General features: G+C 47.6%; 52 protein-coding genes and 1 riboswitch. Of the genes, 49 read left to right on the top strand and 3 right to left on the bottom strand.

Going from position 1 to position 57,671, the window contains the following annotated elements; all coding sequences use genetic code 11:
- Positions 1–87: 87 nt before the first annotated feature.
- Positions 88–612 carry a hypothetical protein gene (locus IEX62_RS21615; RefSeq protein WP_188778163.1) on the bottom strand — a complete coding sequence of 175 codons (525 nt, stop codon included), beginning with the start codon at positions 610–612 and terminating at the stop codon, positions 88–90.
- A gap of 499 nt (positions 613–1,111) precedes the next feature.
- On the opposite strand from IEX62_RS21615, the gene IEX62_RS21610 reads away from it, so the two are divergent.
- From IEX62_RS21610 to rsmI, 9 genes are all read left to right on the top strand, one after another.
- Positions 1,112–2,989, top strand: coding sequence for an aminotransferase class I/II-fold pyridoxal phosphate-dependent enzyme (locus IEX62_RS21610; RefSeq protein WP_188778162.1), 1,878 nt, complete (start codon positions 1,112–1,114; stop codon positions 2,987–2,989).
- A 23-nt stretch (positions 2,990–3,012) separates the two neighbouring features.
- A complete protein-coding gene (gene tmk, locus IEX62_RS21605) occupies positions 3,013–3,681 on the top strand; it encodes a dTMP kinase (RefSeq protein WP_188778161.1) in 669 nt (222 codons plus the stop codon).
- 483 nt (positions 3,682–4,164) lie between these two features.
- Positions 4,165–4,494: a cyclic di-AMP receptor DarA gene (darA, locus tag IEX62_RS21600; protein WP_188778160.1), complete on the top strand. Its 330-nt coding sequence runs from the start codon at positions 4,165–4,167 to the stop codon at positions 4,492–4,494.
- A 483-nt stretch (positions 4,495–4,977) separates the two neighbouring features.
- Positions 4,978–5,421 (top strand): YaaR family protein, encoded by a 444-nt coding sequence (locus IEX62_RS21595; protein ID WP_188778159.1) that lies wholly within the window; start codon positions 4,978–4,980, stop codon positions 5,419–5,421.
- Between the two features lie 22 nt (positions 5,422–5,443).
- Positions 5,444–6,418 (top strand): DNA polymerase III subunit delta', encoded by a 975-nt coding sequence (gene holB, locus IEX62_RS21590; protein ID WP_188778158.1) that lies wholly within the window; start codon positions 5,444–5,446, stop codon positions 6,416–6,418.
- A 302-nt stretch (positions 6,419–6,720) separates the two neighbouring features.
- Positions 6,721–7,521, top strand: a complete 801-nt coding sequence (locus tag IEX62_RS21585; RefSeq protein ID WP_188778157.1) for a PSP1 domain-containing protein — start codon at positions 6,721–6,723, stop codon at positions 7,519–7,521.
- 30 nt (positions 7,522–7,551) lie between these two features.
- A complete protein-coding gene (yabA, locus tag IEX62_RS21580) occupies positions 7,552–7,935 on the top strand; it encodes a DNA replication initiation control protein YabA (protein WP_188778156.1) in 384 nt (127 codons plus the stop codon).
- A gap of 118 nt (positions 7,936–8,053) precedes the next feature.
- Positions 8,054–8,773 (top strand): tRNA1(Val) (adenine(37)-N6)-methyltransferase, encoded by a 720-nt coding sequence (locus IEX62_RS21575; RefSeq protein ID WP_188778178.1) that lies wholly within the window; start codon positions 8,054–8,056, stop codon positions 8,771–8,773.
- Positions 8,770–9,675: a 16S rRNA (cytidine(1402)-2'-O)-methyltransferase gene (gene rsmI, locus IEX62_RS21570; protein ID WP_188778155.1), complete on the top strand. Its 906-nt coding sequence runs from the start codon at positions 8,770–8,772 to the stop codon at positions 9,673–9,675. Before IEX62_RS21575 ends, rsmI begins: the two co-directional genes overlap by 4 nt.
- Before the next feature lie 435 nt (positions 9,676–10,110).
- On the opposite strand, the gene IEX62_RS21565 is transcribed toward rsmI, so the two are convergent.
- Positions 10,111–10,365 (bottom strand): AbrB/MazE/SpoVT family DNA-binding domain-containing protein, encoded by a 255-nt coding sequence (locus IEX62_RS21565; RefSeq protein WP_188778153.1) that lies wholly within the window; start codon positions 10,363–10,365, stop codon positions 10,111–10,113.
- A 467-nt stretch (positions 10,366–10,832) separates the two neighbouring features.
- Here IEX62_RS21565 and IEX62_RS21560 point away from each other — a divergent pair, with 467 nt between their 5' ends.
- From IEX62_RS21560 to IEX62_RS21510, 11 genes are all read left to right on the top strand, one after another.
- Complete coding sequence (locus IEX62_RS21560; RefSeq protein ID WP_188778151.1) at positions 10,833–12,155, top strand: HD domain-containing protein; 1,323 nt, start codon at positions 10,833–10,835, stop codon at positions 12,153–12,155.
- A 71-nt stretch (positions 12,156–12,226) separates the two neighbouring features.
- Positions 12,227–12,994 carry a TatD family hydrolase gene (locus tag IEX62_RS21555; protein ID WP_188778149.1) on the top strand — a complete coding sequence of 256 codons (768 nt, stop codon included), beginning with the start codon at positions 12,227–12,229 and terminating at the stop codon, positions 12,992–12,994.
- A 195-nt stretch (positions 12,995–13,189) separates the two neighbouring features.
- Positions 13,190–13,423: riboswitch (cyclic di-AMP (ydaO/yuaA leader) on the top strand.
- A 317-nt stretch (positions 13,424–13,740) separates the two neighbouring features.
- On the top strand, positions 13,741–14,841 hold the full coding sequence (locus tag IEX62_RS21550; RefSeq protein ID WP_188778147.1) for a resuscitation-promoting factor: 1,101 nt from the start codon (positions 13,741–13,743) through the stop codon (positions 14,839–14,841).
- Between the two features lie 213 nt (positions 14,842–15,054).
- Positions 15,055–15,612, top strand: coding sequence for a ribonuclease M5 (gene rnmV / locus IEX62_RS21545; RefSeq protein ID WP_188778145.1), 558 nt, complete (start codon positions 15,055–15,057; stop codon positions 15,610–15,612).
- Positions 15,605–16,489 (top strand): 16S rRNA (adenine(1518)-N(6)/adenine(1519)-N(6))-dimethyltransferase RsmA, encoded by an 885-nt coding sequence (gene rsmA, locus IEX62_RS21540; protein ID WP_188778143.1) that lies wholly within the window; start codon positions 15,605–15,607, stop codon positions 16,487–16,489. Before rnmV ends, rsmA begins: the two co-directional genes overlap by 8 nt.
- Before the next feature lie 130 nt (positions 16,490–16,619).
- Positions 16,620–16,895 (top strand): biofilm formation stimulator Veg, encoded by a 276-nt coding sequence (gene veg, locus IEX62_RS21535; RefSeq protein ID WP_188778141.1) that lies wholly within the window; start codon positions 16,620–16,622, stop codon positions 16,893–16,895.
- A gap of 226 nt (positions 16,896–17,121) precedes the next feature.
- Complete coding sequence (gene ispE, locus IEX62_RS21530; RefSeq protein ID WP_188778140.1) at positions 17,122–17,976, top strand: 4-(cytidine 5'-diphospho)-2-C-methyl-D-erythritol kinase; 855 nt, start codon at positions 17,122–17,124, stop codon at positions 17,974–17,976.
- 176 nt (positions 17,977–18,152) lie between these two features.
- Positions 18,153–18,989 carry a pur operon repressor gene (purR, locus tag IEX62_RS21525; RefSeq protein ID WP_188778139.1) on the top strand — a complete coding sequence of 279 codons (837 nt, stop codon included), beginning with the start codon at positions 18,153–18,155 and terminating at the stop codon, positions 18,987–18,989.
- Positions 18,990–19,183: 194 nt separating this feature from the next.
- Positions 19,184–19,468 (top strand): septation regulator SpoVG, encoded by a 285-nt coding sequence (gene spoVG / locus IEX62_RS21520; protein WP_188778136.1) that lies wholly within the window; start codon positions 19,184–19,186, stop codon positions 19,466–19,468.
- Between the two features lie 191 nt (positions 19,469–19,659).
- On the top strand, positions 19,660–21,054 hold the full coding sequence (gene glmU, locus IEX62_RS21515; RefSeq protein WP_284446446.1) for a bifunctional UDP-N-acetylglucosamine diphosphorylase/glucosamine-1-phosphate N-acetyltransferase GlmU: 1,395 nt from the start codon (positions 19,660–19,662) through the stop codon (positions 21,052–21,054).
- 180 nt (positions 21,055–21,234) lie between these two features.
- Complete coding sequence (locus IEX62_RS21510) at positions 21,235–22,188, top strand: ribose-phosphate diphosphokinase (RefSeq protein WP_188778134.1); 954 nt, start codon at positions 21,235–21,237, stop codon at positions 22,186–22,188.
- Positions 22,189–22,274: 86 nt separating this feature from the next.
- Here IEX62_RS21510 and IEX62_RS21505 read toward each other — a convergent pair whose 3' ends face one another.
- Positions 22,275–22,475, bottom strand: a complete 201-nt coding sequence (locus IEX62_RS21505) for a hypothetical protein (RefSeq protein WP_188778132.1) — start codon at positions 22,473–22,475, stop codon at positions 22,275–22,277.
- A gap of 240 nt (positions 22,476–22,715) precedes the next feature.
- Here IEX62_RS21505 and pth point away from each other — a divergent pair, with 240 nt between their 5' ends.
- The 29 genes from pth (at position 22,716) to lysS (ending at position 56,254) form a co-directional block, all read left to right on the top strand.
- Positions 22,716–23,276 (top strand): aminoacyl-tRNA hydrolase, encoded by a 561-nt coding sequence (gene pth / locus IEX62_RS21500; protein ID WP_188778130.1) that lies wholly within the window; start codon positions 22,716–22,718, stop codon positions 23,274–23,276.
- Positions 23,277–23,522: 246 nt separating this feature from the next.
- A complete protein-coding gene (gene mfd / locus IEX62_RS21495; protein ID WP_188778128.1) occupies positions 23,523–27,047 on the top strand; it encodes a transcription-repair coupling factor in 3,525 nt (1,174 codons plus the stop codon).
- Positions 27,034–28,149, top strand: a complete 1,116-nt coding sequence (locus IEX62_RS21490; RefSeq protein WP_188778126.1) for a peptidylprolyl isomerase — start codon at positions 27,034–27,036, stop codon at positions 28,147–28,149. Before mfd ends, IEX62_RS21490 begins: the two co-directional genes overlap by 14 nt.
- Before the next feature lie 145 nt (positions 28,150–28,294).
- Positions 28,295–29,929, top strand: coding sequence for a putative polysaccharide biosynthesis protein (locus IEX62_RS21485; protein ID WP_188778124.1), 1,635 nt, complete (start codon positions 28,295–28,297; stop codon positions 29,927–29,929).
- Between the two features lie 18 nt (positions 29,930–29,947).
- Positions 29,948–31,432 (top strand): bifunctional methyltransferase/pyrophosphohydrolase YabN, encoded by a 1,485-nt coding sequence (gene yabN / locus IEX62_RS21480; protein WP_188778122.1) that lies wholly within the window; start codon positions 29,948–29,950, stop codon positions 31,430–31,432.
- Positions 31,433–31,565: 133 nt separating this feature from the next.
- Positions 31,566–31,838 (top strand): HU family DNA-binding protein, encoded by a 273-nt coding sequence (locus IEX62_RS21475; protein ID WP_188778119.1) that lies wholly within the window; start codon positions 31,566–31,568, stop codon positions 31,836–31,838.
- Positions 31,838–32,113: an RNA-binding S4 domain-containing protein gene (locus tag IEX62_RS21470; RefSeq protein ID WP_188778117.1), complete on the top strand. Its 276-nt coding sequence runs from the start codon at positions 31,838–31,840 to the stop codon at positions 32,111–32,113. The genes IEX62_RS21475 and IEX62_RS21470 overlap by 1 nt, the downstream gene beginning before the upstream one ends.
- Before the next feature lie 314 nt (positions 32,114–32,427).
- Positions 32,428–32,799, top strand: a complete 372-nt coding sequence (locus tag IEX62_RS21465) for an FtsB family cell division protein (protein WP_188778115.1) — start codon at positions 32,428–32,430, stop codon at positions 32,797–32,799.
- Between the two features lie 137 nt (positions 32,800–32,936).
- The gene (locus IEX62_RS21460) at positions 32,937–33,446 is read left to right on the top strand and encodes a S1 domain-containing RNA-binding protein (protein ID WP_188778113.1); all 510 of its coding nucleotides are present in this window, start codon (positions 32,937–32,939) and stop codon (positions 33,444–33,446) included.
- Positions 33,447–33,608: 162 nt separating this feature from the next.
- Positions 33,609–34,541, top strand: a complete 933-nt coding sequence (locus IEX62_RS21455) for a protein kinase domain-containing protein (protein WP_229686008.1) — start codon at positions 33,609–33,611, stop codon at positions 34,539–34,541.
- Between the two features lie 104 nt (positions 34,542–34,645).
- Positions 34,646–36,079, top strand: coding sequence for a tRNA lysidine(34) synthetase TilS (gene tilS, locus IEX62_RS21450; RefSeq protein WP_188778109.1), 1,434 nt, complete (start codon positions 34,646–34,648; stop codon positions 36,077–36,079).
- A gap of 55 nt (positions 36,080–36,134) precedes the next feature.
- Positions 36,135–36,674 (top strand): hypoxanthine phosphoribosyltransferase, encoded by a 540-nt coding sequence (gene hpt / locus IEX62_RS21445; RefSeq protein ID WP_188778107.1) that lies wholly within the window; start codon positions 36,135–36,137, stop codon positions 36,672–36,674.
- 170 nt (positions 36,675–36,844) lie between these two features.
- A complete protein-coding gene (gene ftsH / locus IEX62_RS21440) occupies positions 36,845–38,890 on the top strand; it encodes an ATP-dependent zinc metalloprotease FtsH (RefSeq protein ID WP_188778105.1) in 2,046 nt (681 codons plus the stop codon).
- 507 nt (positions 38,891–39,397) lie between these two features.
- On the top strand, positions 39,398–40,342 hold the full coding sequence (nadA, locus tag IEX62_RS21435; protein ID WP_188778174.1) for a quinolinate synthase NadA: 945 nt from the start codon (positions 39,398–39,400) through the stop codon (positions 40,340–40,342).
- Between the two features lie 52 nt (positions 40,343–40,394).
- On the top strand, positions 40,395–42,272 hold the full coding sequence (gene nadB, locus IEX62_RS21430) for an L-aspartate oxidase (protein ID WP_188778103.1): 1,878 nt from the start codon (positions 40,395–40,397) through the stop codon (positions 42,270–42,272).
- Positions 42,262–43,128 carry a carboxylating nicotinate-nucleotide diphosphorylase gene (gene nadC, locus IEX62_RS21425; RefSeq protein WP_188778172.1) on the top strand — a complete coding sequence of 289 codons (867 nt, stop codon included), beginning with the start codon at positions 42,262–42,264 and terminating at the stop codon, positions 43,126–43,128. The genes nadB and nadC overlap by 11 nt, the downstream gene beginning before the upstream one ends.
- A 6-nt stretch (positions 43,129–43,134) precedes the next feature.
- Positions 43,135–43,932: a type III pantothenate kinase gene (locus tag IEX62_RS21420; RefSeq protein WP_188778100.1), complete on the top strand. Its 798-nt coding sequence runs from the start codon at positions 43,135–43,137 to the stop codon at positions 43,930–43,932.
- Positions 43,933–44,124: 192 nt separating this feature from the next.
- The gene (hslO, locus tag IEX62_RS21415; protein ID WP_188778098.1) at positions 44,125–45,018 is read left to right on the top strand and encodes an Hsp33 family molecular chaperone HslO; all 894 of its coding nucleotides are present in this window, start codon (positions 44,125–44,127) and stop codon (positions 45,016–45,018) included.
- A 15-nt stretch (positions 45,019–45,033) separates the two neighbouring features.
- On the top strand, positions 45,034–45,951 hold the full coding sequence (locus IEX62_RS21410; RefSeq protein WP_188778096.1) for a peptidyl-prolyl cis-trans isomerase: 918 nt from the start codon (positions 45,034–45,036) through the stop codon (positions 45,949–45,951).
- Between the two features lie 147 nt (positions 45,952–46,098).
- The gene (cysK, locus tag IEX62_RS21405; RefSeq protein ID WP_188778094.1) at positions 46,099–47,037 is read left to right on the top strand and encodes a cysteine synthase A; all 939 of its coding nucleotides are present in this window, start codon (positions 46,099–46,101) and stop codon (positions 47,035–47,037) included.
- 198 nt (positions 47,038–47,235) lie between these two features.
- Entirely contained in the window at positions 47,236–48,903 is a 1,668-nt protein-coding gene (locus tag IEX62_RS21400; protein WP_229686004.1) for an anthranilate synthase component I family protein, read from the top strand.
- A complete protein-coding gene (gene pabA, locus IEX62_RS21395) occupies positions 48,900–49,487 on the top strand; it encodes an aminodeoxychorismate/anthranilate synthase component II (RefSeq protein ID WP_188778092.1) in 588 nt (195 codons plus the stop codon). The genes IEX62_RS21400 and pabA overlap by 4 nt, the downstream gene beginning before the upstream one ends.
- Positions 49,484–50,356, top strand: a complete 873-nt coding sequence (gene pabC, locus IEX62_RS21390) for an aminodeoxychorismate lyase (protein WP_188778091.1) — start codon at positions 49,484–49,486, stop codon at positions 50,354–50,356. The genes pabA and pabC overlap by 4 nt, the downstream gene beginning before the upstream one ends.
- Positions 50,357–50,388: 32 nt before the next feature.
- Positions 50,389–51,201: a dihydropteroate synthase gene (gene folP, locus IEX62_RS21385; RefSeq protein WP_188778170.1), complete on the top strand. Its 813-nt coding sequence runs from the start codon at positions 50,389–50,391 to the stop codon at positions 51,199–51,201.
- A gap of 45 nt (positions 51,202–51,246) precedes the next feature.
- Complete coding sequence (folB, locus tag IEX62_RS21380) at positions 51,247–51,609, top strand: dihydroneopterin aldolase (protein WP_188778090.1); 363 nt, start codon at positions 51,247–51,249, stop codon at positions 51,607–51,609.
- A gap of 13 nt (positions 51,610–51,622) precedes the next feature.
- On the top strand, positions 51,623–52,162 hold the full coding sequence (gene folK / locus IEX62_RS21375; RefSeq protein WP_188778167.1) for a 2-amino-4-hydroxy-6-hydroxymethyldihydropteridine diphosphokinase: 540 nt from the start codon (positions 51,623–51,625) through the stop codon (positions 52,160–52,162).
- A 211-nt stretch (positions 52,163–52,373) separates the two neighbouring features.
- Positions 52,374–53,426, top strand: coding sequence for a tRNA dihydrouridine synthase DusB (dusB, locus tag IEX62_RS21370; protein ID WP_188778089.1), 1,053 nt, complete (start codon positions 52,374–52,376; stop codon positions 53,424–53,426).
- Positions 53,427–53,792: 366 nt separating this feature from the next.
- Positions 53,793–54,269: a transcription elongation factor GreA gene (greA, locus tag IEX62_RS21365; RefSeq protein ID WP_188778088.1), complete on the top strand. Its 477-nt coding sequence runs from the start codon at positions 53,793–53,795 to the stop codon at positions 54,267–54,269.
- Positions 54,270–54,715: 446 nt separating this feature from the next.
- A complete protein-coding gene (lysS, locus tag IEX62_RS21360) occupies positions 54,716–56,254 on the top strand; it encodes a lysine--tRNA ligase (protein WP_188778086.1) in 1,539 nt (512 codons plus the stop codon).
- Positions 56,255–57,671 lie beyond the last annotated feature (1,417 nt).

The raw sequence follows: 57,671 nt of genomic DNA, 5'->3' as shown, positions 1-57,671 counted from the left end.
GCAATGTGATCGAATGAGCTAATTTAGCTAATATAGTATGATACATCGATGCTAGGGCAAGCTGGGATAATGTCGGATCCATGTAATTTAGCTAATATAATATGACACATCGTCCTTGTTAAGCTTGACCATGCCATCTTTGCGTTGTCTGAACAGACGGAGCAGGATGAGCAGGCGTGGTAGGCAGAGCCAGACATGCCAGACGACTAGCGAGACGGAAAAGGAAACAGGCAGCCACATGAATAGTACAGCAGTGAAGCATAATCCGATCCATGTTGTATGCAATAGTACGCGTCGGAATGTAGAATAGCTCATATGTTGATCAGGCAGATAACCGATCCAGGGGTATTGGAATTGGAAACGCCATTTTTTACGCAGGTGATTTACGGTCATAATTAAGACGGAGCGTGAGATTACGAATTGAATCCACAATACTAGAGGGAATGACAATACCCAGAAGCCAATGCTTTCCCATGAGAAGAAATACATTTCTGCGGCTAAGGCGATGACGGGTAAAAGAAGATACGTCCAAAACCAGAGTCGGGTAATATTCCATTTTTTAATTAGCTTATACTGGTAGAACGTTGCGTTTTGTTGCGGCTCTACTGCCATAGAGGAGGGGCCACCTTTCCGATAAATGATGAAATGCATATGGCATATGTGCAGCATTGCAGTGAGCCATGAATGAAGCTTATGTATATGTATAGAACAATAAAGATACAACTGTGTATGGAACCGAGCAGTATTCATTATGTATATCGGTTTTTGGATCGGTATCGAAGAGGAACTTTAGAACCATTTCTACTGGGACTACAACTACATACAATCGACAACGATATACATTGATGATAGAGCATTGGCATATATTCAGTCATACAGTGGCCGGGGATTAGATTTAAATTAGCTATCAATTAGGTACGAATTAGACATTGATCGTAGATAATCGATACGTAAGTCGTATATCATATAAATCCATTGGATATCACGATCTAAATCGGGGTCTTGATTCAGACTTAGACTTAATCGCATAGTTCGAGCGTTGCTCTGTTATAATTATAATAAGGATACTAGGAAGTCTACAATAATTTATATGAAAGTTAGCAGGAGTATTATGAATAATAATGAGATGAGTAAGCAGTCATTCTTTTCCGAGAATGCGTATGAGTCCCTTTCTATAGATGATCATCTTCAAGATGATCGTGTTCGGGCGCCCCTATATGAGAGGCTTATTCAGTATGCGCAGTCAGGCAATCGGAGCTATCATGTGCCTGGACATAAAAATGGAGCAGCCTATGAACTGCCTGTTGAGAACGCTGCACAAGCTCTGTCTATGGATTATATGCGAGAGCTATTGCGTCTGGATGTGACGGAAATACAAGGCACAGATGACCTTCATCATCCTGAGGGTGTGATTCAGGAGGGGCAGGAGCTTGCTGCTCGCTGCTTTGGGGCAGAGGAAACGTACTGGCTTGTTGGTGGCAGTACATCGGGGAATCTGGCATTACTGTTATCGGTTTGTCAGCAGCCCGGTGATCTAATTATTGTGCAGCGTAATGTGCATAAATCGGTCATTCATGGCTTAATGCTGGCTGGAGCGCAGGCAGTGTTTTTGACACCAGAGATCGATACACTTAGCGGGCTTGCTGTGGTGCCATTGGCAGAGACGGTGCGGCAAGCGCTAGTGCGGTATCCTCAGGCTCGTGGCGTGCTAGTAACATCACCTAATTATTATGGAATGGGCAGCGATCTATCGACTATGGCTCAATATTGTCATGAGCACGGCATTCCTCTGCTCGTCGATGAAGCGCATGGTGCTCATTACGGACATCATCCACGCTTTCCGCAAAGTGCGCTGGCAGCGGGAGCAAACGGCGTTGTACAATCCACACACAAAATGCTATCCGCTATGACGATGGGCGCGATGCTGCATATACAGGGTAATTGGATGGATCGGGATGTACTTCGGCAGCGATTGGCGATGATTCAAAGCTCCAGTCCTTCCTATCCGATCATGGCTTCACTGGATCTGAGCCGTTATTGGCTGGATTACGCAGGAAGTGCATTATTTGAACAGGGATTGGCAGCTCGTGATTATGTCGTAGATCATCTGGCATCGATTGGATGTTATGCTGCTGCATCGGATCATACGCATGCAGGCAGTAAGCAATATGTAGCAAATGAGCAGGTGGATAGTATGGATCGTGAGACTGGCGGACGCTTTGCGATTGTAGGTGAGCAACGTGAGGAACATCGACGATATGTGAAGAAGGATTCTTTGAATGCAGAGTATAAGGATTGTGTAGAAGAAGTCCATTCGGAGAGTCGTTTGGATATACCTGCATATGATGAGATGGCTCAAAGAATCGAGCAGGATCCATTTAAAATTGTTTTGTATGATCAAACAGGATACTTATCCGGGCAGCAGTTACAGCAGCAGCTTGAGCAATATGGCTGTATACCGGAGATGAGTGATGAGCGTTATGTGGTGCTCGTATTCAGTCTCGGCTCACAAATGGAGGATGCAACACGCTTGTTGGACGCATTACGGCGGATTGCTGATGATACAGCTATAGCTGCACAGGAATATGCTCATGCACATGCAGGTAATGTATCGATATCCCCCATGTTATCAGCTTTATCAATCGGGAAAAGTGTACTTTCCGATGCTCTTGATAAGTCCAATATAGCCGCCGAACAGCAAGATGAAGATTCTAATCTGCTTATAGCTTCACTCATATCCGAGCCCGTACCTTTTCAAATGAAGCCTATCGCACAGCAGCAGATCGAGACGATACCGCTGGAGCAGGCAGCCGGACGGAGATGTGCAGAGATGGTTATTCCTTATCCTCCGGGTATTCCTGTATTGTATGCAGGAGAAATGATCAGTATGGAATTGCACGCACGGCTATTACAGGTACGCCAGCATGGTATCAAAATACAAGGAGCTGCGGATGTTTCGCTACAATCGATCCGTGTCTATCACGATTAACTATAGAAAGCAGGAATGAAGGTATGACAGCAAAAGGATTATTTATCGCAATTGAAGGGATGGATGGGAGCGGCAAAACCAGTCAGCTGGAACGAATCGTACAGTATTTGAACGAGCGCCAGCTTCCATTTTTATCTACGCGTGAGCCGGGAGGTATTCCAGTATCCGAGCAGATTCGTAATGTGATTTTGAATGTGGACAATCATATGAGCGGGATGACTGAATGCTTGTTATATGCCAGTGCGCGGCGCGAGCATCTGATGCAAAAGGTTTTACCTGCACTGGAGGTAGGTCAGCTTGTCATTTGTGATCGATATGTGATGTCCTCGCTTGCGTATCAGGGACATGGGCGTCAATTGGGTAAAGCGGTGCTTGATATCAACCGTATGGCGATTGAGGTTGAAGGTAAAGAATACTGGGCAGATATGAATCTGTATATCGAAGTGAAGCCTGAGGTTGGATTGCAGCGCATCATGGCTAAAACGACAGATCGTGAAATTAATCGTCTGGATCTGGAAGCGATCGATTTCCATCATCGTGTCTATGGCGGTTATCAGCAGCTGATCGCTGAATACCCAGAACGTTTTACGATTGTAAATGGGGAGCAATCTCCAGATGAGGTGTTTGAAGATATTCGGGAGCAGCTTGATCGCCTGATCGATGGCTGGCTCTCCCAATCCACAACAGAGTGAGTTAGCAGGCTAAATTAGGGTAATAAAGGGTACGATATTTGACTAGCACTGTTATGATCTTGTATTGCATGGCATATGAAAAATGAAGCAAAATTAAGGGACTGAGCTGAATTTTAGACTGTGAGATGTACAAAATCGGGAAATGAAATAAGGAGCAGGGATGATGCTAAAGATAGCAATTGTCTAACAAAGGATTAAATGAGTAGTGATTTTTGCGAAGCAAAATATCTTACAGATATAGTGTTAGCGATTCCCTAACACGAGGTCAAATGAAAAGTGATTTTTGCAAAGCAAAATATCTTACAGCTAAAATTTACGAAATCCATGCTCATCTTCCATCCAATAGATTCTCATATCTCTTAGCTAGCTGCCCCAATTTCAATATTGTTCCATTAAAGCCAACGCAATTAAAGGATATTGCACCGGTTATGTCAAATAAAGAATAGACGTATTGGTTGAATTTTGCTAAAGGAGGCTATAACGATGAAACTGATTATAGCGATCGTGCAGGATAAAGACAGCAATCGTCTGTCCGGAGAGCTGGTAAAAGCCAATTTCCGTGCGACCAAGCTGGCAAGTACAGGTGGCTTTCTGCGTGCCGGTAATACGACATTCATGATTGGTGTGGATGATAGTCAGATCGAAGCGGTTCTGGAAGTCATTCGCAACAGCTGCAAAATTCGTGAGCAGCTGGTTACACCAGTAACACCAATGAGTGGAACGACCGATTCGTATCTACCATTGCCAGTCGAAGTACAGGTGGGCGGCGCTACGGTATTCGTCATGCCTGTTGAACGCTTCGAGCATTTCTAAACCAGGCTTCATGAAGCATGATGACAGCCTCAGGGCTATTCGCTGGTCGGTGAGATTTATGCTGTGCTATCCGAAATGCTGCTTATGATAGCGTATAGACGTTAGTACAGCATAAGCCCTGGCGAAAAAGTCGCGTTAGTTTGTAATTTGATGAATCAAACGGCTCGTTTAATAGTATAATAGAAGGAAGAGAAGGATCGGGTACCATTATGGGACCGGTCCATCTTTATTATAAAGAGGTAAAATTAATAAAAATTGCGGAATAGAGCGGATTTTTTCATTTTCCTATTCGCAAAACCTTCATTTTGAACGATACTGATTATAAGGGCTTTTACAGGTTAGTTATAAATAGGGACCGTTCGCTTACCAAGCTCGTGTCCTATTGTGCTGCTCGGTTCACTCAACGGATTGGCATGCGATACAGGCAGGCGGATCATGGAGAGTATCAGTATATAGATTCGGTATATGGAGAGGAAGATCATAATGAAAATCAATCCCGGTTATCCTCCGTTAAAAAGCAATTCGGTCTTGTCGGAGACGCCAACGAAGGTTGTGCAGCAAAAGAATTTCTCAGACGTGCTGCAAAATCACGGGACGCAGGCTACCCACGACGAGATTCAGCGTCAATTCAAGGCCATTCAGCTTCAAGGGGATCGTCTGGCTAAGTCGATGACCCTGCGTGAGCTGAAGGCGTATCAGATGCTGGTGAAGCGCTTTTTGGAGGATACGGTACGCCGCGGAGTCAAGCTGAAGGATACACAAAGCTTTGATCGTCGTGGACGCAGTCGCAAATACAAGCTGCTAGATGAAGTGGATTCTGCATTGCTTGGTATGGCTGAAGAGCTTCTTAGCAGCGAGGAAGGCCGAATTGAGCTATTACAGCGTATGGGCGAAATTCGCGGTCTGCTGGTCAATTTGCTGTATTAAGTGCTTCAGATAAGGAGGCAGTATGTCTTTTCAAGAAATTATAGGGCAGGAAACTGCCAAAAAGGTGTTACAAAATGGGCTTCGTCAGCAAAAAATATCCCATGCCTATCTGTTTCATGGCCCGGCAGGTAGTGGGCAATTGAAGATGGCATTTAGCTTTGCCCAAGCGCTCGTCTGTCTGGAAAAGGGTGTCGATGCGTGCGGACATTGCATAGAGTGCCGTAAAATGGAGCACGGCAATCATCCGGATTTTCTACTGGTAGAGCCGGATGGCAGCTCGATCAAAATCGATCAGATCCGCGAGCTACAGCGGATTTTTTCATACCGTTCGGAAGCGGGCAACCGCAAAATCTATATTATTCAGGATGCGGATAAAATGACGGTGCAGGCCGCCAATAGTCTGCTCAAATTTCTGGAAGAGCCGCCAGCTCCGGCTGTTGCGATGCTGCTGACAGATAATGTACAGTCTATTTTGCCGACGATTCGTTCGCGGACACAGCCAGTGCTATTCACTGCTGTCGATCCGAAGCAAATGATCCAATTGTTAGCGGATGAAAATTACCCGCTACCCCTCGTTCGCTGTGCGGTTCATCTCGTTTCTGACCCGGAGGAATGCCGGAAGCTGCTCGCCGAGAATTGGTTTGCAGAAATTAGAAACGTAGTGTTACAATTAGGGAAGGAGTCTGCCTCCAGGGGCAGTATGAGCCTGATTACCGCACAACAGAAGCTATTTAAGGGCGGACTGGGTGATCATGTGGATCAGGTATTTGACCTTTTTCATCTATGGTTCAAGGATCTTATTCATATTCAGATTGGCCAGAACGAAAGTATCGTTTTTATAGATCAGTTAGAGTCTCTCTCCAAGGTGGCTCACACCCGCAGCATGCAGCATTGGATCTCCTGTATGGCGCTTGCTGCCGAATGCAAGAAAATGCTTCGCTCGAACGTTAACGGGCAGCTATGTATGGAGCAGTTTCTCATAGGGGTAAGCGGCTAAGGTATAGAATAAGCTTCTATATAGGACGGACAGTATACATCATGCGGAAGAACATCTGATGAAAGAGCAGTGACTTTTTCGAAATACGCCATGTCCGTGCAAACCAGGTGTGTAGGCAAGCCGATCTGCTAGTTCGATATAAGCGCCATATGTAGCTCAACAATGGCTGCTTCAGACGAAGGCTAGCAGGAGCTGATCGAGATAGCGGCTCACTCGCAGTTTGCGTATACACCGTAGAAGTTATTGTTTGTATCGTTTTTGCATCAGTAGGGGCGGTATTGGCAAATGAGGAGGCTTTTCTTTTGTATAACGTAGTAGGTGTCCGCTTTAAAAAAGCGGGTAAAATATATTATTTTGATCCGCTCGATTTTGCAATCGATAGCGAAGAGCATGTTATCGTAGAGACGGCAAGGGGTATAGAGTACGGCAAGGTCGTTATCGGACGTAAGCAGGTGAAGGAAGATGATGTGGTATTGCCGCTGAAAAAGGTAATCCGTATCGCCGGGCAGGATGATGCTCGTATCGTCGAGGAGAACCGGACAGCAGCGAAGAATGCATTTGCTACATGTCTCAAAAAGATTAGAGATCATCAGCTCAAAATGAAGCTGGTGGACGTCGAGTATACGTTTGATCGCAATAAGATCATTTTCTATTTTACGGCAGAGGGACGTGTCGATTTTCGTGAGCTTGTAAAGGATCTGGCAAGTATTTTCCGTACGCGTATCGAGCTGCGTCAGATCGGTGTGCGTGATGAAGCGAAAATGCTGGGCGGAATTGGCCCATGCGGACGTATTCTGTGCTGTTCGTCCTGGCTGGGTGATTTTGAGCCCGTGTCGATCAAAATGGCGAAGGATCAGAGCCTGTCACTGAATCCGACCAAAATCTCGGGTCTATGTGGACGTCTGATGTGTTGTCTCAAATTTGAGCATGACAATTATGAAAGTATAAAGGAAGAACTCCCGGCTGTCGGTAAATTTGTCGTGACCTCGCTTGGTGAAGGCAAGGTTGTTGGCATTAATGCGGGTTCTCGTACGGTACATGTTCAGATCTTCGAAATTAGTAAGGTCAAGGAGCTACCGTTCGATGAGGTCGTGGTGAAGTAAACCGTCAAAGGCTGCGTTTGAGGTGGAAACTTGGAAAAGAAAAATCTTTTTGAGTATATTCATGAACTGGAGACACAGATGAACCATATGCACGGGGATATGGGAAGGCTCAAGCTGGCAGTTAAGGAATTACTGGAGGAAAACCAGCGCCTGACGATTGAAAATGAACAGCTGCGTCGTGTACTGAAAAAAGAAGTGCCTGGCGAACCAGAGCTGACTGATGCTCAGGCGGTTGAAATCCTGGCTGATTCGGATCTGCACAATCATCCGTATCCAGAAGTCGTCGGCGAGGGCTACGATAATCTCGCCCGGTTGTATCATGAAGGATTTCATATCTGCAATGTATACTATGGCCATCTGCGTACGGAAGGCGACTGTCTGTTCTGTCTGTCATTTTTGAACAAATCCGAATAATACGAACCAAAGCCGCAGATACTGTCTGCGGCTTTATCGATGTGGAGAGGAAATCGGGAAATTGGAACAAAACAACAAGCATGAGCAGTATTTGGAACTGCTACAGCCAGGTGAGCGGATGGATGATCTGCTGACCCACAGGCTGCATATTATTCAAAGCCCGGATGTGTTTAGCTTCTCGATGGATGCGGTGCTACTGGCGCGCTTTATAGCGGTTCCGCCGCGTGGTAAGGTGATGGACCTGTGTACTGGGAACGGTGTTATTCCGATCCTGCTTAGCACGCGCACCGCGGCATCTATTGAAGGGGTAGAAATTCAGGAACGGCTGGCGCATATGGCTGAGCGTAGCGTACAGATTAACGAATTACAGTCACAGATTACGATTCGCAATCAGGATCTGAAGGAACTACCGCTACAGGGAGAGCATGGTACGTACGATGCTCTAACGGTCAATCCACCGTATATGCCAATGAACGGCAACGAGGTCAAGCTGAATATGCACCATGCAATGGCACGCCATGAGATCGGTTGTACGCTGGAAGATGTCGTCCGCACGGCAGCCGGTTTACTCAAAAATGGGGGCAAGCTGGCGATGGTGCATCGTCCGCACCGCCTGGTCGATATTGTGCTGATGATGCGTCAATATGGAGTAGAGCCGAAACGCATTCGTTTTGTCCATCCACGCCGTCATATGGAGGCGAATATGGTACTGGTGGAGGGCATTCGCGGTGGTAAGCCAGAAGCGCGTGTGCTGCCGCCATTGATCGTATATAATGATCAGAATGAATATGTTCCAGAAATTATGGATATTTATTACGGTCAAAAGGAGTCTTTATGAGCATACAAGTCCAAAAAAGCTTTGCCGCTGCATCGGAGTCGCCGCAAGGTAAAGCGCCAGGTACGCTGTATCTGGTCGCAACACCGATCGGCAATCTGGAGGATATGACCTATCGCGCTGTTCGCACATTGCAGGAATGCGATATTATCGCGGCTGAGGATACACGGCAAAGTCGTAAGCTGTTGAATCATTTTGAGATTACGCCGCGCAAACTCGTCAGTTATCATGAGCATAATAAGCATAATAGTGGGCCGGAGCTGATTCGCTTAATTATGGAAGGGCAAAGTCTAGCGCTGATTAGCGATGCGGGCTTGCCTGCTATTTCTGACCCAGGGCAAGAGCTGGTACAGCTAGCTGTAGAGCAAGGCATCGCGATTGTACCGATCCCGGGAGCTAATGCAGCGCTATCTGCATTGATCGCATCAGGCCTGTCGACCAATCGGTTCACCTTTATCGGCTTTTTGCCGCGTGATCATCGTGGACAGGCAGAGGTGCTACAGGGGGCGCGTGCAGCAGAAGGAACGCTTCTATTTTATGAATCTCCACATCGCATTATCAAAACGCTACAAGCGATTCTGGAGCATGTGGGTAATCGTCGCATCGTACTGGCACGCGAATTAACGAAACGGCATGAGGAATGGCTGCGTGCCTCGGTAGAGGAAGCGCTGGAATGGCTGGAGGAGCATCCACCGCTGGGTGAATACTGTATCGTGCTGGAAGGACAATCACAGGAAGAAGCGATTGCCGAAGCGAATGAATGGTGGCAGGCATTGTCGATTGCCGAGCATGTCGCGCATTATGAGCAGACCGAGCAGCTATCGCGTAAAGATGCTATGAAGCGTACCGCTAAGGATCGTCAATTGTCCAAGCGTGATATTTATCAGGTATTGCTGGAGGAATAGAGCATAGGATTTATCATTCCGCCACATTCTTGGTGATGAATGGATCGAAATAATTTAAGCATAGTTAACTGCTTCGGTATGTGCGTTTAGGTATGTGTACACTCTAATTCATAAGGTATGCTAGACCGGATAGGATCATCTCTAAGCAACATATATATTATATAGAAGAAACTCGATCAGCGACCTCTATTGGAGCAGCAAATTCGAGTGCATATTTCGAGTGTATATGAAGGGACCACGACCGAGCGTCGAGGTCCCTTTTTGTCGCCACATTGGCTTACTATGTGAAAATCGGTATAATGTCAGGTAGAGGAAAACATGCAGAAAGCAAAAAAATACCTTTACCCGAGCAATGTCGGATAAAGGTCCAAGGAGATATAAAAAGGTTAGAATTAATAAAGTTTATGGTTCTAGCTTTATTATAGCTTATTTTAATTATTTTGTCACAGGAACTGGAATTTCGGAGATGCAGTCGTTACAAACGATTTTGCCTTTGAAGTACGTTACATTTTCAGCATTGCCGCAGAAGATACAAGCTGGCTCGTATTTTTTCAGCATGATGCGCTCGCCATCAACGTAGATTTCCAGAGCGTCTTTCTCACCGATTCCCAGTGTGCGACGCAGTTCGATCGGAATTACTACACGGCCCAGCTCGTCTACTTTTCTTACAATACCTGTTGATTTCATCATGATAATCAATCCTCTCAAATGTGTTTTTATAATAGTCGTAAAATTCGCTTGTCGAATAGGGTTCGTAACGGCTGTTCCCGATTAATAGAAATGAAGTAAGCCATCGTATAAGCTGCGATACTTCTCTAGCTGGTTAGCGCCAGGATGCAATTATTGAACAAGCATTCATGTTTTAAATGTCATCTTTCGACAAAGTTCTATCTTTTATGATATTTATAATACCAACGTTTCCCAAATCAGTCAACATAGAAATTGCATGAAATTGCCTATTTCAGCATAAAATCGTAAAATTTTTTTTGCGGTTAAAGGATTTTGGGTTTATTTTTACGATATGATGGGCGTATACAGCTTTTGTCGATTTGGAAATCGTTGCTGATCATATAACGACACTGTTCGACATAATTGACATAATTCTATTTTATACGATTCAAAATACGGTAATCAAGTTTCGCGAAGGAGCGTTAAGTATGAAATCGCTACAGCCTTTGGATGAGGAAAAAGTATTCAAGGACCCTGTTCACAATTATATTCACGTCCAGGATCGGTTAATCTGGACATTGATCAATACACCTGAGTTTCAACGATTGCGTCGCATTCGTCAGCTCGGTACATCCTATCTGACCTTTCACGGTGCAGAGCATAGCCGCTTTTCCCACTCTCTCGGAGTGTATGAGATTACGCGTCGTATCATTTCTCAATTCGAGCGAAGCGGATATGAGGATTGGCCGAGCGAGGAGCGTATGGTGGCACTCTGTGCTGCGCTGCTGCATGATCTGGGACATGGCCCATTTTCGCATTCTATAGAAGAAGCGTTTGAGATGAATCATGAGGAATGGACGTGTCGCATATTATTAGAAGATACTGAAATTCATCGTGTGCTGGAGGACGTAGAAGCTGGCTTTTCGGAAAAGGTTGCTGCGGTTATTCGTAAGGACTACGAGAAGGCAGTAGTGGTCAATCTGGTGTCCAGTCCACTGGATGCAGATCGGATGGATTACTTGCTGCGCGATGCATATTTTACAGGGGTGAATTACGGTACGATCGATATGGATCGCATTATTCGTGTGCTGCGTCCGCATAATGGACGTGTGGTCGTGAAGGAGACGGGAATGCACGCGATTGAAGACTATCTCATGTCACGGTATCAGATGTACTGGCAGGTGTATTTCCATCCGGTGACACGCAGCTCGGATATCGTATTACGTCATATTTTCCAGCGGGCAAAAGAACTGTTCGATAGCGGCTACAATTTCACATTTTTACCACATCCGCTACCTGCACTGTTCCGCAATGAGTTAAATGTAAAAGAGTACTTACTGTTGGATGAAGCGCTTGTACAAACGACGTTTATGCAGTGGACGCTTGAAAAGGACGAAATTCTTGCCGATGTGTGTGCTCGTTTTATGGAGCGACGGTTATATAAATATATAGAAACCGAATTAATCGACCTCGATATGATCGATCAAATTCGCCGCGAATTTGCGGAAGCGGGTCTTCATCCGCAGTATGATCTGGAGATCGATTTCCCAACTGATTTGCCATACGATGTTTTCCGCCCTGGTGATCCGAAAAAGGAAAAGCAGATTTTGCTACTGGATCGTCAGAACAAGGTACAGGAAATATCCGAAGTATCCGATATTGTGCGCTCGATCAGCGGTATCCATCGTGGACGATATCATCTGTATTTTCCACAGGAGAAGCTAGAAAGGGTAAAACACAAGCTGTCACCGCATGTAGCGGACATTTTCGAAGATAAGCTAGGACCAGCACAAATGGAGTTTGAAATATAAAAAATGTATGAAGCCGATAAAAAAGTTCCATAGCGATTACGTAAAAAAGCCTGCAAAGGAGAATGAATACTATGTTATTTGATACACATACCCATTTGGATTCCAAAGATTTTGATGAGGATCGCAAAGAAGTGATCGAGCGTGCCTACAATAATGGAGTCACTCGAATGGTGAATATTGGATTTGACCGTGAGACGATTCCGACTACGATGCAATTAGTAGAGGAATACGATTTTATCTATGCGGCAGTGGGCTGGCATCCGGTCGAAGCGATCAAGATGCAGCCGGGCGATCTGGAATGGATTGCATCTTTATGCAGTCATGAAAAAGTAGTCGCAATCGGTGAAATCGGACTGGATTATCACTGGGATAAATCACCGAAGGATGTGCAGCATCGTGTACTGCGCGAGCAAATTGGCCTGGCGCGTGAGATGAAAATGCCAATTGTCATTCATAATCGGGAAGCGCATGAGGACATTGTTCGGATTTTGCGTGAGGAAAAAGCAAGTGAGGTTGGCGGCATTATGCATGCGTTTTCCGGTAGCTGGGAAACGGCAAAAATGTGCCTGGATATGGGCTTCCATATTTCGTTTGGCGGCCCGATCACATTCAAAAATGCAAAGCAGCCAAAAGAGGTACTAAAGCAGGTTCCGATGGATCGTTTATTACTGGAAACGGACTCCCCATATTTGACTCCACATCCTAATCGTGGAAAAAGAAATGAGTCTGGATATGTACGTTTGGTGGCAGAGACAGCTGCCGAGCTTAAAGGGGTAAGTCTGGAAGAAATTAGTGAAATTACAACAAAAAATGCGTTGGCATTATTTGGCATTCGATGAAAACGAGAGAAAAACCGATGAAAAAACGAGCTATACCGATATATGAATGAATTTTAACGAAAAAATGCGGAAATGTTACAAGTTTTTAACCACTTTTTAAGAAAAACGGAGTTGCCTCTCGCTTTACAGTGAGGTTGTGTTCGGGATATCATTTCATCAGTGATTTAATCTTCGTGTCGATACACGAGATTCCATGATTCGGTCTCGCTGAGTTTCCTACATAGGAGAACGGGGGAACCAACAGCTGTCTTCATTCACTTTTAACCGGCAATACCGGAAGGCAGATGTTTGATTCCTGATACAGGGTCTTTGGGGTGAATTGAGGCTACTTGCGCCATGAGCGAAGGACGTCTCACAGGGTACCATCTACACGCAGTAGTGCTTATCCGAACCCGACAGCTAACCTCGTAAGCGATGCAGAGGCAACCTCTCATTTTCTAAGTTTCCAATGGACGTACAATGTCGGGAAGCCACGGAAGAGTTGCTCTTGCACTTTTCCCTAGGCTTTTTTGTTTTGTGCAAAAGGAAGTCAATGAAAAAGAGAAGACCCGGTTTTCACTATCCGGGATCGGTATGCCGCTAGGACTGACCATGGCGCAGGCAATTTTCAACTAGAACGAAGTACCGTAATGCGCCGGTATTTCATCATAAGCATTATAATGCCTGTGGAAATTCTGATATAGTCGCGTCTATAATACATTTTCTTTACAGCAAGACGGCGAGACTATGTAAGGAGGACGGAAGAAGTGGGAATTGCTCCTTTCAAAGAAACCCATGGTTCACGCTCATCCAGCATGTCTTACGCGCTGCGTTGGAAGCAAAAAAATCTACGCTCTGTACTGCTCACTTCACTGGCAGTGATTGTGGTTATTGCCATGGCACTCTGGTTGATGTATATGCAGGCAAGCAAAAATATTTATGTCGTTATTGATGGCAAAGCTCAAATGGTCGAAACCCATAAGCTACAGCTATCGGATCTGCTGGCTGAACAAAATATTCAAGTAGCACCACAGGATAAAGTATCAATGTCCATGAACGGAGCAATCCAGGATGGCGACAAGGTATACATTAACCATGCGGTAGCCGTAAATATTACGGCAGACGGTAAAACAAAACAGGTGTACACTACAGCCAAAACGGTTGGGAATACACTGGAACAAGCCGGGATCGATCTCGGTAAAGAAGACAAGCTAACACCTCCGGTGGAAGCGGGCGTCCAGCATGATATGGACATCAAGGTAGTTAGAACAACTTCCTTTGTGGCCAAACAGGTCGTTGAGCTGCCTTATCAGGTCGTTCAGAAAGAAGACGGCAGTCTGCTGGAAGGTAAAACAAAGCTCATTCAGAGTGGTCAAAAAGGTAAGGTTGTCCAGTATATCGAGAAGGTATACGAAGACGGAGAGTTCGTCTCCAAGCGCATGATTGATAAAAAGACAACCGCTGATGTACAGGACAAGATCGTTGCGATCGGTACGAAAAAAGAGCAGCCTAAGTTGCTTGCAGCGAGTGCTTCGTCCAGTTCAAATTCCGACAAAGATTTCTCTTATGCCAAAGTATTGAATAATGTTACGCTGACAGCCTACTCCTCTCAGGAGCCAGGACTGGGTACACGTACTGCATCTGGAACGCGAGTGACAGAAGGACGGACGATTGCCGTAGATACCGACGTGATCCCAATGGGATGGTGGGTCTACATTGAAGGCCTCGGTTACCGCCGTGCAGAAGATACCGGCAGCGCCATTAACGGCAATAAGATTGACGTATATATTGATAGCCTGAGCCAGGCAAGAGCGTTCGGACGCAAGTCCGGTTATACGGTCTATGTGATCGGGCCGGTAAAACCTTAATTTATCGGTACAAATCGGTTGCCTGTGCTGGCAGGACTGTTATATGATATAAGCATTATTAACCATGAGCGTATAGGAACCAACAGGAGAAGGGGATGATTCCCCTTCTTTTTGTTTGTTGTTTTGTTATACTGAGGACAATATGAATATGATCGCGGGGAAAAGGAAATGACGTCTGTACGCCCCCGATCCGGAAGGGAAGCGTACCATCCATTGATTAAAGAGGTCATTGTTGTAGAGGGACGGGACGATACAGTAGCGATTAAGCGTGCAGTCGAAGCGGATACGATCGAAACGGGTGGCTCCGCGATTGGCGCTCACGTGATTCGTCGTGTACGTCTGGCACAGGAGCGTAGAGGGGTTATCATTTTGACCGATCCCGATCATGCTGGAGAGCGGATACGCAAAATCGTCTCACAGAAGGTACCGGGCTGTAAGCATGCCTTTATCCCGGAGAGTGAAGCGACGTTAAAAGGCGATATCGGAGTCGAGAATGCATCGCCTGAAGCGATTCGGGCAGCTCTGGCACGTGTGCATACGGAAATGCCAGAGGCAGAGACGCTCATCGATTGGGATGATCTGATTACGACCGGACTGGTCATTCATAAGCAAGCTGCCGCACGCCGGATGAAAATGGGCAATCTGCTCGGCATCGGTTATGGCAACGGCAAGCAATTTCATAAACGGCTACGTATATTTGGCATCACCCGCGAGGAATTCGCGGCAGCACTTTCACAACTTGAAGCGGAGGAACAGCAATCCAATGAATGATAGACACGATATCGCCACGCCCGGACGGACGAAAGAGATTATTAATAAGCACGGCTTTTCGTTTAAAAAGAGCCTCGGTCAGAACTTTTTGATCGATAGTAATATTTTGAATAAAATTGTCGACGCAGCGGACTTGAATGAACAGCGTGGTGCGTTGGAGATCGGACCGGGGATCGGTGCATTGACAGAGCGTCTGGCACGTCAGGCGCATAATGTGACCGCGGTAGAGATCGATCAGCGTCTGCTGCCGATTTTACAAGACTCGCTCGGTGACTATGATAATGTGCGTGTGCGTCATGGTGATGTACTCAAGGTCGATCTACAGGAGCTGTTCCGTGAGGATTTTGCCAATGTGGATAAGGTCAGTGTTGTTGCGAATTTGCCGTATTACGTCACTACACCGATTCTGATGAAGCTGCTGGAAGAGAAGCTTCCGCTCGATAATATCGTCGTGATGATTCAGAAGGAAGTCGCACAGCGTATGGCAGCTGCGCCAGGTGGCAAGGATTATGGCAGCCTGAGCATCGCTGTTCAATATTACTGCATCCCAGAGCTGGTATGTATCGTGCCGAAAACGGTATTTATTCCGCAGCCGAATGTGGAATCAGCGGTGATTCGTCTCAAGCTGCGTGAGGAGCCACCTGTGCATGTACAGGATGAGCAGCATTTCTTCGAGCTGATGCAGGCATGCTTTGTTCAGCGCCGTAAAACGATTGCCAACAACCTCAAAACACGTTATTTCAGCGGAAGCGATCGCGAACAGCTGGAGCAGCTTCTCGCGGAGGCTGGTATCGAGCCATCCCGTCGTGGGGAGACGCTGAGCATTGAGGAATATGGACGTTTGAGCGATGTATTCCTGGCAGCAGGGATTCGTTAAAGCGAGCTTTTTAGCACCTCACAAAAAAATCATTGACAAAATAAATTTTGTGTAGCATAATTTAATATTTGATTGACAATTCTTTTCCTTTTTGTTACAATAGGAGGTAGGAAAAGAGGTGGTTGTGAGCATGGCTAACAATGCGCTTACCGAAATCAAACGCAATCTTGATGCTCATGTAGGGCACAAAATCACATTGCGCGCACACGGTGGTCGGAAAAAGACCATTGAACGTACCGGAATTTTGGAAGAAACCTACCCTTCTGTTTTTACTGTAAAGCTTGATGATGAGCATCAAACTTTTGAACGAGTGTCTTACAGCTACGCAGACGTATTAACCGACTCGGTTGAAATCACAGTTTGCGAGGATGATTCCCATACAAGTGTCGAGTACGCTGGGAATTGAATAACTGTTTTATGATAAGGCAGTCTTTATCTCCTGCGGGGGTAGAGACTGTTTTGCTTTGTGAATAGACTTTGCAATTCATTTTTTCTATAATTGGAATATTCGTGGCTATACCTAGCTACCTGCTATGTGTGGGCGTTACCGGAGTGGCTATTTATGCTCTCCAGTATGTCGACGGATACAGTAACAATAAGAACGGACGGAATGTTGAAGGTGGAGGAACCTCATGAAGCTATATGAAAAAGCGCCAGCGAAAATAAATCTGATGCTGGATGTGCTGCACAAGCGCCCGGACGGGTACCACGAGGTAGAGATGATCATGACGATGGTCGATCTCGCCGATCGATTAACGATTACGGAGCTGTCCGGTAATACGATCACGATATCCAGTCAGGCTGGTTACATCCCTCTGGATGATAAAAATCTTGCCTATCAGGCTGCGAACAAGATCAAGGAGCGCTACGGTATCCGCCAGGGCGTGCATATTCATATCGACAAGCAGATTCCAGTCGCCGCAGGTCTGGCAGGAGGCAGTAGTGATGCCGCCGCCGCATTGCGTGGATTGAATCGACTGTGGAAGCTGGATATCCCTCATGCGGACATGATGGAGCTGGGCGCTTCGATTGGCTCGGATGTTCCTTTTTGTATTACGGGCGGCACAGCGCTTGCGACAGGACGTGGCGAACTGCTGACGCCACTACCAAGCCCGCCGGATTGCTGGGTCATTCTGGCAAAGCCGCCGATCAATGTATCAACAGCAGGCGTCTACGGACGTCTGAGAGCGGATCAGATTAAGCAGCATCCATCAGCAGCTGCGATGCAGAAGGCGATTGAGCAGCAATCGTTTGAAGCGATATGCAGTGAGCTGGGGAATGTGCTGGAGGATGTGACGCTCAGTCACTATCCAGAGGTGCAGCAGCTGAAGCAGACGATGCAGCAGCTTGGTGCAGACGGTGTACTCATGTCAGGTAGCGGGCCAACGGTATTCGGCCTCGTTTCCAAGGAATCCAAGGTGGCACGCATTTATAATGGGCTACGTGGATTTTGCCATGAGGTATATGCTGTACGTATGTTAACCTGAGAAGTCCAGGTCGCAATCTTTTTCCAAAAGCCTTCAAGCATGAAGGAGACATTTGGAAAAAGATTGCGATTTTCTTTTACAAAGCCGTACAAAAATGTTATATTCACTTTAATTATTCGGATTTGGGATTTTTTTAGGATAAAAATGTAAATTTTCGTAGATGGTGAGGAGTTAAAGTGAAAAAATTAAAACGGAGCGCGCGTCTGGTCGAGCTGACGCAGTATTTGACCTCAAGACCGCACACGCTTATTCCATTAACGACCTTCGCTGACCGGTACGGAGCGGCCAAATCATCGATCAGTGAAGATCTGACTATTATTAAAGAGGTCTTCGAGGAAGAGGGCATCGGCGAGCTTCAGACGCTGGCGGGTGCAGCGGGTGGTGTGAAATACATCCCGCGTTTGTCCAGAGAGAAGGCGTTCTCGTTTATGAGCGAGCTGTGCGTGCAGATGGAGCAGCCAGATCGACTGCTGCCAGGGAATTATATCTATATGTCTGATCTGCTCGGTCAGCCGGCTACATTGAACGAAGTTGGCAAAATTTTTGCGTCTGTTTTTGCAGACACCCCGATTGATGTGATCATGACGGTAGAGACGAAAGGGATTCCGCTGGCGCATGCGACAGGCACGCAGCTGAATCTGCCTGTTGTGCTGGTGCGACGTGACCACCAGATGACGGAAGGCTCGGCGGTTAGCATTAACTATGTGTCCGGTTCGCATAAGAGTCTGCATACGATGACCTTGTCCAGACGCGCCCTGAAGGAAAAGTCGCGCGTGCTGATTATCGATGATTTTATGAAAGCAGGCGGCACGATTCAGGGCATGGTCGATCTGCTTGGGGAGTTCAATGCAACGGTAGCAGGTGTGGGCGTATTGCTAGAATCCGGCAATGTAGAGGTGGAAGATCGCCTGTGGGCGGATTATGTATCACTCGCCAAATTAACAGAAGTTGATGCAAAAAGTAAGAAAATTACGGTTCAACCGGGAAATTACTTTGAAAATGTGATTATTTGAAGGATTTAGCTTATAAATTGTGAAGTCTAATTGAGAATAGGTATCAGTCAATTTTCTTGAATTCGGCAGAAATCGGCAAAAAACGGCGATCCGACAAAAAAATACACAATTAATTTTCAGAAAAAAGAAGGTGTTTTACTTCCATGTGTGGAAATACACAACCAAGTCTTTATGCAAAAAGGTGGTGAACACACATGGAAATCACGGATGTAAGACTCCGCCGCGTAAATTCCGAAGGTCGGATGAAAGCCATTGCCTCCATCACAATCGATAGTGAATTTGTCGTTCACGACATTCGAGTAATTGATGGGAACAACGGGATGTTTGTCGCGATGCCGAGTAAGCGGACACCGGATGGCGAGTTTCGCGATATCGCGCATCCTATTTCTTCTAGCACACGGGAGAAGATTCAGTCGGCAGTACTGGCTGAATATGAGCGTGCCGGACTGGAAGAAGAAGTTATCGAAGAAGGCGCATAAGCAAGTTCTTTATACTTATTGGGGTTTAAAAGAAAAGGGAGCCACTGGAGCGAGAGCTGTGGCTCCCTTTTCTTTTTGCCCGGAATAAGATATATTCAGTATGGAGTTTTTTGCGGAATATGAAATGAAAGTACACATATACAAGGCTTGAAGCTATCATCATACATTCCATCGATGGAGGGACAACTATTTTGAAAAGATTAGCGATTGTACTGGCAGCAGGCAAAGGAAAACGCATGAAGTCCAAGCTGTATAAGGTGCTGCATCCTGTATGCGGAAAGCCTATGGTCGGTCATGTGCTGGATTCGATTCAGCGTATCGGTTGTGAGCGTAGTGTAGTTATTGTAGGTCACGGTGCTGAGGCTGTTAAAGGCTATCTGGGCGATCGTGCGGAATATGCACTGCAAAGTGAGCAGCTTGGAACAGGTCATGCGGTACGTCAGGCAGAGCCGATGATCGGTAATGAAGAAGGAATTACAATCGTCATCTGTGGTGATACACCGCTCGTTACACCTGAGACGCTGGAGCAATTGATTGCACATCATCAGAGTGAGAGTGCAGCAGTGAGCATTTTGACAGCTTCGATGGACGATCCGACTGGCTATGGTCGTATTATCCGCGGCGAGGACGGCGGCGTAACGAAGATCGTCGAGCAAAAGGACGGTACACCGGAAGAGCTGTTGACAAAAGAAATCAACACAGGTACGTACTGCTTTGATAACAAGCTGCTGTTTGATGCATTATCCAAAATCGATAACAACAATGCACAGGGCGAATACTATTTGACTGACTGCATCCGCATTCTACATGCTGACGGTAAGCGTGTTGCTGCGTATGAGACACTGGATCTGGCAGAATCGATCGGTGTGAATGATCGTGTCGCATTGTCTGAGGCAGAAGGATTTATGCGTGAGCGTCTGGCGAAAAAGCATATGCTGAACGGTGTAACGATCATCGACAAGGCATCTACGTATATTGGTGCAGATGTAGAGATCGGTTCGGATACGATTCTGTATCCCGGTACGATGTTGAAAGGCAATACCGTAATCGGTGAAGATTGCATCATCGGCCCGAACACAGAGATCGATAATTCTGTCGTAGGAAATGGCACAACGATTCGTCAATCGATTGCAGCGGAAGCGAAAGTGGGCAACGCTGTGAATGTGGGGCCGTTTGCTTATCTGCGTCCAGGCACAGAGCTGGCAGATGAAGTGAAGGTAGGCGACTTTGTCGAGCTGAAAAATGCGAAAATTGGTCATGGCTCCAAGGTTCCGCATCTGAGCTATGTAGGAGATGCTGAGGTAGGCGCAGGCGTAAATATCGGTTGTGGTGCGATCACAGCGAACTACGATGGCTATAACAAATTCAAAACGATCATCGAGGATGATGTGTTTATTGGCAGCAACTCCAACCTGATTGCACCGGTACGCATCGGTAAGGGAGCTTATGTCGTTGCAGGCTCGACAATTACAGGCGATGTGAAGGAAAATGATCTGGCTATTGCACGTGCGCGTCAGGAAAACAAAGCCGGTTATGCGGATAAAATCCGTGCAAAAGCGAAAGCAATGAAGGAACAAAACAAATAATTACTGAATCGCGAACAAAATGCCCTATTCGCTGACAAATTATTATATAATATGTAGTGCACAATGCTTGTTGAATAATCGTATCGAACTAATGGCCAAACGCAAATCAAGAGCGAATATAGAGACATAAGCCGAGCTGATGAGCATTCCAATGAACCACCACGGAGGGTTTTAACCATTATGACTTATTGTGATTCCAAATTAAAGATTTTCACTTGTAATTCCAACCCCAAGCTGGCGGGACAAATTGCCGATTATATCGGTATTCCGATGGGCGAGTCGCACACGACCAGTTTTAGTGATGGCGAGATTCAGGTGAAGCTGTCCGAGAGCGTGCGCGGTTGTCATGTGTATGTGATTCAGTCCACCTGTGCTCCGGTCAATGATAACCTGATGGAGCTGCTCGTTATGGTAGATGCACTGAAGCGTGCTTCTGCGAAAAGCATCAACGTTGTTATTCCGTACTACGGTTATGCACGTCAAGACCGTAAAGCCCGTTCCCGTGATCCAATCACGGCGAAGCTGGTTGCTAATCTGATTGAAAAAGCAGGCGCCCATCGTGTAATTGCTATGGACCTGCACGCAATGCAGATCCAGGGATTCTTCGATATTCCGGTGGATCATCTGCTCGGCGTGCCAATTCTGGCACAATACTTCCGCTCCAAGCAAATCGAGAATCCAGTTGTCGTATCGCCTGACCACGGTGGTGTGGTTCGTGCGCGTAAGCTGGCTGATCTGCTCAGCGCTCCACTGGCGATTATCGACAAACGTCGTCCAGAGCCGAACGTGAGTGAAGTTATGAACATCATCGGTAACATCGAAGGCAAGACTGCCATTCTGGTAGACGATATTATCGATACTGCCGGTACGATCGTACTCGGTGCGAACGCACTGATCGAGGGTGGCGTGAAGGAAGTGTACGCTTGCTGTACACACCCTGTATTGTCTGGCCCAGCGATGGATCGTCTGGAAAATTCACCGCTCAAGGAAGTGATCGTGACGGATACCATTCCGATCACACATCCGAATCCGACCAGCAAGCTTAAAGTGCTGTCGGTAGCGCCGCTTATGGGCGAAGCGATCATTCGTGTTCACGAAGAGCTGTCCATCAGTAAACTGTTCGAAATCGAATAATAATCCAGTTATGCAAGAAGGGTTACTTCCTCTGTGAGAGGCAAGTAACCCTTATCGGCGTATCTGCTTGGAATCATCCGGCATCGTCAATAGCCGGGTCTTGAGATGAAGGTATGACGCTGACGATGATATAGCACACGGTTCATCTCAATAAACTGGTGATCATAGGCGGTAATCAGTCCAATATCGACAGGAATGCCATGACGGTAAACCTGGACAGGCATTTCTTGCCGGAAATGATCATAGAAATGGCGATTTTTCAGCAATTGCTGCCCGAAGGTATACATGCTGATGTCCTCCTTGTGCTGGAATGCAGACCGGGATGAGGCATCCATCGCGCGGGTGTACCTGTTGAACAATGTAAACCAATTTTAACAAAAAATAAACGTTCCTGCACAGGACATTCTATTTGAGCGTTCTGCTACTCCCTTTTACAGTGCAACAAGGAGGTAAAGTGGCGAGTACGCAGGCTAGTAGTATATAAATAAAGCAAACCGATATTTTACTGAAAAGAGGAACATACGACGATGAAATGGATTGTTGGGCTGGGAAATCCGGGCTCCGAATATGCCAAGACACGCCACAATGTGGGTTTTATGGCGCTGGATCGGCTGGCGGATCGCCACGGCATTTCCATTAGTCAAAGCAAAAGCAAGTCGCTGATTGGCGAAGGCCATATCGGTGGAGTGAAGGTTGTACTGATTAAGCCGATGACGTATATGAATCTGTCCGGTGAAGCGGTACGTTCATATATGGACTATTACAAGGTAGCGCTGGAGGATCTGATCGTCGTGTATGATGATATGGATACAGAAACCGGCAAGATTCGTCTGCGCTACAAAGGCAGTGCCGGTGGTCATAACGGAATCAAATCGATCATTCAGCATACCGGTACACAGGAGTTTGACCGCATTCGGATGGGTATCTCCAGACCGGAGCCAGGGCATGCGATCGTCGATTATGTACTGTCCCCTTTTCCGAAAAAAGAAAAGGAATTACTCGACGATATGATCGAAGCTACCTGCGATGCGATCGAATTTAGTTTAAAACATACGTTTGAGCAGACAATGGCTAAGTTTAATGGGTAATGATATAATAAGAATTGCTATAAGAATTGTAAATTTTACACGATAACTCCATAAGTACCGCCTTCCACATCCTGTTTTTGCGGGTGAAGAAGGCGGTTGTTTGTAGGCAAACCGAAGTTCAAACCGGTTTGTCGTTTTACCGTTGTGTCGTTTGTGCATCGTAATGTCTATATATTCACATTTTCGCTGATAGGCGGAAGTACAGCATAGATTTGATTTTGACCTGAGGATAAGTGAGGTGCCGCTTTGTTACACACTTTGATTGAGACGTTAGCCAAGGATCAGGACTTTGGCTCTGTAAAAGATGGAATTTTGTCCGGGATGAAGGAGCAGCTCGTATCCGGCTTGTCTGGCTCTGCCCGGCATTTGCTGATTGCGAGTCTGTACCATGAGACACAGCGACCGATTCTGGTCGTTACACATAATATGTTCCATGCACATAAGATTGCGGAAGATTTGCAGGAAGCGCTTACGCCAGAGCAGGTGCTGCTCTATCCTGCTAATGAGCTGGTCGCAGCGGAAAGTGCGATTTCCAGCCCGGAGACGCTGGCTCAGCGTCTGGATGTGCTAACCCAGTGTGCAGCTGGCTTCCGTGGTGTGATTGTCGTGCCATTTTCGGGGGTACGGCGTTATTTGCCTGCGCGCGAGACGATTGCAGGGGCGAAGATTGTGCTGGAGGATGGCGGCACGCTGGAGCTGGAAGCCTTCCTCAAGCGTATGATCGAGCTGGGCTATGAGCGCGTAGAGCGTGTAGAGTCGCGTGGTGAGATGAGCGTGCGCGGTGGGATTATCGACTTTTATCCGGTGACGACGAATCTGGCTTATCGGATTGAGCTGTTCGATGATGAGATTGATTCGATCCGTACCTTTGATCCAGATGATCAGCGTTCGATTGATAAAGTGAAATCGGTAACGATTTTGCCATGCCGTGAGATTATTGCGGATCAGGATCGTATGCGTCAGGCAGCCGATCAGATCGCTGCGCGTCTGGAAATGCAGATCGAGAAGATGAGCGATCGTCAGGCGAAGGCAAGACTGCGTGAAGAGATTGGTCGCGAGATGGAGCTGCTGCGTCAGCATGTGTATTTCCCGGAGATGTACAAGTATATTTCTCTGCTCTATCCCGAAAAGGCGACACTGTATGATTATTTGCCAGAGGATACGGTCATTGTGATGGAGGAGCCTGCGCGTCTATTAGAGACGGCGAAGCAACTGGAACGCGATGAGAGCGAATGGGATATGCATTTGCTGCAAAATGGCAAAAGCTTACCGAATCTGGAGCTAGCAGGACACACGGATGATGTGATGTACCGCAGTGGTCGTCAGACGCTCTGGATGTCGGTCTTCCTGCGTCAGGTGCCACATGTACAGCCAGGCAATATCGTGAACGTGGTTAGCCGCACGATGCAGGATTTCCACGGACAGATGAATGTACTCAAATCGGAAATGGAACGCTGGAAAAAGTCCGGCACCAAGGTCATCATGGTGGCAAGCGGTGAGGAACGCATGGAGCGCGTGCGCCGTGTACTGGATGACTATGATATCGAAACGCCGATTATGATGGATGGTAATCTGCAATCCGGCTTTGAGCTGCCATCGATTCACCTCGCTGTCATTACCGAGGGCGAAATGTTCTCAAAAAAACAGCGTAAAGTGCGCAAGGTCGGCAAAAATGTCGATAATGCTGAACGTATTCGTAGCTATACTGAGCTCAAGGTTGGCGATTATGTCGTACACCAGAATCATGGTATCGGTAAATATATGGGAATCGGTACGCTTGAGGTCGGCGGTATCCATAAGGATTACATGCATATTATGTATGCAGGTGGCGATAAGCTGTCCGTACCGATTGAGCAGATTGATCTGATCCAGAAGTATGTCGGTTCGGAGGAAAAGGAGCCGAAGGTATACAAGCTGGGCGGTAATGAATGGACACGGGTGAAAAATAAAGTTCGTTCATCTGTACAGGATATTGCGGATGACCTGATCAAGCTGTATGCCGAGCGTCAGGCGGCGCCAGGCTATGCATTTGAGAAGGATACGAATGAGCAGCATGAGTTTGAAAATACATTCCCGTACGATGAGACGCGTGACCAGTTGCGTGCGATCGACGAGATCAAGGGCGATATGGAGAAAAATCGTCCGATGGATCGTCTGCTATGCGGTGATGTGGGCTACGGTAAAACCGAGGTGGCGATTCGTGCGGCGTTCAAGGCAGCGATTGAGGGTAAGCAGGTAGCCGTGCTCGTGCCAACGACAATTCTGGCACAGCAACATTATGAGACGTTCCGCGAGCGCTTTGCGGAGTATCCATTTAACATCGGCGTACTGAGCCGCTTCCGTACGCGTAAGGAGCAAAATGATACGATCAAGGGCTTGAAGCAGGGTACGATCGATGTCGTTATCGGCACACACCGCCTGCTATCACAGGATCTGATTTTCAAGGATCTGGGCTTGCTGATCGTTGATGAGGAGCAGCGCTTTGGCGTATCGCATAAGGAGAAGCTGAAGCGTCTGAAAACGAACGTAGACGTGCTCACACTAACAGCGACGCCGATTCCGCGTACGCTGCATATGTCGATGCTCGGCGTGCGTGATCTATCCGTTATCGAGACACCACCGGAAAATCGTTTCCCGGTACAAACGTATGTGGTAGAGCATAGCCCGACCCTTGTACGTGAAGCGGTAGAGCGCGAGCTGAATCGCGGCGGACAGGTGTACTATTTGTATAATAAGGTACAGGGCATTCATGAAATGGCAGCTCACATTTCCGAGCTGGTGCCAGAGGCGCGTGTCGCTGTTGGTCACGGACAGATGTCCGAGCAGGAGCTGGAGAAGGCTATTCTCGACTTCCTGGATGGGGAGTTCGATGTACTCGTCAGCACAAGTATTATCGAGACAGGCGTCGATATTCCAAACGTGAATACGCTCATCGTGCATGATGCTGACAAGATGGGTCTATCACAGCTGTATCAGCTTAGAGGCCGAGTCGGGCGTTCTAATCGAATCGCTTATGCTTACTTTACGTATCAGCGCGATAAGGTGCTAACCGAGGTAGCAGAGAAGCGGCTGCAATCGATTAAGGAGTTTACGGAGCTTGGCTCTGGCTTCAAAATCGCCATGCGAGATCTGTCGATTCGTGGCGCAGGTAACCTGCTTGGTGCGGAGCAATCTGGCTTTATCGCATCGGTCGGTTTTGATCTGTATTCGCAGATGCTGGCTGAGGAGATTCAGAAGCGTAAGGTGACGATGCTGGGCGAGCAGGATCTGAAGGCGAATGACTGGAATACGACGATTGATCTGTCAATCGATGCCTATTTGCCATCGGATTACATTTATGATAGTATCCAAAAAATAGAAATTTACAAAAAGGTTGCTGCTGTCTCTTCCTTCGACGATATTGCCGAGCTGGAAGACGAGCTGCTGGATCGCTTTGGTGAGCTGCCTGAGGCAGTGATCCAGCTGATGCAGGTAGCACGTCTGAAGCTGTATGGTAAACGGTATGGTATCGAGCAGATTTCACGTCAGGGGGACGATGTGAAATTGAAGTTCCACGAGGGACAGGAGAAGGCGTTCGATATGCCGATATTATCCGATGTTGGCAATCGCTTCGAAAGGCGTGTACAATTTAATCAGGGTTCCACCATGGTCATTCAGGTCAAAGGTAAAGGCCTGACCGACCGCGAGCTTCTTGAGCTGCTGTGCAGTTTCCTTGAAGGCGTGATGGAATCATACAAATTAAAGGGGGAACTACAGAATGTGGCCAATTAAAAAAGCTGCTCGCAAAACAGCGGTTTTGACAGCAGGAGCTGTACTTAGCATCAGTCTGTTAGCAGCTTGCACCAACGGGAAGGCAACAGACACCACACAACAGCAAAAGGACAACAGCCCGGTTGTTGCTCAATACGATGGTGGCACCATCACTGAAAATGAGTTCAACAAAGAAGTCAGCATGATGAAATTTTTGACCCCACAATATGCACAAGCATTTGATCAGGATCAATATAGAGACCTGCTGCTTCAGCAGGAAGTCGCTTATAAATCACTGGCAGATCAGGCGAGCCAGGCTGCTAAGGAAGCAGGCGCGAAGCAAGCAGATGAGCAGATCAAGCAGCTCACCTCCAGCGTTGACCCTGAGCAGCTGCAAGAGATGCTGAAAACATCGAACCTGACTGAGCAGGATGTAAAGGATTATATGACACGCGCATTGACCGCTTCCGAAGTAATGAAGGAAAAGGTTACCGATGCCGATGTGCAAAAATATTTTGACTCTCATAAAGATGAGTACACTACAGCTAACGTACGTCACGTGCTGATCGGTCTGCAAAGCGCAGATGGCAAAACAAAACGTACCGATGCAGAAGCGCTGAAACTGGCAAAAGAAATCAAAGCGAAGCTGGATGGCGGCGCTGATTTTGCTGAAATCGCGAAAAAGTACTCGGACGATCCAGGCTCCAAGGACAAAGGCGGTCTGTATGAGAACCAGCCTGTCAGCAACTGGGTAGAGCAATTTAAAGAAGCAACACTGAAACAAAAAATCGGTGTGATCGGTAATCCAGTCAAAACAGACTATGGTTACCACATTATCAAAGTAGAGTCCCGTACAGAAAAGTCATTTGCTGATCTGACAACCGAAGAGAAGGATACCATCAAGTCCCAGCTCGCTTCGCAAAACTTCAGCAACTACATGGCGACTGAAATTCCAAAAATGATTAAGAGCAAAAACCTGCCTAAGGTTGAAGGTGCCGCAGAAGGTGCTACTGATGGAGCCGGTGCAGGCGCTGGCGCTTCCACAGGTACAGGCACTGACGCAACGGGTGGCAGCAATGCAACCGAAGGTACAGCAACAGAAGGCAGCTCCAGCAGCAAATAAGCAGATCCTATTCTGCATGGAAACTGGATGCAATCGAACGACCGAAAATAGCGCGGATATCCGCGCTATTTTTGTGTGATTTATTAATAGGATTAGACAAGCAACATGGCGACACGTATATGCCGCCATAAGGAGGGCCGAATGAATGAAAGACACAGCATCACCGTCATCGCGACTGTTACGCGGCGCCTTTATCCTCGTACTGGCCGCAGTATTATCCAAGCTAATTGGAACGGTTCAGAAAATTCCGCTGCAAAATATTGGCGGTGACGGTGTATTCGGCATTTATAATGCGGTGTACCCGTTTTATACACTGGTGCTACTGATTGCGACAGCAGGCTTTCCGGCTGCGGTATCGCGCTTTGTAGCGGAAGAGATGGCGGCAGGTAGAACAGGCGGTGCACGACGTGTGCTGCGTGTATCATCCTGGATGCTCATCGTCCTTGGACTGGTATGCGGAGCGATCATGTACGCGGCTGCGCCGCTCCTGGCAGCATGGATCGATAATATGCATACCGAGCCAGCGATCCGCAGTGCAGCGCTAGCCTTGCCGCTCGTACCCATTATGGCAGGCTTACGCGGTTATTTTCAGGGAATGCATGATATGATGCCAACCGCGGTGTCGCAGGTGGCAGAGCAGACCATACGTGTTGCCGCCATGGTTATTTTACTGCTGTGGCTGCATAGTCTGAGCGCATCGGATGACTGGATTGCAGCAGGGGCGACATTTGGCTCGGCAGCAGGTGGTGCAGCAGGCTTACTCGTCATGCTGATCTACTGGTGGCTTCATCGGCGACGCACGCGCGATAATGTAGCGATCACGCTACAGGAGGAGCAACAGCCCGTCTGGCCGCTGCTCAAGGCATTATTGCTCTATGCGCTGCCTATTTGCCTCGGCTCGCTGTCAGCGCCGCTGATCAGTCTGGTGGATACATTCACTGTACCGCGTCTGCTCAAGGCGAATGGCTGGACTGAAGCAGAGGCGATGGTGCGCTTCGGTATATATAATCGAGGCATTCCGCTGGTGCAGCTGATGGCGATGCTGGCAACCTCGATGTCAGTATTGTTTATCCCAGCATTGACGGATGCGCGTGTCAGAGAACAGCACGATTTGATTCGCAGTCAGACGAAGCAGACGGTAAACTGGTTCTGGCTGCTTGGTCTGGCTTCCTCTGCGGGTATTGCTGTGCTTGCCGTGCCGATCGATGTGATGTTGTATGAGGATGCTGTAGGCAGCGATACAATCCGCTGGCTGGCATTTACCGGTGTCGGAGCTACCTTATCGATTGTGACGGCAGCGCTACTGCAAGGGCTTGGTTCTGTGCGTGCTCCGGCGGTGCATCTGCTATTATCCACTGTGGTCAAGGCAGTGCTCAATATTATACTGGTGCCACATTACGGTATTAATGGTGCAGCTATTGCCGGTATTGTAGCGTATAGCCTGGCTGCGGTGCTCAATGTACTGCTGCTCATTCGAATAACACGCTTCCCGGTATCATGGCGTGAGATGATCGGCAAGCCGGTGCTCGTAACTGTCGTGATGTGTGCAGGCGTGCTTGTCTGGCTCCTGTCGATGCAGCTTGTGCTGACCGGGCTCGGCATGCATGAACGATTAGAGTCGCTGATCATTGCTGGCGGCGGTGTGGTTATCGGGGGAGCGTTATTCCTGATCGGCTTGTTCCGTACCAGACTGATGACCGAGCAGCAGGCAGCTGCCCTTCCCAAAATCGGCAGCCGTCTGGTACCCTTATTGAAGCGAATGAAAATTATAAATAGATAACTGATCGGAGGAGAAGCGATGAGTGCTGTAATTACGATTGTCGGGCTTGGCTCTGGCGATACAGACCAGCTCACTGTAGGCATTTACAATAAGCTACAGGCAGCCAAGCGGCTCTATGTGCGCACAAAGGATCATCCGGCATTGTCAGCGGTCACGGCCGAATTTGTGACCTTTGATGATGTGTATGAATCACGAGATTCCTTTCCAGAGGTGTATGCGGAGATCGCAGAGCGTCTGTTACAGGCAGCCAGCGATGCTGGAGTCAGCGAGGAGATTGTTTATGCAGTTCCGGGTCACCCGATGGTAGCGGAGCGTACGGTGCAGATTTTGCGGGAAAAGGGCAAAGCACTGGGAGTCGATGTGCAGGTACTGGGCGGCGAGAGCTTTTTGGATGCGGCGTTTACGCGTCTTGGGTTTGACCCGATCGAAGGCTTCCAGCTATTGGATGCTTCTGGACTGAACGCACATCTGCTCCAGCCCCGTTTGCATACGGTGATTGGACAGGTTTATGATACGTTTACTGCTTCGGATGTGAAGCTTAGCTTGATGGAGCTATATCCGGATGATTATGAGGTGACTGTCGCTCATGCGCTTGGCGTACAGGGACAGGAGCAGATTCGTCAGGTGCCGCTACATGAGCTGGATCATGTGCAGGATTATGGTAATCTATCGCTGATCTATGTACCACGTACAGACGATGAGGCTGTGCGTTATCGCACCTTTGAGCGGTTACATGAGATTGTGGAGATTTTGCGCAGTCCAGGTGGCTGTCCATGGGATCGCGAGCAGACGCATCAATCGCTACGACAGAACTTTATTGAAGAAACGTATGAAGTGCTGGAGACGATTGATGAGGATGATCCGGATCATATGCAGGAAGAGCTGGGCGATGTGCTGCTGCAAATTATGCTGCATGCTCAGATCGAAGAGGAGACGGGTACATTCAATGTGTATGATGTGATCGAAGGATTGAACCGCAAGCTCATTTTCCGTCATCCGCATGTGTTCGGTGATCGTGAGGCTGGCGATGCACAGGCAGCCCTGCAAAATTGGGATGCGATGAAGGCAGAAGAAAAGCGTCTGAAAGGTCAGAATCCAGACGAGGCATCGGTACTGGACGGCATTCCACGCGATCTGCCAGCATTACTAACCGCATACAAGCTGCAAAAGAAAGCGGCCAAGGTTGGCTTTGACTGGAACGATGTAGAGGGTGCACTGGGCAAGCTTGATGAAGAGCTGGGAGAACTGAAGGAAGCGATTCGTGACGGGCAAACTGCTGAGGAGCAGCTGCTGGAGCTAGGCGATCTGCTATTTTGTACTGTGAATGTGGCACGCTTCATGGGCGCTGATCCTGAGCAAGCGCTGGCGCTCGTAAACCTCAAGTTCAAGCGTCGCTTCGGCTATATCGAGCAGTCGCTCCGTAGTCGCGGACTCACGCTGAAGGATGCGGACTTAAAGGAAATGGATCGGCTGTGGGACGAGGCTAAGGCGCAAAACAAGTGAATATTTTGCAGGAATTTGGGCTTGAGCCAAGAATGTACTATACTTAGAGAGCGGCTGTGTGTTAACATGCTGTTCATGGGACAGCACATGTGACCCAGTTGAATTTTTCTGAAAATTTGGGAGGCTTTTAATAATGAACAAAACAGATCTGATTAACAACATTTCGAACAATAGCGGTTTGACTAAAAGAGACGTAGAAGTTGTACTGAACGGTTTTCTGGATGAAATCTCCGGCGCACTGTCCAAAGGTGACAAAGTTCAACTGATCGGCTTCGGAACTTTCGAAACTCGTAAACGCGCTGCACGTACTGGTCGCAACCCACAAACTGGTGCAGAAATCAACATCCCTGAATCCAACGTACCTGCTTTCAAAGCTGGTAACAAGCTTAAAGAAGCGGTTAACTAATGCGTCTGGACAAATTCCTGAAAGTGTCCAGACTGATCAAGCGCCGCACCGTGGCCAAAGATGTGTCTGAACAGGGAAGAGTCCTGTTAAACGGGCGTGAGGCCAAACCGAGCGCCACGGTTAAGGTCGGCGACGAGATCACCGTCCAGTTCGGTCAAAAGCTGGTTACCGTTCGGGTAGAACGTCTGGCAGAGACCACACGCAAAGACGAAGCAGCAACGATGTATACGCTGATCAAGGAAGAGGCGGTTCCGCGAAGCAACGATCTATTCTGATTGCTCTGGTAATCTGATGATCATTCGCGGACAAGCTTGTTCTCGGGTATACAGATGCGGCGACGAATTTGCTCCATCACATATCAAAAAGCTACTTTGACGTCGTTTTCGACAGACAAAGTAGCTTTTTGTCATTTTCTTTTAGTTACAAAGTGTTACTTTTTCTTGAATTGTGGTAATGTAAAGGTATATTCGGTAGTTATGTTAATCAGAATCAATTCGTTATGATGATATAGCGTACTACGATGTTATCCATTTGTCCGAAGGAACGGACAGATGACTCGATATGAAGTATTGTTCAAGGAGGAACCCCGATGATACCAAAACCAGTACCCGTACATAACAGTCGCCCGCAGCCGCAGAGAAGGCAGTCATCACCGTCCCCGTCACCGAATCCTGGCGCGCGCAAGCGTCTTCGGCTCTGGATGGTGTTCATGGCGTTATTCCTGGCATGGGCGGTGTATTCATTTATCAACCAATCCCTGCAATTATCTGCCAAGCATGAGCAGCTTGCCGAGCAGCAGCAAAAGCAGGCCGAGACACAAGCCGCGCTGAATCAATCACAACTTGAGGTGAAGCGTTTGGAAGATCCAGAGTACATCGGTCAGATTGCACGTAAGCAGTATGGCATGTATTTACCGGGTGAGAAACCGATCTGGGCGACCGAACCACCAGCAAATAAGTAAATATTGACGCGAAATAAGCCGTAAGACGGGGGTTTATCGGTTGACCTTGTTAGGGGCTTCCGGTATAATTTAATCACCGCAGGTAGCAATCCAAGTAGGATTTTACTGTACATTTTAAGGGAGGATCATTTTACTCTATGGCAATTGAAGTGGGCACCAAGTTAGAAGGCAAAGTGACAGGCATTACACACTTTGGAGCATTTGTAGATCTGTCTGGAGGTGTCACTGGTCTTGTTCACATCTCGGAAATTGCCGACAATTACGTCAAGGATGTTAACGACCACCTCAAGCTGGGCGATGTCGTTACAGTCAAAGTAATCAATGTCGACAAGGATGGAAAGATTGGACTTTCGATTAAACAAGCAGTAGACAAGCCAGCAGAAGCAGCACCATCTTCAAGACCACCATCATCCAGACCACCTCGTCCGGAATCACGTGGCGGTGGCAGAGATGGAGGAGATCGTCCTGGTGGTGGCGGTGGTTTCAACCGCGATCGTGGAGGTCGTTCTTTTAACAAGCCTTCTTCTCCTAAAGCTTCATTCGATGATAAATTGACTCGTTTCCTCAAGGATAGCGAAGAACGTATTTCATCATTGAAAAAAAATACGGAATCCAAGCGTGGAGGCCGTGGTGCCAAGCGAAGCTAATCCTCACCTGGCATACAGTATATAAATAACGACCGCGGACGCAGCAGCGTCTGCGGTTTTTTGCATTCTCATCAAAATAACTACGAATCGTAAATAATGCAACTGGATATGGTACACTGGGAAAAGCACATCTGGAAGGAAGGAGAGACTCGGTTGTCGACAATGGAACATTCCGAACTGCCGGCAGGCACAACGGTAACGGGAAGATCAAGAGGGCAGCAGTACGTGATTCAGCGTACACTCGGCAAAGGCACCAACGGGATTGTATATCTCGTGAGCACGATGCAGGGACAACTCTATGCACTCAAGATGGCAACCGTGAACCATAATCTGCAGCCGGAGATCAAGCTCCTTTTTTCTTTACATAAGCATTGGAAAATAACCGGGCGCAACGACTCCAACCGTTATTTATACGATGTGGATGATTATGAGCAGGATGACAGCGTCATTCCCTTTTATGTGATGAAGTATGTAAAAGGTCAGCCGCTTAGCGCCTTCCTACGCGCACGCGGAGCAGACCGCATCGGAATGGCAGGCACAGGCGTGCTAGAGCTATTGTCCGAGCTACACGAATCAGGCTGGGTATTCGGTGACCTGAAGGCAGAGCATGTTATTGTGAGTGACGAGGGTGGGGTCGATCTGATCGACTATGGAGGCGCTCGTCCTCAAGGGCAGAGCATTCACCAGTTTACCGAATGGTATGATCGTAAATACTGGAATGCTGGCGATCGGGTTGGCGATTATGCCTATGATCTGTTTGCCTTTGCGGTGATCTGTCTCAAGCTGTTCAATGAGCCGGGGCTTCAGCGGATTATTGCTACGCAGCTACCACAGGTACGCGGTGAATCCGATCTGGTGCAGCTCATCGATCAGACGCCCGGACTGCGACTATATAGCGATTGGCTCAAAAAGGCAGTCCGTGGTGAGTTCCGCAGTAGCCGGGAAGCCTACCATAGCTGGAGAGCGATCAGTCGCTCTGGCTTGCCAGCAAGCCGCAATATGAATGATATGATGACCGTGCAACTGCGCCGCGCGTTTTTGTGGTCTTTATTCGGGTTAGGGATTGTACTGCTGGCTATTTATTTTCGCGGTTAATATAGGGGCAGCGAATAGGGGATTTAATAATGTGACATTGTAATAGACGTGCCTCGCCTTGAGCAATCGCACAGGCAACACGAGAGGATAGGAGAGAGCAGGGGATGAGATCACAGACATGGCACGATATGCTGGAGCATGTGCGGGAGCTGCGTCGTGAATGGGGCTTTGCGGCTGAGGGATGCACGATCGTTGTCGCAGTATCCGGTGGACCCGATTCCATCGCGCTGCTGCATGTGCTGCATGCGCTATCTGGCGAATATAACTGGACGCTCATCTGTGCGCATATGAACCACGGCTTTCGCCCGGAGGAGTCAGCTGAGGAAGCGGAGTTTGTACGAGGGATTGCTGCTGAGCTAGATATTCGCTTTGAGCTGGCAAGCGTCGATACGCCTGCTCATATGGAGCGTACCGGACAGGGAGCACAGGAGGCTGCGCGTGAGCTGCGTTATGATTTTTTGCAGCGAACTGCGCAGCGCTACGGAGCAACTACGCTTGCACTTGCTCATCATATGGACGATCAGGCCGAGACAGTACTCATGCGTATTTTGCGCGGAACCGGGACCGAAGGACTCGGCGGAATGAAAATATATCGCGTCGAAAAAAATCTGGAACTTATTCGCCCATTTTTACGTATATACAAGGCAGACCTTGTACATGTGTGTCAGCAAGGCGGTTTGGCGTATCGGCTGGACAGCAGTAATAGGCAGCGTAAGTACACACGCAACCGCATTCGACTGGACGCTCTTCCTTTTCTGGAGCAGTTCAACGGGCAGCTGGTTCCTACACTTGCAAGGCTGGCTGAAATTGCCGGAACAGAAAATGATTATATCCAGCAACAGACCGAGGCGCTCTATGCCAAACTGGTTAAAGAGAAAGCAGGATCATTTTCATTTTCCGCAGCTTCCTTTTGTACAGTGCCTGTCGCTTTACAACGGAGGTTGATTAAACTAATATTAAATTATCTGTCATCGGCGAACGAGACCTTTGATTTCAACAAAATTGAAATCATTCGTTGTCAGATTGAACGAAGCGATCTCGCAAGCTGGAGTCTGGACGTTGGAAGTCGGGTCATCTGCTTCAAAGAGTATGATGAGATTCGTTTGATACGTGCTTCCGAGCAGAAGGCAGAGCCCTTCTGCATTCCTGTACAGCATGCCAATGCTGTCATATCCATACCTGATGCTTCCATGCAAGTGGAAGTGAGTATGCAGGCTGGAAAGGATCGTTCTCCCGATGCGCTAAGGCTTTCTTCAGACGAAGCGTTTTTCGATGCGGATGAATTGGATTTTCCGCTTTATTTGCGTTCCCGCCGTCCGGGCGATATCATCACCCTGATCGGAGGCGGAACGAAAAAAGTAAAAAATCTTTTTATCGATGCCAAGATTCCATTATCTCAGCGCGATCGTATGCCGTTACTGGTCGATGCCAGCGGACGCATATTATGGATTCCGGGGCTACGGCGTGCACGAGAGGCGCTGGTTCGTTCTGAGAGTGATCGCTGTCTTTATATGAAAATTGTAAAGTCTGAAGATTAATGTTTGATTTCCATCGATTTAGCTTGATAAGTATAATGTAGGAGGTTCATCCAAGTTGCACAACGATATTAAAGAAGTGCTCATCAGCGAAGAAGAGATTCAACAGAAGATTTTGGAGCTGGGGGCTACGCTCAGTGAAGACTACAAAGGCCGCAACCCGCTCGTTATCTGCGTTTTGAAAGGCGCATTCGTATTTATGGCTGATCTGGTAAAACGGATCGAGGTACCACTTGAGATCGATTTTATGGCAGTATCCAGCTATGGTGCTTCCACCAAATCATCCGGTGTGGTCAAAATCGTCAAGGATCTGGATGTTTCCGTTGAAGATCGGGATGTTCTGATCGTTGAGGATATTATTGATAGTGGTCTTACGCTTAGCTACCTTATCGAAATTTTGCACGGCCGTAACGCGAAAAGTGTGCGTGTCGTGACACTGTTTGATAAGCCATCCGGTCGTACCGTGAACCTTGAAGCAGACTATACTGGATTCAACATTCCAGATGCTTTCATCGTGGGCTATGGTCTGGATTATGCTGAGCATTACCGGAATCTCCCCTACATCGGGATTTTAAAACCGGAAATTTATTCGAGCTAATTACCTTGCCTGAGAATACCTGGTATTCTGAACCTCATAGACAGAAAGCTAGCTTGGGTAGCGATTTGGCTGTCTTAGCTGACAATATCTGTTATTGTGCTCTGGCATCTATTGAGAACGCCAGACGGGCTATGGTAAAATAATTTAAGTGTCTTGAGAGGAGGTAGGGGATGAATCGGTTCATCCGGAATTCTGGTTTCTATTTAATACTTTTCTTAGTCGTGGTGGGCATCGTCCGTTACGTCAGTGACGGAAGCGAAACTACCGATAATCCAAGATATGACCAGCTCAAAGCAGCGCTGGCTGCCGGTAATGTGTCGTCGGTTACGCTTCAATTCGACAACTATGCTTACCTGGTGACCGGTGAGTACAAAACTCAGCCTGCTGATGCCAAATCCAAGCAATTCACTTCGTACATCCCTGCCACTGATGCAGCGTTGGATGAAGTAGATGCTGCGATGGCGAATTCAGGAACGCAGGTGACTGTGAAGCCGATGGAGGGCGACAGTATCTGGCTGTCCTTTATCACTTCAATGATCCCGCTCGTTATTATGTTTATCCTCTTCTTCTTCCTATTTAATCAGGCACAAGGTGGCGGCGGCAAAGTGATGAACTTTGGTAAAAGCCGTGCCCGTCTGTATAACGAAGAGAAGAAAAAAATTACATTTGAGGACGTAGCTGGTGCGGATGAAGAGAAGCAGGAGCTTGTGGAGGTCGTTGATTTCCTCAAGGATCCACGCAAATTCAATACCGTTGGCGCACGTATTCCTAAGGGCGTTCTGCTCGTAGGTCCTCCAGGTACTGGTAAAACGCTCCTTGCCCGTGCAGTAGCAGGGGAAGCTGGCGTACCATTCTTCAGCATTTCCGGTTCGGACTTCGTCGAAATGTTCGTCGGTGTCGGTGCATCTCGTGTGCGTGACCTGTTTGAAAATGCGAAGAAAAATGCACCTTGTATTATCTTTATTGACGAGATTGATGCGGTAGGTCGTCAACGTGGCGCCGGTTTGGGTGGCGGACATGACGAACGTGAGCAAACGCTCAACCAATTGCTCGTTGAAATGGATGGCTTTGGCGCGAACGAAGGTATTATTATCGTCGCAGCAACGAACCGTCCTGACATTCTCGACCCGGCGCTTCTGCGTCCAGGCCGTTTTGACCGTCAAATTACTGTTGATCGTCCAGACGTTAAAGGCCGTGAAGCGGTACTCAAAGTACACGCTCGCAACAAGCCACTGACGAAGGACGTCAAACTCGATATTATCGCAAAACGTACAACAGGCTTCACCGGAGCGGATCTGGAGAACCTGCTGAACGAGGCTGCACTTCTGGCAGCACGTCGTAACCGTCGTGACATTTCCATGACTGAGGTAGACGAAGCGATTGACCGCGTTATCGTAGGTACAGAGAAACGCAGCCGCGTGATCAGCGACCGCGAGAAACGCATCGTGGCTTACCACGAAGCAGGTCATACCGTTGTCGGTTACTTCCTGGAGCATGCGGATATGGTACACAAAGTAACGATCGTACCGCGTGGCCGTGCAGGCGGATACGTGATCATGATGCCGAAGGAAGATCGTACACTCGTAACGAAGCAAGAGCTGCTGGATAAAGTAACCGGTCTGCTCGGCGGACGTGTAGCGGAAGAATTGTACATCGGGGAAATTGGTACCGGTGCATACAGTGACTTCCAGCAAGCGACTAGCATCGTACGTAGCATGATCGTTGAATACGGTATGAGTGAGAAGCTTGGACCGATGCAGTTTGGTAATTCTCAAGGTCAAGTATTCCTTGGTCGTGACTTCGGTCATGAGCAAAACTATAGTGATGCGATTGCACACGAGATCGATCAGGAAATGCACCGTTTCATTACGGATTCGTATGAGCGTTGCCGTGAATTGCTGCAAAAGCATTCTCGCGAAATGCACCTGATTGCTCAAACGCTGCTTGAAGTGGAGACACTGGACTTCGAACAGATCAAGCAACTGATCGAAACAGGTTCTCTGGATGGTACTGGCGAAGGCACAGACGGCGGCAACGACGGCACGCCTAATGAAGCTGGTGAACCAACCTTCGATAGCATCGGTGACTCTCAGGTTCGTCTGGATAAAGATGATACTCCTTCGACTTCTCCGGAAGCAGGCGGTAACATTCCGAACAATCCAAATGACGATTCCGGCGATAACCGTGGACCAGGCGGCGGAACCCCGACGATCTGATCCAGCATTTCCATCGTTATTTTTGAACAGCCTGTGATGCAGGTAATTGCAGTATCCCATATGGATGTACATGATAAACCTCCGAAGGATGTATTTCTTCGGAGGTTTTTTTGTTATATCTGTTTTGTTACAGCTAGGTTAATATCGATGGTTTAACTAGAGGCATATGGAGGGGAGGTCAGTAGATTACTGTCCTTTACTTGAAGACGCATCCGTATTGTGTAAGCGAGAAGTCAGTCTGCCACCTGATCGTCTAAAATTTTAATCATCTTCCACAATTTGAAGATTGACAAGCGACCGCTACATTGTGTACATTATTGGGGAAGTTTATCACAAATTGGACACATTTTACACAGGAGTACGCAATTTTTTTCACAATCTTTGTTCTGCTAATGCAAAGTGAAGATCACAGAAGTTAGCATAGCGATCACTTTATTTTGACAGCAGACAAGGAACGTGGGTAAGCAACATTGTGAAAAGTGTCTCAAACAACAGGGAGATGAAATGATGGAAGCGTTAGCACTTGAAAAGAAAGCAGAGCGTGATGCAGAGCTTCGTGAACGTCTGCTACAGCTGAAGAAAGAGCGTAATGCTATTATTCTGGCGCATTATTATCAGCGTGATGAGATTCAAGAGGTTGCCGATTTCCGTGGTGATTCGTTTTTGCTGGCACAAAAAGCAGCGCAGACGGATGCGGATACGATTGTATTTTGCGGTGTTCATTTTATGGGCGAAAGCGCCAAAATTCTCGCACCGAACAAAACGGTCATCATTCCTGACGAGCGCGCTGGTTGCCCGATGGCAGATATGGTGAATGTGGATGGGCTACGCCGTTTGAAGGAAAAGCATCCTAATGCCAAAGTAGTCACGTACATCAATTCCTCTGCGGACGTGAAGGCGGAAACAGACATTTGCTGTACCTCGGCTAACGCGGTCAAAGTCATTCAATCTGTTGATTCTGATGAGATCATCTGGGTGCCAGATAAAAATCTTGGTCACTATGTGCAGCAGCATACCGATAAGAAGATGATCATCTGGGAAGGCTATTGCAATACCCACGATATGCTGACGGTGAAAGATGTGTTCGAAATGAAAGCGAAATATCCTAATGCGCAGTTTGTCGTTCATCCAGAATGTCGTCCTGAGGTTGTAGCGCTTGGTGACTTTGTTGGTAGTACAACGGCGATTATTAAATATTGTAAGGAATCCGATTGTCAGGAATTTATCGTAGGTACGGAAGATGGTACAGGCTATCAGCTTCGCAAGGACAGCCCGGATAAAAGCTTCCATTTTGCCAGTAAATATCTCGTTTGCCCGAATATGAAGGTGAACAATCTTAAAAAGCTGGTGAACTGTCTCGAAACGATGAAGCCACAAATCTATGTACCGCCAGCTGTAGCGGATCGTGCGCGTGTCTCGCTGGAGCGCATGCTGGAAGTTTCCTCGTCTTAATCGCATAAGCTACGATCATCGTTATGTTGACCAGAGAAAGGCAGGCGTGAACATGCCAGAGCGACAACGAACCGTTACGAATAGTGATTCGATTGTTCATACGGATGTATTGATCATCGGGACAGGAATTGCCGGATTATTTACCGCTATTGAAGTAAGTGAATCTAAGAACGTGCTCTTAATCACAAAGGATAAGCTGATGGAGAGCAATACACGCTATGCACAGGGCGGTATCGCCGCAGTTATGGCAGAGGACGATGCGCCATCCTTCCACCTTGAGGATACGCTACTTGCTGGGGCAGGACTATGTGATCGTCAAGCTGTAGAGCTACTTGTGCAGGAGGGGCCGAAGCGTGTGCAGGATCTGATTCGACTTGGTACTGCATTTGATGCCCGTGATGGACAGCTGGAGCTAACCCGAGAAGGAGCGCACAGTCACCGCCGCATTTTACATGCGAATGGAGATTCGACCGGGTATGAGATCGTACGTGCATTATCTGACCGGGTACGTCAGCAGCCTCGTATTGACGTGTGGGAGTACCATTTTACAATCGAGCTGATTAAAAATGATGCTGGCGAATGTATCGGTGCGATTGTCCAGCGACCGGATGGAGAAGTGGTCACTGTATACGCGGATGCGACGGTATTATGTACAGGTGGAAGCGGACAGCTGTATGAGCATACGACCAATCCTGCGGTAGCCACAGCAGACGGTATTGCACTCGCTTACCGTGCAGGAGCGGTGCTGCGTGATATGGAATTTATTCAATTTCATCCGACAGCGCTCTGTCAGCCGGGTGCGCCATGCTTTCTGATCTCGGAGGCTGTGCGTGGGGAAGGAGCGATTTTGCGTAATCGACTGGGTGAGGCATTTATGGAACGTTATCATCCGCTACGCGATCTGGCGCCGCGTGATATTGTCGCTCGTGCGATTGTGAGTGAACTGGAACGTGAGCATAGCGATTTTGTCTATCTGGATATTACCCATGAGCCAGAAGAGCAGCTAGCCGAGCGTTTTCCGACCATTTACCGAACCTGTCTGCAATACGGGATCAATCTAGCACAGGACTGGATTCCGGTTGCACCAGCAGCACACTATATGATGGGCGGTATCCGTACAGATCATCATGGTGAGAGTACACTGCCTCGTCTTTTTGCCTGTGGTGAGGTGTCCTCGACTGGCATTCACGGAGCGAATCGATTGGCGAGCAACTCCTTATCCGAAGCGATTGTATATGGTAGTCGAATCGCACAGCGAATTATAGAGCTGCAACCGAGTGCTGGAGCGTTACATCATACACCCCTCCATCAGATCAGCGACTGCATTCATTTTGCCGACCCTATAAATGTAAATAAATTCACAACCGCCGATCAGCCTATCGTCGTTGGCGAAGCTGCATGGGCTGCTATGCCTGTACAACTACAGCTACAGCTTCATACATCGTCTGAAGCTTCCGAATGGTCGAATAGAGTAGTAGATTTGGCGGCACGATCAGAAGTAAGTCTAGTGGAGACAACCACAACACAGAAGGTGCTAAGCGATTGTCTATCGCTAACAGATGAAGCTACACTTCCAGCGCTACGATCACAGCTGCAACGCTGGATGACTTCATATGCAGGTATTCGTCGTCATGCTCATACCTTACAGCAAGGAATTCAGTATTTACAGCAGCTATATGAGCATCTGTATGACTACCAGATAACGGAGAATGCTTCAAAACAAGAGCTTGCTCGTAAACGCGAATATTTGGAGCTTAATAACATGGTGATTAGCGGTTTATTGATCATGCAGGCAGCGCTGCATCGCGAGGAAAGTCGCGGCGGACATTACCGGGAGGATTTCCCGCAGCGCGATGATGCAAGCTGGCACCAGCATTCGATTCAGCACATTCATAATGGGCTAATGGAGGAGACAATGGATCATGTTTAATGGATATCAGGAAGGACTGACTTCATGGATCAAGCTATGGCTACAGGAGGATGTAGGATCAGGTGATGTGACGACCGCAGTGACCGTTCCACAGGGGCATCAGAGTCGCGCGGTCATTCATGCCAAGCAGGCAGGTGTGCTTGCTGGACTGCCTGTAGCCGAGCATGTATTTCGCACCGTTGATCCAGAGCTTCATTTTCAAGCGATCGCAACAGAGGGACAAACGGTGCAAAAAGGTGATATTATAGCAGAAGTAGAGGGCAGTACGCATTCTCTATTAACTGGAGAGCGACTGGCTCTTAATTTACTACAGCGTATGTCTGGCATTGCGACCCGTACCGCTGAATATGTTAGTCGGATTGAAGACCTGCCCGTTCGTCTGGTCGATACACGCAAGACGACACCAGGTCACCGGATGCTAGAAAAGTATGCTGTACGTGTAGGCGGTGGGGCTAATCACCGCTTTGGATTATATGATGCTGTTATGATCAAGGATAATCATATCAAGGCTGCGGGTGGGATTGCCGAAGCGGTACAAGCAGCCCGTGCTGTGATTCCGCATACGATGACCATTGAAGTGGAGACGGAATCGCTACAGCAGGTGGATGTAGCGCTGGATAGTGGCGCCGATATTATTATGCTGGATAATATGGAGCCATCGATGATGCGAGAGGCAGTAACCCGTATTCGTCAGGCACGTCCCCATGTTCGAATTGAAGCCTCTGGTAATGTCTCGCTGGATACTATTCGTGAGCTTGCCGAAACGGGTATAGATATCATATCGGTCGGCAGGCTAACGTATTCATTTGAGAATCTGGATATTAGCCTTGACCTGGGAGCCAAAAAGAAGGAGTGACCCCTATTGATACTGGTGATTGATATTGGCAATACGAATATCGTATTTGGCATGTATAGAGGAGAGAGCCTGCTGCACCATTTTCGTATCAGCACCAATCGCCAGGCGACACCGGATGAATATGGTGTGACGATTCATCAGCTATTCCATATGTCCGGTGTGTCAGCAGAGGAACTGGAAGGCATTATCATTTCATCCGTGGTGCCTTCGATTATGCATACGCTTGAGGAGATGTGTCAGAAATATTTGCACCATACCCCTATCATTGTCGGACCGGGCATACGCACCGGTCTGAATTTGCGTTATGAGAATCCGCGTGAGGTCGGTGCGGATCGGATTGCCAATGCGGTAGCGGCGATTGCGATCTATGGCAGCCCTGTGATCGTAGTTGATTTTGGTACGGCGACTACCTTTGATTGTATCGATGCCGGCTCGAATTATCTGGGCGGAGCGATTGTGCCGGGTATTGGCATTTCGACCGAGGCGTTATATCAGCGTGCCTCCAAGTTGCCTAATATCGAGCTGGAGAAGCCACGGCGTGTAATTGGGCGCAATACGATCCATGCGATGCAGTCCGGTATCATTTATGGCTATGCAGGTCAGGTGGATGGTATTGTCAAACGTATTCGCAGTGAGCTGGGCGAAGAAGCACGTGTGATTGCGACAGGTGGGCTTGCCGCATTGATCGCCGATGAAACGGACACCGTCAGCGAGGTGAATCCACTGCTTACGCTGGAAGGGCTACGTCTGATCTATGAGCGTAATCGGACGGCGAATCGTTCGTCGTCGCGTAATGACGCCTAAAAGCCCGTATCTGCAAAACTTTTGACGACAGTTTGGCGTCTAATTACAATAGAAGTTGCTAAACCTGGATGGTTGGAGCATAGAACATGCAATCGTATTCGAATTATCGGGTAATGTGCAATATAATAGAACATGTCCTTTATGTATCAATAACAGGAACAAGCGATGTACAATCGAGAGGAGTTTATATAGATGGAACAACATAATCACAAGGCGGATCGTTTGATTCGTGGTATCGCAATGAATGGTAAGGTGCGCGCATTTGCTGTGCGTTCAACAGAACTGGTCGAGGAGCTACGTCGTCGTCATGACACCTGGCCGACTGCAACAGCTGCACTTGGTCGTACACTTAGTACAGCAGCCATGATGGGCGCAATGCTCAAGGGCGAAGAAAAATTAACGATTCAGGTGAAAGGTAACGGCCCAATCGGACAAATTGTCGCTGATGCGAATGCCAAAGGTGAAGTGCGTGGCTACGTCGACAATCCGCATGTACATTTGCCAAGTAATGCAAAAGGTAAACTGGATGTGGCTGGCGTTGTCGGTACGGAAGGCTTTATTTATGTGATCAAGGATCTTGGCTTAAAGGAGCCATATCGCGGTAGTGTGCCGATCGTATCGGGAGAGCTGGGCGAAGACTTTACGTACTATTTTGCAACATCGGAGCAGACCCCTTCTGCTGTCGGCGTTGGCGTATTAGTGGAGAACGATAATTCGGTCATCGTAGCAGGTGGATTTATTTTGCAGCTGCTGCCTGGCCTGTCAGATAAAGAGATTGATGCGATTGAGAAGGCATTATCTGAGATGCCACCAGTAACAACCTTGCTGGAGCAGGGCCTGGAGCTGGAGGATATGCTGAAGCGGATGCTACCGGATGTGGAGATTATGGATCAGATGGACATCATGTTCAAATGCTCCTGTTCTCGCGAGCGTGTCGAGCAGACACTGGTTAGTCTGGGCGAAACGGAATTGACTCAGCTGATCGAGGAGGATGGTCAGGCAGAGGTTGTGTGCCACTTCTGTAATGAGAAGTACCAATTCCACCGTGCTGATCTGGAAAAGCTTCTCGCTGAAGCGAAAAACTAAGGGAAGCCAAGACATATGACGAAGGATAAATCACCCTTACGGACAGCCGTCATGGTCTTGATCATAGTCATTATTATGCTGCTCGGAGCCTTTTGGGTCATCCGGGCAGTTCAGCATTCTGGCAGCAATAGCTCGGCTGTAGCTGTCGTAGGCAACGACACGATCAGTGACGACCAATGGACCGCCGAATTGAAGAAACGATACGGGCAGGAGATTTTGCTGCAAATGCTAAATCGACGTGTCGTCAGCATGGAAGCACAGACACTGCATATTGGAGTAAGCGAGCAGGAGATCGATGATAACTTGCAGGAGCGCATGAGTGGCTATAGCTCACCGGAAGCCTTTTATAAGGAAATGAGCAGTCAGTTCGGGCTCAGTCGTCAGGATCTGCGCGAGGAATCCAAATATCAGATTGAGCTGGAAAAGATCGCCACGGTGAATATTCAAGTGAGCGATGAGCAGGTCAATCAGTACATTCAGCAAAATGAACAACAAAGCGATCAAAAGCGGCAATACGAGCTGGCCTGGATCAAAACCGATGATGAAGAAAGCGCGAGCGAAGCAGTACAGCGCATCGAAAATGGTGATTCTTTTGCCGATATCGCCAAGCAGGTGTCGACCGATGGCTTTTCCTCTAACAAAGGAGGCGCACTTGGCTGGATCGACGACGACGATCCCTTTCAGCCATCTGAAGTGATGAAGGCGATCCAGACGATGCAGCCCGGTGATATTGTCGGGCCGATCAAGCTGAGTAATGGTGGCTATGCCGTTGTTCAGGTGATTGATATTCGCCAGTCACAATCCGCTCATCTGGAAATAAGCTCGGAAACCGCACGCCGTAAAATCGCATTAGAGCAGGCAAGACCCCTGAATGAGATTGAGCAGGAGCTTCGTAAGAAGTACAGTGCCTATATTTTGTCTGCTAAACCGTAGGATTCTAGTGCTGTGACATTGACAATGCCTTAGCGTATTGATAATATTAATTATATTAATACCTACTGTTTTACTCGGATTAGCATAGATTACACATATAGCGTTCTATCATCGCTACGTTCTATTATTTGAAGGAGGGCAACAGGCATGGCAAAAGTCGTAAATAGTGTGACAGAATTGATCGGAGGAACTCCACTCGTTCGTTTGAACCGTGTAGTGCCGGAAGATAGCGCAGAAATCTATCTGAAGCTGGAATATCAAAATCCAGGCTCCAGTGTAAAGGATCGTATTGCGATCAGCATCGTAGAAGAAGCGGAAAAGCAAGGCCTTTTGAAACCAGGTGGTACCATCGTTGAAGCGACGAGCGGTAACACAGGGATTGGTCTGGCGATGGTCGCTGCGGCAAAAGGCTATAAATGCGTGATCGTAATGCCGGAAACGATGAGCTTGGAGCGTCGCAATCTGCTGCGTGCTTACGGCGCTGAGCTGGTGCTGACTCCGGGTTCCGAAGGTATGAACGGTGCGGTTAAAAAAGCCGAAAGTATCGTACAGGAGAATCCTGACTACTTTATGGCAGAGCAATTCAAAAATAAAGCGAACGTGAAAATTCACCGTGAAACGACAGGTCCAGAGATCGTGGAAGCGATCGATTCGATCGGCGGCTCCCTGGATGCCTTTATCGCAGGTATTGGTACAGGTGGTACAATCACGGGTGCAGGTGAAGTGCTCAAAGAGCGTTTCCCGGATATCAAAATCTATGCGGTAGAGCCTGCGGCATCCCCAATTCTGGCGGGTGGACAACCAGGCCCTCACAAAATTCAAGGGATTGGCGCGAACTTCATCCCTGAAATTTTGAACCGTAATGTATACGATGAGATCATTCACGTAGAGAACGAGGAAGCTTTTGAAGTGGCACGTCGTGTGGCGAAGGAAGAGGGCGTGCTGTCCGGTATTTCTTCTGGCGCGGCTGTACATGCTGCATTGAAAGTGGCAAAAGAGCTTGGCAAAGGCAAGCGTATCGTTGTCATCATTCCAAGTAACGGTGAGCGTTACCTGAGTACACCACTGTACAACTTCGAATCTTAATTATAGGAGCCCAGCTAGAAGCGCATCGTTCCAGCGCAATTAGATGGGTATACGATAAGCCTCTGCACCGATCTTCGGATTTGTAGCAGAGGCTTTTTGCTATCTCGGTGCAGATCTGTCAGGAAAGCTCTTCTCAATTCTACTGCGCTTTAGTATACTAACGAAAAACTACACATGATCAGGTTGGAGGAACGAGGATTGACCAGAGTATGTATATCTTTACAGCAGTGGGAGCAATGGAGCGGGGAAGGTTATACGCATCTACCTTATTTGCTGCGCATCCCGCTACATGAACAGTTGCTGCCTGCGAGCTGGGAGGTACTGTGGAGCGAGCAATTTCCTCATTCCGTATTGCTGGAAAATGGCAAAGGCGGACGCTACACCTATCTTGGTTTGCAGCCTTCCGGTATATTAAGCGGTGATCTGGAGCAAGCTGAGGAGCAAGAGCTGTCTGTTGATTGGACAGGAGAAGTCGCATCGCTATCTTCACCTCAATCATCTGCTGAGTCAGCGTTTCAGCAGACCGAGTTAGCAGATGAGATACGTGGAATGAAGCAGCATCATGGCAAGCCACTGGATGTACTGCGTCAATGGATGTCGAGCTACCGCGCTCCGCGCGTAGAAGCAGCTCCGCCATTCATCGGTGGCTGTGCAGGCTTTCTCAGCTACGATATTTCGCGTTCACTGGAACGCTTACCAAATCGATTGCCGAATGAGCTGGGTTTACCGGAGTATGTATGGCTGCGCTTTGATCAGCTATGGGTCGTCGATCATCTGGAAAAAGAATTATATTGCTGTGTGCACCTGCCAGTAGCAACTACCGATATACAGGCAAATGAAGCAGTCACTTGTTCTGCGCATTACGAGCTAGCAACAGCGCTCGCTGAGCAGATGGCGCAACAGTGGCAGCAATGGCTGACGACTGTAAGCAAGGCCGATACACAGCGTCGCGAGCTATTGCACCAGCATCCAGCCGCATTGGCGGATTCACGTACCGAAGGCTATGGCTTTACAACCGGTTTTGAACAGCAAGCCTTTCAGCAGGCGGTGCAATCGGTACAGCGTTATATTGGACAGGGTGATGTATTTCAGGTCAATCTATCGCTGCGTAGCGAACGTGCTATCGAGGGAACGCCAGAGTCGATCTATGAATGGCTACGTTTGACGAATCCGTCTCCTTACATGGGATTATTGCGTTTGCCAGGCTTTCAGCTGGTGTCTGCTTCACCCGAATTGCTTGTATCTGTACGTGATGGAGCCGTTGCCGCACGTCCGATTGCAGGTACAAGACGCCGTGGCACGACCGAGCAGGAAGATCTAGCGATGGAGCAGGAACTATTGCAAACGGAAAAGGAACGTGCCGAGCATATTATGCTGGTCGATTTACAACGTAATGATCTGGGCAGAATTGCGCGTTATGGAAGTGTGCGTGTACCGGAGCTTATGACAATCGAACGCTATTCCCATGTGATGCATCTCGTATCCGGTGTTGAGGCAGAGCTTGCGGAGGATAAGGATGTGTATGATGTGATTGCAGCGACCTTCCCGGGTGGCACGATCACAGGCGCACCGAAAATCCGCACCATGGAAATTATCGAAGAACTCGAGCAAACGAGACGCGGCGCGTACACCGGCTCGATGGGCTGGATTGACTATAGCGGCAATATGGAATTAAATATTATTATCCGAACATTAACCGTCAAAGATAATATTGCTTATATGCAGGCTGGGGCAGGAATCGTTATCGATTCCGACCCGTATCGTGAATACCGTGAATGCTTTAACAAATCGAGAGCTTTAGCCAGAGCGGTCATGCTGAGTGAACAGCAGGAGCGTCTTCGGCAGGAGAGGGAGGAACAGCGATGATACTTGTAATTGATAACTACGATTCCTTTACGTACAATCTGGTGCAATACCTGGGTGAACTGGGCGAGGAGGTTATCGTACGCCGTAATGATGAGATCGATATGAATGGCATTCGTGAACTGAATCCAGATCATATTTTGCTGTCGCCAGGCCCTTGTACACCAACAGAGGCAGGTATTACGATTGATGTAATCCAGACCTTCAAGGGTGAAATTCCAATTTTCGGCGTATGCCTTGGTCATCAGGCGATTGGACAGGCATTTGGTGGAAACGTGATTCGTGCAGAACGACTAATGCACGGGAAGACGTCACCCATCCTGCACCAATCTACATCGGTATTCGAGAACCTGCCAGCTCCATTTACAGCTACACGCTATCATTCCCTGATCGTCGAACGCAGCAGTCTACCAGATTGTCTGGAGATTACTGCTGAGACAGCCGAAGGCGAGATTATGGGTCTGCGTCACAAGGAATACGCAGTGGAGGGTGTGCAATTTCACCCCGAGTCGATTGTAACCGATCACGGTCATACCATTTTGCGTAATTTCCTGAGTCGTAAAGTGGATAAAGCAGCTAGCGTATGAAGTACATTAGTATAAATGGTGTAATTACACCGATCGAGCAAGCCGTGGTATCCGTCATGGATCACGGCTTCTTGTATGGAATGGGCTTGTTTGAAACGATGCGTACATACAATGGACGTCCGTTTCTGCTGGATCGTCATCTGCGGCGTTTACAGACGAGCTGCGCTTCACTTGGCATTCGCTGGTCGATGACAACGGAGCAGGTAGAGCGGCAGATGGGCGATCTGATGCAAGCCAATGAGCTGCAAGAAGCATACCTGCGTTATACCGTATCCGCAGGCGAGGACATACTCGGTCTGCCCTCTGGCGCCTATACTGATCCGAACGTCATCATTTATGCCAAATCATTACCCACTGCTTCCATACGTCCAACCAAGTCGCTACGCAAGTTGCATACGGTTCGTAACACGCCCGAAGGCGACATTCGACTCAAATCGCTTCATTATATGAATAGTATTCTTGGCAAACGTGAACTGTTGCTCTATGCGGACGAGCCAGCAGCCTCTGTCGAAGGGCTGATGCTAACCGCCGAAGGACATCTCGCCGAAGGCATCGTGAGCAATGTCTTTTTTATCAAAGAAGACATTCTATACACGCCTTCTGTAGATACAGGCATTCTACCAGGCATCACACGAGCATGGGTGATGGAGCTGGCAGAGCAACAGGGCTTATCGGTTGAAAAGGGACTGTACACATGGGCGCAGCTTATCGATGCAGACGAAGTATTTGTAACTAATTCGGTACAGGAGATTGTACCGATCATCCGTTTACTGGATGATGATCATGAAGTGATCGTCGGTGACGGACAGATCGGTCAGCATACCGCTATGCTTTGTACCGTTTATGAAAGAGAGGCTTACCGAACTTGAAGCAACCCGTACATCCTATTCGTGAATATCATATGGGTAAAGCCACTCTACGGCTGGATCAGACTACACAGATCATGGGCATTTTAAATATTACACCGGACTCTTTTTCCGATGGAGGGAGCTATACATCTGTTGAGCTCGCTGTAGCGCATGCCAGGCAGATGGTAGAAGAAGGAGCAGATATCATCGATATCGGTGGCGAGTCGACCCGACCTGGGCATGAGCCTGTATCGGAGGAGGAGGAGCTGAACCGCGTACTACCGGTAATCAAAGCACTACAGCAGCAGATGCCGCATGTGCCTCTTTCGATCGATACGTACAAGGCAGAGGTGGCGCGTCAGGCGATTGAAGCAGGCGCGCATATAATTAATGATATTTGGGGCGGACTGGAAGATGAGCGTATGTTTGATGTGGTCGCTGCGCTTGGCTGTCCGTACATTTTGATGCATAATCGCTACAACATGGACTATACCGATCTGGCGACAGATGTACGACATGATCTGGAGCAGCGTATTCAGCAGGCACTGGCAGCAGGGGTTCAGCCTCAGCAGATTATTGTAGACCCCGGTATCGGCTTTGCCAAGACAGGCGAGCATAATCTGGAGCTAATGCGTCGGCTGGACGAGCTGCATCCATTGGGCTATCCCATGCTACTAGGCACCTCGCGTAAACGATTCATTCGCAGTGTGCTGGATGCAGCGCCTGATGATGTAGTGGAAGGCACACTCGCAACGACTGCTCTCGGTATCGCTCAGGGCTGTCAGATTATTCGAGTACATGATGTGCGTGCCAATAAGAAGCTAGCCACGATGTGCGATGCCATGCTACAGCAAGGTATATCCTGATACGATCAACGCTGGTCATATGTAATCATGAAGGGAATGAGCGTTATGGATAAAATGATATTGAACCGTATGGAATATTACGGCTACCACGGCGTGTTTGAAGAAGAGCGTAAGCTAGGTCAGCGTTTCTATGTAGATTTGGAGCTTGAGCTGGATTTGTCCGAAGCCGGTCGTACCGATCAGCTGGAGACAACGATTAATTACGCAGAGATTCATGAGAAAGTTAAAGAAGTCGTGGAAAAGAAATCGTTCAAATTAATCGAAGCGCTGGCAGAATGTATTGCAACGGTTTTGCTGGACGCTTATACTGGGGTACATGTATTGACCGTTCGAGTTACCAAGCCGCATCCACCGTTTGATATTCACTTTCAAGGCGTGACCGTGGAGCTGCGGCGTACACGAAAGTGAGCGTAGGTAAATGATGAATTCCTTCTATTCCTCTGATTCGTCAGAGGCTTATATTGCTTTAGGCGCCAATCTAGGTGATCGAGAGCAGACATTATATGATGCAATTCAATTGCTGAACAGCCATCCTCAGATCGAGGTACAGCGCTGCTCAGGCATGTATGATACAGCACCTGTAGGCTATACCGATCAGCCAGCCTTTTACAATATGGTGATTCGGGTATCCACTGGTCTGCAACCACTGGAATTACTACAAATAATGCTCGATATTGAGCATCAGCTAGGGCGTGTGCGCGATATTCGCTGGGGTCCGCGTACCGTTGATCTCGATTTGCTATGGATGGATGACATCCAAATGGACACCGAGCGCCTGCAACTGCCACACCCTCGTATGCATGAGCGTGCTTTTGTGCTGGTACCGCTACACGAAATTGTGGAGCAACAACAAGCACCGGAGCTATACCAGCTTGTGACCGATTCCCTTCAGCATGTACAGGATCAGGACATTCAATACGTACATGCCTGCAAACTGCCGTTTCCTTCAAAATTGAAATAATCGATGTTGTTTATTCCTTATAATAGGATAAGCAGTCATTCTAATGAATACACGATACGTAACAAGCAACCTTAATCGTGGTCGTATGGCATTTGTGATAATGGTAAATGCCTGTCATCTATTTTGTACGTTGTATCACCTCCTGTCTTCGGCGATAGCCCTCTCGATTCGTTCCATGACCGAAGCAGAAGTAAAAGGAGTGAACTCTCCGATGTTAACAATCGGTGATATTGAATTAAAAAACCGGGTTGTACTCGCCCCAATGGCGGGTGTGTGCAACCCAGCGTTCCGTCTCATTGCCAAAGAATTTGGTACAGGTCTTGTTTGCGCCGAGATGGTTAGCGATAAAGCCATTCTAAGCGGTAATAAGCGTACCCATGAAATGTTATTTGTCGACGAGCGCGAAAAGCCACTAAGTCTGCAAATTTTTGGCGGAGATCGTCATTCACTGGTAGAAGCAGCGAAAGTTGTCGATCAGGATACGAATGCTGATATTATCGACATCAATATGGGCTGCCCTGCACCTAAGGTCAACAAGATTGATGCTGGTGCACGCTGGCTGCTTGACCCGAATAAGATTAATGAGATGGTCGCTGCTGTAGTCGCGAATGTGAGCAAGCCCGTTACCGTGAAAATGCGTATCGGCTGGGATCATGATCATATCTATGTGATCGATAATGCGAAGGCAGTAGAAGCAGGTGGCGGCAAAGCGATCAGTGTGCATGGACGTACACGCGAGCAGCTGTATACCGGACAGGCAGACTGGTCTTACATCAAGCAGGCCAAGGAATCCGTCTCCATTCCGGTAATCGGTAATGGTGATGTGGTTACACCAGAAGATGCAAAACGCATGCTAGACATAACAGGCTGTGACGGTGTCATGATTGGTCGCGGTGCGCTGGGTAATCCGTGGATGCTGTATCGTACAGTGGAATACCTGAACACCGGCACACTGATGCCTGATCCAACCGCAGAAGAGAAGATTCGCATTGCTATTTTGCATATGGATCGTCTGGTTGCGCTGAAGGGTGAAGTCGTCGCTGTGCGTGAGATGCGTAAGCATCTATCCTGGTATCTCAAAGGTCTCAAAGGCTCCGCAAGCATCAAGAACTCTATCATGGAAGGCACGAAGCGTGACGAAATGGTGCGGATTTTGCATCAATTCCTCGAAGACCTGCCTGATCATGTTGGCTCTGATGCTGACCATGAAGCCGTACCGTTTGTACAGGTGCAATGCGCTACACCAGCGCAAGCCTCTGTTTAATTGATTGGCAGACATGTACCGATGCGGCTTCACGACAATAGACAGCCGCATATCGCTTGAAATGGTTAGTTAAAATAGAGATATCACACACCAAAAAGGACCCTATCTGAGCCATCGTGCCAGGCGGGTCCCTTTTTATTGACATTTCATAATCATTCCCATATACTTTTGCAGTATAAATTTGACTGAGCTAATGGTTAGATTTGATATAGCTTCTGGGAGATTTCCCGGTACAATTACCGTTTTTGCGATCTTGTATGAGTCTTCGCTGCTTTCGAATGACCGGCTAATATTCATGCGGGAAGCTCCGAGAGCGAATTTTTGAACCGATTGAAAATTATTCACATGACAGGAGATTTGGTTAAGATGAGCGATAAAGAAGTCATTTTGACACAGGACGGTCTGAAGAAGCTGGAAGATGAACTCGAAAACCTCAAGTCCGTAAAACGCCGCGAGGTGGCAGAACGTATCAAGGTTGCCATTGGATATGGCGATATCAGTGAGAACTCCGAGTATGAAGATGCCAAGAACGAACAGGCCTTCATCGAAGGACGCATTATTACACTGGAGAAAATGCTGCGTAATGCACGCATCATCAACAGTGATGAGATCAATACAGATGCAGTGAGCATCGGTGCAACTGTAATTGTAGAAGATCTGGAGTTCGGCGATACGACAGAATACACGATCGTAGGTACAGCAGAATCCGATCCTTCTCAAAATAAAATTTCTAACGAAAGCCCTGTAGGCAAAGCTATCCTGGGCAAACAAAGAGGTACTGTTGTAGACGTAAACGTACCTGCTGGCGTAATCCAGTACAAAATCGTCGAAATCAAGAAGTAAGCTTCGATCAAGCCACTGTATGACATAAGCGTCTATATGTCGTAAACACATTTACGATCCAATGCCGAACTCATACAATAGCGTTTGCATCCTGTTCGTTCTACATAAGAACGCCTACAGCCTGCTCGAAGTGCTGCAATGATGTATAGTCGAAAATGCTCTATGTATGAAAAAGCTTCCGTTAAGGGAGCTTTTTTCTTGAAATTATACTGAAATTCCGTACAATTACCGTTTTGCGGATTTCAGTTTCAGTTCAAATCAAGTAAACTATAACTATGTGCCATATAGATTGAACGGGGAAGATACCCTTTGAATGATTCATCCTTGCTACCGGTACGGATACAGTAGCGTCTCCTAGGTGGTTCTTGCCAGAGCGAGATCAGGATGAATCCGTATTTGAAGATCATGACGCATATGTATTTTATTGAAGGAGTTGAAATTCAGCGATGTCTGATGAAACATTGAATCCTGGTCAACAGGAAGAAAACGTAATAAGCGAAAGCGAAATGAACGAACTGCTCAAGGTGCGCCGGGCGAAGCTGGATGAGCTACGCGGACTGGGCATCGACCCATTTGGCAAAAAGTATGTTCGTACCTCGACTGCAAACGATGTGCTGAGCACGTACGATACCCTTACCAAAGAAGAGCTGGAAGAAAAAGAAGTGACTGTAAGTCTGGCTGGTCGCATCATGACCAAGCGTGTCATGGGTAAAGCTAGCTTTGCACATATTCAGGACCTGAGCGGACGTATCCAAATCTACGTACGTAAAGATACCGTTTCCGAAGCTCAATACGAAGCGTTCACGATCCTCGATCTGGGCGATATCGTAGGTATTAAAGGAACAGTCTTCAAAACAAAAACAGGTGAAACGTCCATCAAAGTACTGGAGCTAGAAGTGCTCACCAAATCTCTGCTGCCACTACCGGACAAATATCACGGCATCAAAGACGTTGAGCTGCGTTACCGTCAGCGCTATGTGGATCTGATCGTGAACCCGGAAGTACAGCGTACCTTCATTACACGTTCCCGCATCATTCAATCGATGCGCCGTTATCTGGATTCGCTCGGCTATCTGGAAGTAGAAACACCGACACTGCACAGCATTGCAGGTGGTGCGGCAGCGAAGCCGTTTATCACGCATCACAATGCGCTGGATATGCAGCTGTACATGCGTATCGCGATTGAGCTTCACCTGAAGCGTCTGATTGTTGGTGGTCTTGAGAAGGTATACGAGATCGGCCGTGTTTACCGTAACGAGGGCATCTCGACTCGTCACAACCCGGAATTTACGATGATCGAGCTGTATGAAGCATATGCGGATTACAAAGACATCATGAGCCTGACTGAAAATATGGTTGCTCATATCGCGCAGGAAGTACTGGGCACAACACAGATCGAGTACCAGGGACATCAGGTAGACCTGACTCCGCAATGGCGTCGTGTATCCATGGTGGATGCAGTTAAAGAAGTAAAAGGCGTAGACTTCAGCGTACACATGACAGATGAGCAAGCACAGCAGCTTGCCAAAGAGCATGGTGTCAAAGTCGACCCGCATATGACCTTCGGTCATATTTTGAATGCATTCTTCGAGGAGTTCGTAGAGGAGACACTGATCCAACCGACATTTATTACAGGTCACCCGGTTGAGATTTCTCCACTGGCGAAAAGAAGTGAAGAAGACCCTCGCTTCACCGATCGCTTCGAGCTGTTCATCGTAGCGCGCGAGCATGCTAACGCATTTACGGAGCTGAACGACCCGATCGACCAGCGTCAACGCTTTGAAGCGCAGCTGGTAGAGCGTGAGCATGGTAACGACGAAGCGCATGAGATGGACGATGACTTCATCCGTGCACTGGAATATGGTATGCCACCAACAGGTGGACTGGGTATCGGTATCGATCGTCTGGTCATGCTGCTGACTAACGCAGCTTCGATTCGCGACGTACTGCTGTTCCCACATATGCGTCACCAGGCTGGCGAATAAGCAAATTAGACTTTGCAGCTGATATATAGAAGCTTATGCATGCGAAGTGAGTTTAAGTTAGGTGAAGATAAGTCCAAGGTCGAATCTGAGCTTTATGGAGTACTCTATATCCGTATCTATCCTAGTTTTGATGTAGATTATATTCTAGATTTGAATTACGTCAGATATAGATTAGCTTCTATAACTTTGTATCTTAAAACTCTGTATCTTAGGCTCTATATCTTAAACTCTATATCGTAGCTACTACTTTGCTAGTATTTGTATGCTATCCATTCACAATAATAAATCACAATAATAAAAGCCCGAATAAAAGCCCGTATCCAGTCCACCAACCGGATACGGGCTTTTCTTTATCATATAACAATGTCCTACGTCTTATACTATATTATGTTCTACAAGATAACTGATCCAAGTGAGCAGAAGTCAAAGTAAGAATAAGTCAAAATGAGCATAAATCAAGCGTTGTGACTACAAGCAGCCAATCATTCCTCCGATCTTAGATCATAGTCTATTCTAAACATAGCCTACCTTATACCGTTTACTGATCCTACACCGTACACATTCCTTTTATCCGAATCCGACCATTAAAACGAAAACGTCTATTCAATCCTACATAGCACACTGAGCGCATAATATAATCCATACATTATTCTGTTCTATAATAAACATCCTCTATTCACGAGTGTCAGATCAGTGGCGCTCACCGAAGCAGGTAACTTGGCAAATACATTGTTCAGACTCTATTCTTCTCTATAATGGACACTCCTATATTCTTCTTTATAATAAACACCTCCTACATTCTGCAAAATTATATAGTTTGCTATTATATACTATTACTCTTATCCTCTAGAACTTCTATATTGTTGTTTGTTTACTACAAGATGACATCCGCTCATCGAATGAGCGGCAATGTATTTTCGACAATAAGACAATAAATAGTAAGTCTTCTAGCCATTGAAGACGTTCAAATAACTATCCAATGATATATGCTTACACTAGAAATTACTTATTAAGCTTCCGCTGACAAGCTATTAATAGACTAAATATAGAGAGTCTGATCAAATAAAATTTGAGGGCTATAAAAAAAGTTTATAAAAAAGCTTGCACACTTGTTGAATACGTGTTAATCTATAAATCTAGTGTTGATTGCGACTTTCGCTGATCACTGGCTTACATTCTCTATAAACAATCTGCTTTTCAAACTCACGTCAAAACGAGCTTGAAAACAACTTCAAAAAAAGTTGTTGACAGATGGTTGATGAGATGATAAGATATAAGAGTTGCTGCGAGAGACACTGAGCGGCAACGAAAGAGTTTGATCTTTGAAAACTGAACAACGAGTGAGTGAAGAACTTCGGTTCTTCAAATATAGAGAACAGCAATGTTCTCGCCAGCAACAAAATGAGCACGTCAAACA

It is taken from the genome of Paenibacillus hunanensis (genome assembly GCF_014645615.1).
Taxonomy (GTDB): Bacteria; Bacillota; Bacilli; order Paenibacillales; family Paenibacillaceae; genus Saccharibacillus; species Saccharibacillus hunanensis.
Note: the sequence above shows the minus strand (reverse complement) of the source record. Positions and strands in the feature narration are given on the sequence as shown.

What these genes read in the sequence shown, in the direction of transcription:
- IEX62_RS21455 (WP_229686008.1), top strand. Translation starts at nt 33,609, where the DNA reads ATGGAACATTCCGAACTGCCGGCAGGCACAACGGTAACGGGAAGATCA.
- veg (WP_188778141.1), top strand. Translation starts at nt 16,620, where the DNA reads ATGGCTAACAATGCGCTTACCGAAATCAAACGCAATCTTGATGCTCAT.
- spoVG (WP_188778136.1), top strand. Translation starts at nt 19,184, where the DNA reads ATGGAAATCACGGATGTAAGACTCCGCCGCGTAAATTCCGAAGGTCGG.
- folK (WP_188778167.1), top strand. Translation starts at nt 51,623, where the DNA reads ATGAATTCCTTCTATTCCTCTGATTCGTCAGAGGCTTATATTGCTTTA.
- tmk (WP_188778161.1), top strand. Translation starts at nt 3,013, where the DNA reads ATGACAGCAAAAGGATTATTTATCGCAATTGAAGGGATGGATGGGAGC.
- cysK (WP_188778094.1), top strand. Translation starts at nt 46,099, where the DNA reads ATGGCAAAAGTCGTAAATAGTGTGACAGAATTGATCGGAGGAACTCCA.
- pth (WP_188778130.1), top strand. Translation starts at nt 22,716, where the DNA reads ATGAAATGGATTGTTGGGCTGGGAAATCCGGGCTCCGAATATGCCAAG.
- nadA (WP_188778174.1), top strand. Translation starts at nt 39,398, where the DNA reads ATGGAAGCGTTAGCACTTGAAAAGAAAGCAGAGCGTGATGCAGAGCTT.
- IEX62_RS21565 (WP_188778153.1), bottom strand. Translation starts at nt 10,365, where the DNA reads ATGATGAAATCAACAGGTATTGTAAGAAAAGTAGACGAGCTGGGCCGT.
- holB (WP_188778158.1), top strand. Translation starts at nt 5,444, where the DNA reads ATGTCTTTTCAAGAAATTATAGGGCAGGAAACTGCCAAAAAGGTGTTA.
- IEX62_RS21510 (WP_188778134.1), top strand. Translation starts at nt 21,235, where the DNA reads ATGACTTATTGTGATTCCAAATTAAAGATTTTCACTTGTAATTCCAAC.
- IEX62_RS21465 (WP_188778115.1), top strand. Translation starts at nt 32,428, where the DNA reads ATGATACCAAAACCAGTACCCGTACATAACAGTCGCCCGCAGCCGCAG.
- folP (WP_188778170.1), top strand. Translation starts at nt 50,389, where the DNA reads ATGGGTAAAGCCACTCTACGGCTGGATCAGACTACACAGATCATGGGC.
- lysS (WP_188778086.1), top strand. Translation starts at nt 54,716, where the DNA reads ATGTCTGATGAAACATTGAATCCTGGTCAACAGGAAGAAAACGTAATA.
- IEX62_RS21490 (WP_188778126.1), top strand. Translation starts at nt 27,034, where the DNA reads ATGTGGCCAATTAAAAAAGCTGCTCGCAAAACAGCGGTTTTGACAGCA.
- hslO (WP_188778098.1), top strand. Translation starts at nt 44,125, where the DNA reads ATGGAACAACATAATCACAAGGCGGATCGTTTGATTCGTGGTATCGCA.
- darA (WP_188778160.1), top strand. Translation starts at nt 4,165, where the DNA reads ATGAAACTGATTATAGCGATCGTGCAGGATAAAGACAGCAATCGTCTG.
- dusB (WP_188778089.1), top strand. Translation starts at nt 52,374, where the DNA reads ATGTTAACAATCGGTGATATTGAATTAAAAAACCGGGTTGTACTCGCC.
- ispE (WP_188778140.1), top strand. Translation starts at nt 17,122, where the DNA reads ATGAAGCTATATGAAAAAGCGCCAGCGAAAATAAATCTGATGCTGGAT.
- nadB (WP_188778103.1), top strand. Translation starts at nt 40,395, where the DNA reads ATGCCAGAGCGACAACGAACCGTTACGAATAGTGATTCGATTGTTCAT.
- ftsH (WP_188778105.1), top strand. Translation starts at nt 36,845, where the DNA reads ATGAATCGGTTCATCCGGAATTCTGGTTTCTATTTAATACTTTTCTTA.
- IEX62_RS21460 (WP_188778113.1), top strand. Translation starts at nt 32,937, where the DNA reads ATGGCAATTGAAGTGGGCACCAAGTTAGAAGGCAAAGTGACAGGCATT.
- rsmI (WP_188778155.1), top strand. Translation starts at nt 8,770, where the DNA reads ATGAGCATACAAGTCCAAAAAAGCTTTGCCGCTGCATCGGAGTCGCCG.
- rsmA (WP_188778143.1), top strand. Translation starts at nt 15,605, where the DNA reads ATGAATGATAGACACGATATCGCCACGCCCGGACGGACGAAAGAGATT.
- IEX62_RS21560 (WP_188778151.1), top strand. Translation starts at nt 10,833, where the DNA reads ATGAAATCGCTACAGCCTTTGGATGAGGAAAAAGTATTCAAGGACCCT.
- IEX62_RS21610 (WP_188778162.1), top strand. Translation starts at nt 1,112, where the DNA reads ATGAATAATAATGAGATGAGTAAGCAGTCATTCTTTTCCGAGAATGCG.
- IEX62_RS21410 (WP_188778096.1), top strand. Translation starts at nt 45,034, where the DNA reads ATGACGAAGGATAAATCACCCTTACGGACAGCCGTCATGGTCTTGATC.
- IEX62_RS21555 (WP_188778149.1), top strand. Translation starts at nt 12,227, where the DNA reads ATGTTATTTGATACACATACCCATTTGGATTCCAAAGATTTTGATGAG.
- pabC (WP_188778091.1), top strand. Translation starts at nt 49,484, where the DNA reads ATGAAGTACATTAGTATAAATGGTGTAATTACACCGATCGAGCAAGCC.
- IEX62_RS21505 (WP_188778132.1), bottom strand. Translation starts at nt 22,475, where the DNA reads ATGTATACCTTCGGGCAGCAATTGCTGAAAAATCGCCATTTCTATGAT.
- yabN (WP_188778122.1), top strand. Translation starts at nt 29,948, where the DNA reads ATGAGTGCTGTAATTACGATTGTCGGGCTTGGCTCTGGCGATACAGAC.
- IEX62_RS21575 (WP_188778178.1), top strand. Translation starts at nt 8,054, where the DNA reads ATGGATGATCTGCTGACCCACAGGCTGCATATTATTCAAAGCCCGGAT.
- IEX62_RS21485 (WP_188778124.1), top strand. Translation starts at nt 28,295, where the DNA reads ATGAAAGACACAGCATCACCGTCATCGCGACTGTTACGCGGCGCCTTT.
- folB (WP_188778090.1), top strand. Translation starts at nt 51,247, where the DNA reads ATGGATAAAATGATATTGAACCGTATGGAATATTACGGCTACCACGGC.
- IEX62_RS21595 (WP_188778159.1), top strand. Translation starts at nt 4,978, where the DNA reads ATGAAAATCAATCCCGGTTATCCTCCGTTAAAAAGCAATTCGGTCTTG.
- tilS (WP_188778109.1), top strand. Translation starts at nt 34,646, where the DNA reads ATGAGATCACAGACATGGCACGATATGCTGGAGCATGTGCGGGAGCTG.
- IEX62_RS21470 (WP_188778117.1), top strand. Translation starts at nt 31,838, where the DNA reads ATGCGTCTGGACAAATTCCTGAAAGTGTCCAGACTGATCAAGCGCCGC.
- pabA (WP_188778092.1), top strand. Translation starts at nt 48,900, where the DNA reads ATGATACTTGTAATTGATAACTACGATTCCTTTACGTACAATCTGGTG.
- greA (WP_188778088.1), top strand. Translation starts at nt 53,793, where the DNA reads ATGAGCGATAAAGAAGTCATTTTGACACAGGACGGTCTGAAGAAGCTG.
- IEX62_RS21475 (WP_188778119.1), top strand. Translation starts at nt 31,566, where the DNA reads ATGAACAAAACAGATCTGATTAACAACATTTCGAACAATAGCGGTTTG.
- IEX62_RS21615 (WP_188778163.1), bottom strand. Translation starts at nt 612, where the DNA reads ATGGCAGTAGAGCCGCAACAAAACGCAACGTTCTACCAGTATAAGCTA.